Below are 41,779 nucleotides of genomic sequence, written 5' to 3'. Positions count from 1 at the left end.
TAAATCTGGTATCGTTCCCCTAGGCTTAGATGTGTATAGTTCATGGTTGCAATCTCACTTTGGTCGGTGGATAAAAACTTTGATGCTAGCGCATCTAGGTCTTTTTTTCACCTCACATTTGGTATTGCACTTCATTTGTTAATCTAAGTGGTTAAAAAAACAGGGAACTATAAAATATCGAAACTTACCCATTAGTAGCTATCGCCTACAACACAAAAATCCTAAAGCCATGACTTAGGATTTTTATGTTTGTTCAGACGTATCATTACTAATGCAAATGGTTAACTAGACAAAGGATTCTGCCAGTATGACGTCACCATCTTCGCGTGTAATCATAACTGTCGCTGAGCGCGGGGTACTACCGCCAGCCACTGCTCCCCATGTATTACCCGGATGCTGAATATTAATAAACAAGGTTTTAAAGTCTGGCGTCATCGTGATACCTGTGACTTCACAGCCCTCCGGACCGACAAAAAATCGTTTGATGTTATCATTGCTGGCAGGCATACCGACTCGGGTTTGTTGCCCTACTGACGTGGTTTGAATGGCGCCATCGCTTACATTACCCGGTAGCGCTGCCAGTAACATACAGCTGCTGGTATCGGTATAAGCGCCGTCGTCTGTTTGAATCCATAAAACGCCGCGTGGATCGAAGTATAAGCCATCGGGAGAAGAAAAATCATTACTGTCATTTAATTGCGATAAATTTTCTGCTACTAAATCATTCGGTGCAGCAAATAAATAAATGTCCCAGTCAAAACTGGTTGCCGCATGATCACCGCCCGCTTCTGCCCAGCGAATGATATGGCCGTTGTCATTGCCACGCGCTTTGCCGCCAGTATTATAGCTGCGCGGATTGGACGCCGACACTGGCTGATCATCTCGTACACCACGATATTTATTATTGGTCAAAGTCACATACACTTCACCCGTTATCGGGCTGACCGATACCCATTCTGGTCGATCCATTTTGGTTGCACCGACTGCATCTGCTGCCGCGCGAGCAAAGACCAATACCTCATCTTGTCCATGAAAAGGCAACTCGCTGTTCAAAGCATCCAGTCCATTTTGACCATGAATCAACGCTTTCCATTCACCGCGACCATTTTCATTAAAGATAGCAACATAGAGCATGCCCTCATTCAAATACTTGTCACCCGCTTTTAATCCACCACCGATATCAGCATTTGACCATGTGGCTTTAGAGACGAATTTATAAATATATTCACCGCGAGCATCATCGCCCATATAAAACACCACCGGTTTGCCTTGTTCAACGGGAGCATAAGCACAGTTTTCATGAGCAAAACGTCCCAGTGCCGTGCGCTTTTGGGGCATGGAGTTTTGATCAAAAGGATCAATTTCGGTGATATAACCAAAGGTATTAAAACCATTTCGATAATCGTCAGTAGCGCTAGCACTAGTAGCAGTCATATCCCAGCGTGAAAACTCGTCTACGATCTTGGCATCTTTGGCATCAGGGGTGTGCCAAAGATATTCAAAGCCAGAGAAATTTTCCGTTGCGCCATAGCGCTCGCGACCATAATTTTGTCCTGCGCTCAGCTGACTGGCATCTTGCCCACGGGCAAACACCCCTAAAAAATTCTCTTCGGTGGTCAGATAGGTGCCCCATGGCGATAAGCCTGCGCCGCAATTGTTATTGATACCGCGAGTTTGAAAGCCTGTTGGGTCAAACTTGGTCTTGACCAAATCAGAGCCCGCAACAGGACCTGCTAATTGCGTGGTTGTACTGCTGGTGATACGGCGATTGTATTTTGAATTGGAGACCATCTCGTAGCCCATGCCATCGGCGCGGCGTTTCATCTCGACCACCGCTACCCCATGACAATTGACCTCACGACGTACGTCGCTTGCAAGTCGACGATTTTGGAAGATTGGCGCAGCATTTTTATCTTGGATCACATGGTAACCAAATGGGCTCAGCTCGCTGCTATTGACGTATTCATGATTCATGACCAGTAGTCCATTCTCTGATGCTTTGGCATCATAGGCAGTGCCCTTTTTGCCAAAGAACCACATGCCATCATGGTTATCACCCATACGCCATTCGAATGATTCAGCTGACTGCTCGCGATTGTCTTTCCAATCATCAATGCCAGATATCAGCGGCGTGCCTAGAGGTAGTATCATCTCAGCCTTATAGCCTACCGCCACGCTCATGGTTTCGGCAGTCGAATGCGCCACTGCGGTAAACTTCAAAGTTTCGGGACGCTTGAGATCACCTTGTGCAGGGATAGCAGCATCATTGCCATTATTTTTGGTAGGAATACTATCGTCATCGTCGCTACAGCCAACTAAAGGTAGCGCTCCAAAAAACGCCGCCGCCGTCAATCCTGTGCCACCTTTTAGGATACTACGCCGATTTAAACGGCGACTAATAATGGTTTGAAAATCAATATTGTTGCTCGGATTAGAATCTTCAACGACTTCATGGGCAAGCGGTTGTTTGTTATTCAATAATGTCATTATCAGTCACCTTGCTGTTAGGCTTGATTGGCATGAGAGAGTGGATTGCAGTCTTGTAATTGCAATCACCAAAATACGAATTATGCCTAATTCTACTGAGTGTTTATGACAGTACGTTGAAAACCAAATGCCGATTTGATAGTTATTTAATGATAAGCTTAGGATAAATGACTATCACCACTGATAAACCAAAAAAATCCCAAGCGTTCACTTGGGATTTTTTGATAGCGTTAAGCATTAATGCCTTTACAGATTAATAGGTGACAGCTGCGATAAAAACTTATTTAACCTCTGTCTGCCACTGATGAGCGCCTAGTTTTAAAGTCAATACATCACCCGCATGTAAAGCGCCAACGCCGCTTGGCGTCCCGGTCATAATGACGTCGCCCGCTTGCAAACTAAAAGCGTGACTGATATTGACCAATAACTCATAAACGGGAAATAGCATCAAGGCACTATCGCCGTCTTGCTTAAGTTCGTTATTAATATTCAGCTGGTAATGGACGTTTTTGAAGTCACCAAAGGCATTTGCATCGAGCCAGTCAGCAAGCACACAAGCGCCATCAAAGCACTTAGCGCGCTCCCAAGGATGACCTTTTTCTTTCAGCTCAGTTTGTAGCTCACGCAAGGTCAAATCAAGCCCTAATGTCACGCCACCAATAGCTTGCTTCGCCTCTTCAAGCGTGGCTTTTGATAAGTCTGTTGCCAGCTGAATACAAAGCTCAGCTTCATAGTGGGTTTCGCCAAAGATGGCAGGGTTTGGGCGCTCAACGCACTGATGGAGAGATACCACCGAAGAGGCAGGCTTCATAAATAGCATCGGCGCGCTAGGCACTTCATTGCCCAACTCCTCTGCATGCGCCGCATAGTTGCGCCCGACGCAGACGATTTTACCGATAGAAGTACGCAGACGTTCGCTATTATCAATGCTGGTATCACTATTGGTATCAGTGGTGCCAGCAGTATCTTTCACATTACCAATAATAGCGTTGGCGATGGACATATGGGGCGATGAGCTCATACAGTTTCCTTACGGCATGTTTTTGACATTTATGACCACTATAGCTTTTTTATTTTGCTGTGCCTACTTTTAAGGAATGGTATTGGTAACCACGTCTGGCGGCACATAGCTGGCGTGACGATTCATACGTTTTTCAAACAATCTAAAGCTAAATAAAATCACCCACGACAGCAGCAGATAAACGACACCGGCCGCAAAGAACAATTCCATCAAGGTATAAGTGCGCGCACTAATCGTACGAGCAACGCCGGTAATATCCATCAAAGCAATGGTGGATGCCAGCGCACTTCCCTTTAGCATAAAGATAACTTCATTACTGTAAGCAGGAATCACAATGCCAAAAGCGCGCGGTAAGGTAATACGCGTCAGCTTCTGCCATTTTGACATGCCAATGGCATCGGCGGCTTCAAGCTCGCCCACAGGAATATTTTGGATTGCACCGCGAATAATCTCTGCCAAATAGGCGCTGGTATTAAGGGTAAAGGCGATGATGGCACACCAATAAGCTTGGCTAAGTACCGGCTCCCATAAGAACGAGTTACGTACCGCTTCGAACTGCCCAAGCCCGTAATAAATCAAAAATATTTGTACCAGTAGCGGCGTGCCACGGAAAAAGTAGATATATAAAAATGGTAAAACTTGCACCAGCCAATTTTTGGACAGGCGCAATAATGCCAAAATCAAACCAAAAAACAACCCAATAATACCCGAGAATACAACGAGCTGGACGGTCAATACCGCGCCACCCATTAAATCAGGGATATGGTCAAAAATGACCTGCCAATTCCAATCCATAGTATCTCTCCTCTACCCTATGGTCGATTGACTTTGAGTGGTTTGATGGTGGGTTTGACGGCTGAGCTTTTTAGCATAACGCGCCGCCGGATTGGCACGCCACTCAAGCCACATCATAAAACCGGTAATCAACATGGTCAGACCCAAATAAATAATCGCCGCTGCCATATAAAAGGTAAACGGCTGCTGTGTCGACTGCGCCGCGCGCGAGGACTGATACATGATATCTTTTAGACCGACGACTGACACCAAGGCGGTATCTTTGAGCAATACCAAAAACAAATTGCCGAGACCTGGCAGTGCAATCTGCCAGACTTGCGGCAAAGTGATACGATAAAAAGTCTGAAAAGGTCGCATGCCAATCGCTTGCGCCGCTTCTCTTTGCCCTACCGGAATCTCTTGAATGGACATACGAAAAATTTCGGTCGCGTAAGCACCAAAGGCAATCGATAACGCCATGACCCCGCCCCAAAACGCGCTAATCTCGATATAGTCGTTATAGCCGAACTTTTTGAGGATGCTCATGAGCAAGATTGAGCCGCCGTAATAAATAAACAGCACCAATAACAGCTCAGGGATGCCGCGCATCGTGGCAGTATAGACCGTCGCAAGCTTACGCAGCAGCCAGACATTGGACATCTTGGCGGTCGCGCCAAGCAAGCCTAACGCCATACCGATGACCAAACTGGTCAGCGCCAGCTTTATAGTGACGGTAGCGCCGCTTAGTAATAGCGCGCCAAATCCTTGTAAATCAAACACAATTATCCACTCAGTCTCTTTATATTAGCAAGTTGCAAAATATGAGTTAAAAGAATCAGCATCAATAGCTGAGCGCTGCGCATAGTCGTATGGCCAACCGCATAGATGGCGGTTTTTTGCGTCATAGAGTGACGTCAGATACATACGATTTTGGCGGCGGAAATTGACACAGTAGAAATGAGCGCTGATTTTATCATATTCGCTGCCAGCTATGTTAATACTCACGCATAAAAGCGCTGCCTAAATAGATACTTATCAGGATAAATAGCCTATAAATCAGTGATATCTGATAAAAGTTGACCCTTCATAATACATAAAATTGTGGTGATTCTTTGAGTAAGGAATCATGATAATCATTTTTAAACAAAATCGATAGAATAATAACCAGATGCGAGTAGGATAAATTTTTCTTGCTTGCTGTGCGCTTTGCACTCCAGAGGCTTCGAAAAATTTATCCTACTCGCCCTGTATTGGTTGTAAAGTAACCCTATTATTAAAGCAAAAAAGACATCACCCTGATGGTAATGTCTTTTTGCTTTTATGACTTCACGTTTACCGCTAAATAGGGAAAACCGTGATTAATATAATAATGATAATAAGCGCTTATTGCGCTGCATTTTCTACCGTTGGTTCGGTTGATACTGTCTCAGTGGTTGCCGCCTTTGCTGGTACGGCAAAATATTTTTGATTGATTTTATCGTACGTACCATTGGATTTTAGATTGGCCAAAGATTTATTGATTTTGGCTTGCAAAGCTTCGTCATTAGGACGTACGGCAATTGCAAAATTATCATTGATATCTATCTCATCGCCTTTGATTGCATAATTGCTGCCTGATGCTGAGCCAAGCCATTCAAGTGCGGGCAATTTGTCCGATATCATGGCATCAACGCGACCAGAACCCAAATCCAAAAAGGCATTACTCAAGGTATCATAAAGCTTCATATCAGCTTTTGGATAGGCATTTTCTAACCACTGCGAAGAGATGGTCGAGCGCTGGGCAGCAATAGAATGGGCATCGATATCGCTGCTATCGGCAGGATCAAAGTTGCTGTCTTTTTTGGCTAAAAACACCAAGGCATTGCTAAAATACGGGTCAGTAAAAGCCACTTGCTTTGCACGCTCTGGCGTGACCGACATCGCCGCGACGATGGCATCATATTTACCGGCTTTAAGTCCCGGAATAATACCGTCCCAATCTTGCGCTATGATTTCACAGGTCATCTGCAATTCGTCACAAATAGCATTGGCGATTTCAACATCGAAGCCGCCAAGCGTGCCATCGGCATTGGTGTAATTAAAAGGGGCATAAGCGCCTTCGGTGCCGATACGTAGTACATTATCATCGTCGCTCGCCGCGCCATTATTATCAGCCGCTTCTGACGTTTTAGTCGTATCCGAGCTTGCGCTTTCGTTAGTCTCATTTTGACCATTACTGCAACCCGCCAACGCCAATAATGCCGTTAGGGCTAGCATCGGCTTTGCCTTTAAGAAAGGCTTACTGGTGGATGAAGAAGTAGCAGACGTACTAAATATGCTGGCTGGGAGAAGATGGTTGCTCATAATCATCCTTGATGTTGTTACTTGTTTTTGTTTAAAATTATTACGGAACAAACTTTTATAAATGGCATAAAGCACGCTTTAATTAAAACGTGCTTTATTAAAATCAGCGCTTATCTAATAGATTATGAGAGACAACTCTATTAATTAGTCGCCGCTTCCGTTTGCTCTTCTTTAGCAATTACTGCATTGGCATCGACATTACCATCATCAACCACGACTACTTCTTTGACACCCTCAGTCGCTACTGCTTGTTGCGCCGCCGCCGTTGAGCTGGTGCCAAAATAGCTACCAGTGATTTGATCATAAGTACCGTTGTCTTTTAGTTCAGCCAGTGCTTTATTAAACTTGGCAACCAATGGATCGCCTTTACGGAAGGCAATACCCATCGCATCATCGCTGGTGCTGATTTCTTGACCTTTGACTTCGTAGTCTTTACCGGCTTCGGTTTTTAACCAGTCGATACCAGTGACTTTATCAGACATCATGGCGCGCACGCGACCTGAGGTTAGGTCTAGATAAGCGTTGTCTTGAGTGTCATAAAGCTTGATGTCAGAGTCGGCATGTTTTTCTTGTATATATTGTGACGCAACCGTCGAGCGCTGTGAGGCAACTGGCTGACCTTTTAGGCCATCGACGGTAATATCATCGCCTTTTTTACCAATGAGGATAATGCCAGTATGAAAGTACGGGTCGCTGAATTCTACGACTTCTTTACGCTCAGGGGTGATTGACATGCCAGCGATGGCCGCATCAAATTTCTGCGCATTTAGCCCTGGAATGAGGCCGTCCCAATCTTGCGAGATAACTTCACATTCAGCTTTCATTTGCGCACATAAGGCGTCTACCAGCTCAATCTCGTAGCCAATTAATTTGCCATCGGCGTCGGTATAGCTAAAAGGCTTATAGCTTGATTCTGTGGCGATTTTTATATGTAACGGTGCGTCGCTTGTAGCAGCGGCGTCCGTATTTTCTGTAGGCGTTGAGCTGTTGTTACAAGCAGCAAGCATCAGCATCGCTGCACTAAGGGGCGCAACCCATAGCGCTTTTTTGCTGATTGATGAGGTCATTGAAGTGATCATAGAGGTTATTCCTTAATATATTTACCAGCCGTTATTCATCCGCAATGGTTCAGACATTGATTAATCGGCGCTTATTGAAACCGTCTGTTGACTAATAGCTATCAGTTAAAGACTTCTCGCAAAGCGCATCAAGCAAATTACTGACCGAAGTTTTCTTGCTCAAGACGGGCAAGCTCACCGTTGCTACGGATTTCACTCAGCGCTTTATTAAAGTCGTCTTTGATTGAGTCATCTTTACGGACAGCAATGGCAATATTATCGTCGTTATCAATCTCATCACCCACGATACCAAAACCTTCTGGATTGTCCGCTAACCATGATTTGGCAGAGACTTTTTCAGCAAGTACCGCATCGCTACGACCAGATTTTAGGTCTAAGTAGGCATTGTCATAATTATCATAAAGCTTGACGGTGTTGCCGTCTTTACCTTCATAATTATCTTGTAAATACGCGCCAGGTGTCGTTGAACGCTGGCCACCAAGGGTTAGGTTTTTAATGGATTTGGGGTCAAAGCCACCTTTGGTATCGGTAAGCCAAACCATGGTATTGGCGAAATACGGCTCGCTAAAATCAACCTTTTCTTGACGCTCTTCAGTGATTGACATACCAGCGATGACGGCGTCGTATTTTTGCGCCAATAGACCTGGAATGATACCGTCCCAATCTTGAGCAACGATTTCACATTTGGCTTGCATTTGCGCACATAAGGCATTGGCGACGTCGATATCGAATCCTGCCAAGCTGCCATCGGCATTGGTATAGTTAAAGGGAGGGTATGCGCCCTCAGTGGCGATACGAATGGTCTTGCCCGCCGTTTCTGTAGCAGAGGCATCAGCGCTGCTATCAGTGGCGTCATTAGCAGACTGACTACAAGCGCCAAGCATAAGCGCGGCGGTGACGGTCATCGATGACCACAATAGGCGAGAATTCGACATCATACATTCCTTAAATTCTGATGAGGTTTTTGATATAGGGTTCTGATATTTTGTTCTCTGACGTCCCTGCCAGATAAGCAAGCCAATGAACATAAAGACATAGGCAGACGCCAGTTGCGACTGCCTATAAACCCTTTGATAATACCTGACTCAAATATCAAAAACAAACGTTTTGCATACCAACTGTGATTATTCGGTAATAAAAAGACTAAGAAAATTTAGGCCAAGAAAATTACTGAGGGCAACTTTTGTATCACAAGCGTTTTAGGTTTTTTGACATTCAACCAAACACCTGTAAAACATTCGCTTCTAGTTTTGACGATGCGATGCCATAAAGTCTTTAACGCGCTCAGATTCTGGATGGTCGAAAACTTGCTCAGGTGTACCAATCTCTTCGATGATACCTTGATGCAAGAACACCACTTTGCTTGATACCTCACGGGCAAAGCGCATCTCGTGGGTAACAATCAGCATCGTACGTCCTTCGGCGGCAAGCTCACGCATGACCGCGAGCACTTCATTGACCAGCTCAGGGTCAAGGGCCGAGGTTGGCTCATCGAACAATAACACCTGTGGCTGCATGGCAAGGGCACGTGCTATCGCTACCCGCTGACGTTGACCGCCCGATAAATTCGCCGGATAAGCGTCTTTTTTATCGAGCAGACCCACTTTATCGAGCAGTTTTTCTGCATCGCTAATCGCTTGGTTTTTTTTGATTTTTAAGACCTGCGTTGGTCCTTCGATGATATTTTGCAAAATGGTTTTGTGTGGCCACAAGTTAAAGTTTTGAAACACAAAGCCCACGCGCGCGCGTAAGCTCTCTAATTGCTTGATATCTGCCGCTTGTAATTCGCCTGATTTGGCAGGTTTTAGCATCAGCTCATCATTGCCGATGATGATACGCCCCTGATTGGGTTTTTCGAGCAAGTTAATACAGCGCAGCAAGGTTGACTTACCGGAGCCAGACGAGCCTAAAATAGAGATAACGTCGCCATCATAAGCAGTTAGAGACACCCCTTTTAGCACCGCCAACGAGCCGTAGCTTTTATGGACGTCTTGTAAATCTAAGGCGATAGGCCGAGTCGGATTCTTTGCAGTATCAAGCATGGTTTAGCAGACTTCCAATAAATATGAGTGAAAACATGAATAAAAAAATGCGCCATTGTCGCCTATAATGCGATAAAAAGGCAAACCCTGCCCCTTCAGTTAGTAAAGGTCATTAAAAATCATTAGAGTTTGACAGGATAATTCATTGCCGATAAAAAAATACTCAAAACGGCGCTCGGCTTAGATAATTCTAACTAAGTAGCGCGGTATTCTTTTTAAAAGGAATCAACGACAAAATAAGGCCCATAACGCATAGTCAGTTATGGGCCTTATTTTATCATCTTAACGCCGCTAGCGCTGTTTTATCTGCTAAATAGTCAGTCGACGCTTGCAAGCGGCATTTAACAAGCTTAACTAGTAAGTCGAAATGTGCTCTTCGCTTTCAGTACCATCCAGGACTTCTGCATCATCAGCTGTTGCTACCGCGACATCATCATTTTCGCTAACGGCCATACCATTATTAGCATCGGCACTTGCAACCGCGACATCATCCGTGCTGTTTGCCGTTGCCACGCCAGTAGCGTTATTTTCTACTGGCGTCTGCGCGTCCGCAGTTGGTTCAACATCCATTGGCGCTTCTTCTTTTTTGCCGCAGGCGCTGACGCTTAATGCTGCTGCTACCAAGCCTACTGTGAGCCAGTTTTTATAGGCTTTATTTTTAATAGCCATTTTTTTCTCCATAATGAGTCTTTAGTTTATTAATCTTTATAAAATTCATCTCTTTATAAAATTCATCACTTTATTGCATCAGCCAATTGCTATGTCTTTCATTGATAACGTATGAGATAGCGTGTGAATTGACCGTCTTAGCGCCCACTATACTCACGATTGACCACGACTACCTTAGCAGTTGCAGCGCAGTTCTGTTAAAAATACGTAACTGACAGCATACTTTTTTATCTCCCATTGCTTATAGACGCTATAAAAAGTTAAAACCTTAAAATACAATATAAGAAAACTCCGCAGTGCTTGCTAAACGGTCGTTGTTCACAAAATCGACTTTACTATCGTCCTCATCTCCTCTATGTTAAATAGCAGAGCGCCATTAGAGCGCTAAACGATATTTTTTTAGATTATTGATGATAAAAGGACGTTAATTTATGACGCAATCGAATACCACAGATGTAACTGCTTATATGCAGACGGTCGGCAAGCAAGCGCATGCGGCATCACGAGCGTTAGCTGCGGCTAATACTGGTGATAAGAATTCGGCGCTGATGTCAATCTATGATGCGTTAAAAAGCGCCAAAGCTGATATTTTAGCGGCCAATAAAATCGATATGGATAAGGGGCAAAAAAACGACTTGGACGCTGCCTTACTCGATCGTCTAGAGCTAAACGATGCACGCTTCGATGGTATGCTACAAGGTTTAAAAGACGTGGCGGCATTGCCTGACCCTATCGGTGAAGTGACCGACATGACTTATCGTCCATCAGGTATTCATTTAGGCAAAATGCGTGTGCCACTCGGGGTAGTCGGGATGATTTATGAGTCGCGTCCCAACGTTACCTTGGAAGCGGCTTCGCTGGCGCTAAAATCTGGTAACGCTATTATCTTGCGCGGTGGTTCTGAAGCCTTTGAGTCCAATCAAGCGATTGCCAAATGCATTTTACAGGGTTTAAAAAAGGTCGGTCTTTCTGAGCATAGCGCACAAGTGTTAGAAACCACTGACCGCGCTGCTGTTGGCGAGCTGATTACCATGACGGACTATGTCGATGTGATCGTACCACGCGGCGGTAAAGGTTTGATTGAACGTATCAGCCGCGATGCCCGCGTCCCTGTGATTAAGCATTTAGATGGTAATTGTCATACCTTTATCGATAGCGATGCCGATGCAGACACGGCGATTAAAGTCAGCGTCAATGCCAAAACTCACCGCTACGGTACTTGTAATACCATGGAGACGCTGTTGGTCGATAAAAATGTCGCCGATGAGTTATTGCCAAAGATTGCTGAAGCCATCGTAACAGCCGATGACGCCATGCAACTGCGCCTCGATGAGAAGTCACAGGCGATTTTAAATGACAATGTTACCCTGCAAGGTCATTTATCGGCAGCCACCAGCGAGGACTGGGACACCGAATATCTTGCGCCTATCTTGGCAGTCAAGGTGGTAACGGGTATCGATGAAGCGATTGAACATATCAACACTCACGGCAGCCACCATACCGACGTCATCATTACCGACAATTACACCAAGTCACAGCGCTTTATCCGCGAAGTCGATTCGGCAAGCGTGATGATTAACGCCTCGAGCCGTTTTGCCGATGGCTTTGAGTACGGACTTGGGGCGGAAATCGGTATCTCAACTGATAAAATCCATGCCCGTGGACCGGTTGGGCTTGAGGGTTTAACCTCGCAAAAATGGATTGTTTACGGTCACGGCGAAACACGCGCCTAGGGCATCATTGCTGCACTATAATTTATTGCCTAATTCGAGTATAATCTTAAATAACGTCAGCTTAATTGCTGGCGTTTTTTTATTATTGATAAATATGCTATATATGGCATATAAAAATTATTTTGCTGAATAAAAACCACGCTATAGGAAGCCGTGCCCATGCGAAGTGGCAAAGTTAAACACTGGAATGCTGACAAAGGCTATGGCTTTATTGATGTAGACAATCAAGATGAAGATGTCTTCTTTCATATCAGCAGCGTGCGCTTATCGCGGCCGATAAGCGAGGGTCAACGTGTCTATTTTAACAGTCAGCGTAATGATAAAAACCAATTACGCGCAACCGAAATCACCGCTAACGAATTAAGTATTTTAGAAACGGCAGACTCAAAAACACCGCTAGCAAATTCAACCAAACAACACGCAAAAAATACGCATACAAATAACGCTAGCTATCATCGAAAAAACCAGTCAAAACATAACCAAAGCAAGCCACATAAAAAAACTGGCTTATCTACTCTACTAAGTTTTATCGCCCTGTTTGCCGTGGCGGTCTACTTCTTTGGCGATTTGACGTCTAGTTTTTTTGCAGACAGCACGCCAGCAACGTCTATAACGCAGACAGCTCCTAAAACCTCTAGCCCTGATACAGCAGCCACAGCAGCTATCACGGGTGACGCGCAAATTGACCAAACACTGGCGCTGATTCAGCAAGGTGGCCCGTTTCCTTATCCGAATAAAGATGGCACCACCTTTTATAATCGCGAAGGCAAATTGCCTGCCCAGTCGCAAGGCTATTATCGCGAATATACCGTGCCGACGCCCGGCGTTTCGCATCGCGGCGCACGGCGTATTGTCACCGGCGGTCATCCGCCAACCGTCTATTATTTGACCGTCGACCATTATGATAGCTTCCGACAATTGCAGGTGAGATGATATGAGCCAAGCGATTTATTATATTAAAAAAAATGACGTTAACCAAAACGCCATTGCCCAAAAAAACGAAGCGCTTATTCATCGCATTCCTAAGCATGCGATTAACATTCCCATTGGCGATGTCTTGGATAAAGAAACACTACTAAATAGCTTAGCGAAAGTAGCCAATTTTCCCGACTATTTTGCCCATAATTGGGACAGCGCTTGGGACTGTTTAACCGATAGTGATATTACTCACCTCACACTTTACTTAAATGGGATAGAGAAAATTAACAGCGAGGACTTTAATGCCTTTAAGCGCCTGATCGAAGACGCTTATAAAGATTTTGGCAAACCGCAATTATGGATTATTGAGGCGTCAGATGATGCCTACGCATAGCAAAACGAGCAGAACCTAAATTCGAGATAAAGCCAGTTTTATCCCGAATTTAGGTGAATTCATATTTAGAGAAAGGATGAACTTATGGAAGTAACATTAAATGGATATTACACCCTGATTTTTGCCACATTGGTGCTGTTATTAGGGCGCTTTTTGGTGAAGAAAATTAAGTTTTTGGAAGACTTTAATATCCCAGAACCCGTGGCTGGTGGCTTGATTGCTGCTGTAATTGTTTATGCCCTTAATTTGATTTGGGGTTATAGCTTTAACTTTCACCAAGGCCTACAAACAGCAACCATGCTGATGTTCTTTGCCTCTATCGGACTTAGCGCCGACTTTGGACGGCTGAAAGCAGGTGGTACGCCTTTATTAATTTTCACTATCGTCGTCTCGGTCTTTATTATTTTACAAGACGTGGTTGGGGTGGCGATGGCCAGCGTATTGGGACTTGATCCGCTGCTCGGCTTGGTGACTGGCTCTATCGCTCTAACAGGCGGCCATGGTACCGCAGGCGCGTGGGGCGTTGTATTAGAAGAACAGTACAATGTGGTGGGTGCTACTACCCTTGGCATTGCCGTTGCTACCTATGGTTTGGTTGCAGGTGGTCTGGTTGGTGGTCCTGTTGCACGCCGATTGATCAATAAAATGGGACTAAAACCGACCCCTGTTAATCCCAATCAAAGCGACGTTGAAAAGCTTGCTGGCAAGCAATCGTTATATAGTACCAAACATAGCGAAGATGGCGATCATCGCCATGAAGAGATGTTTGAAAAACCTGATAATATCCGCCTAATTACCGCCTCTTCTACGATTGAGTCATTGGCTTTGTTTGCAGGGGCGTTGGCGTTTGCAGATATCATGACGCTGGTTGCAGCAGATACCGCGTTTGAGCTGCCTACCTTCGTTTGGGCATTAGCGGGCGGCGTTATCATTCGTAATGCCTTAACCATGGTGTTTAATTTTGATATGTTCGACCGTGCTATCGATGTGATTGGTAATGCGTCATTAAGTCTATTCTTAGCCATGGCGCTGCTATCGCTAAAACTATGGGAGTTGACAGATTTGGCAGGCCCTGTATTGATTATCTTAGTCGTGCAGACTTTAGTCATGATTGGTTATGCTTATTTTGTTACCTTTAGAATCATGGGTAAAGACTATGATGCCGCTGTTTTGGCAGCTGGACACTCAGGTTTTGGTATGGGCGCCACGCCGACGGCGATTGCCAATATGCAGGCAGTGACCGATCGCTACTTGCCATCACCGAAAGCGTTTTTGATTGTACCAATGGTTGGTGCCTTCTTTGTCGATATCGTTAACGCAACTATCTTGCAGATATTTACCAAGTTACCGTTTTAAGCTATTGATGCAATGTCGTTAGACTCAAACTAATAAAGCTGGGCTTCGTAATCGTAGTCCAGCTTTTTCATTAGCTTTTGTATAAAGGCTTAGTTAAACTCAACTCAATTATGACGTAATCTGCGAGAGTATCATGAGTAAAGGTAAGCTGATTAACTTAGCAAAGAAGGAAAGAACGATTAGATTAGAGACTTATTGGTTCAGAAAAATTTACTAAAAAATTTTAGGATAGTTATGGAACTTCAAGCGCCAACTTCAAACGTGAAAGACTTACATGAAATCTTGAAAGAAAGTGGACGTTATCTAGGCAACCTTATTGGAAAGGACTATCAAAAATTTGCTACTAAGTACAACTTCGCTTTGAAGGATTATCTGTACGCAAAATTGGTTAATCTTTCTAAGGTCAAGATGGCGTTCTTTTCATCCCAAGTTGTTGAGCTCGATGAGATTTATGTTGCACAAAATATCAGATGGAAGGACGAAATATTTACGCAAGAAGATTTTTTTGACGTGTTACTTAATTCAAAAAAAATGGTTGTAAGTGCGACAGCAGGTTCTGGTAAGTCTTGTTTTTTAAAGAGTATGTTTATTAACGTCATTAGAAATGAGCAAAAGCTACTTCCTTTATTTTTAGAATTAAGAAAAGTCAACGAAACTAGCAAAAGTATATTTGAGACGCTCAGAAGTGATATAGCCACCTATAACAAAAAATTTAACGAGGAAAACCTAGATTATTTATTGGATAGAGATGGCACTATAGTTTTCTTGGATGGTTTTGACGAGGTTAACTATGACTTGAAAGATGATTATTTAAAAGAAATCAATGCTTTAGCCGATAGACACCCTAACCTAATAATTCTTACTTCTTCACGTCCTGAGTATAACGGATTTACAGATTGGTCTCTATATAATGTCGCTTATATAGAGCCTTTAAACCTATCTCAAGCTACAGAAGTTATAAGAAATCTGAAATATGATGAAAGTATTAAAGAGAGATTTACACAAGCTCTCAACTCTGGCTTATTTATAAAGCATGAAGGATTTTCTAGTAATCCATTATTGCTAACTATTATGTTAGTTACCTATGAACAGTTCGGTGATATCCCTGATAAAGTACATATATTTTACGATTTAGCTTATCAAGCTCTATTTAATAAACATGATGTAACGAAGGAAAACTTTCACAGGAAAAGTTTAACCAATTTAGATATGTATGAGTTGAGAAATGTTTTTTCGCTATTTTGCCTTGCTACATATCATAAACAGAATTTTGAAATATCTGGAGAGGATTTAAATTCTCTATTAACTAAGAGTCTAAATTATTTTAGTCACGATGTTAAGTATGAAAATTTAAAGGCAGAGCTCCTTAATAATGTACCTCTATTGATGCGAGATGGTTTAGGCTACTGCTTCACCCATAGGTCTTTTCAAGAATATTTTACAGCGTATCATCTCACTAATAGAAATGTAAAAGAACAAGTTATGAATAAGGTAGGAGAGCGATATCGTTCTGACAACGTTATTAGTATGATGTTTAACATGAACAGAGAAGTACTAGAAAATATTTGGATATTACCAAGAATAAATAAAATTCTTGATGCAGTTCCTTCGAAATTTGAAACTGTTGATGAAAGAATCAGGTTACTTGCTGTGTTTTTTGAAAGCATACAAACTATTGATATGAATACGCTAGGTAGTAGTGAAGACAATAGTTTAAATCTTGGATATAATTTCACCCAAAACACTAGTTTTATATACTTCTTAGTAGAAAAATATGAGATTCAAGACTTCCACCAAGAATTAAACGACCAATATCATTCAAATGATTATAGCTATGAAGAAATTGATTTCTTTGAATTAGTGCTAACTAACAGAAGTGGTCATTACATAGATATAGATAATTTAAATACAACTGAAAAAGAATTAGTTTGTCGTATGAGCGGTGACCGATATGGAAAAATATGCTTTGAGTTAATTAATCACATTAAGGATTTAGTTTTAGCTAGAAGAAATACTTCCGAAAATACTATTGATTCTATGATCTTTGATTAGCTTTATAAAATTCTGTTAATGATGAAAGAAACTGGTCTAGCTATTTTTACGTTAAACACCTTTATCACTAAGTGTATACTCAACACGAACCACAAAAAAACCGCCTAGCAAAGCTAAGCGGTTTTTATACCTAACTGTTAAAGTTAAGCATTTAAAAACTACTGGTTCTTTTCGTAAACTGGTAGCTCTTTACAGATCGCTTCCACTTTGCCGCGTACTTCAGCAGCAACTTTTTCATCACCGCGGCTATCTAGCACGTCACAAATCCAACCAGCCAAGTCGCCAGCTTGTGCTTCGTTAAAGCCGCGCGTGGTAATCGCTGGCGTACCGATACGGATACCTGAAGTAACAAATGGCGATTTTGGATCGTTTGGTACGGCGTTTTTATTCACGGTAATGTGCGCATCACCAAGCCATTTATCGGCTTCTTTACCCGTCATTTCTTGCCTGACTAGGCTGATAAGCATCAAGTGATTTTCAGTACCGCCAGAGATGATTTCATAGCCGCGGTCTTGAATCACTTTTGCCATTGCTTTGGCGTTTTTGACCACTTGCTGCTGATAGGTTTTGAAATTATCTTCTAAGGCTTCTTTAAAGCAAACCGCTTTTGCCGCGATGACGTGCATGAGCGGGCCGCCTTGATTGCCTGGGAAGACAGCAGAATTTAGCTTTTTCGCCAATTCTTCATCACGTGCTAAAATCATACCTGAACGTGGGCCACGCAAGGTTTTGTGCGTGGTAGTCGTGACCACATCGGCAAATGGTACTGGGTTTGGATAAACACCACCTGCGACCAAACCAGCAACGTGTGCCATATCTACTAAAAGGTACGCGCCAACTTCATCAGCGATATCACGGAAACGCTGCCAATCGACCACTTGCGAATAGGCTGAGAAACCAGCAATAATCATCTTAGGCTTGTGCTCTTTTGCCAAACGCTCAACTTCGTCATAATCGATCAGACCAGTTTCTTCAACCAAACCATACTGTACGGCGTTGTAGTTTAGACCTGAGAAGTTGATATGCGCACCGTGCGTCAAGTGACCACCAGCGTCTAAGCTCATGCCAAGCACGGTGTCATTGGCGTCTAATAATGCTAAGAAAACAGCCGAGTTTGCTTGGCTACCAGAATGCGGCTGAACGTTGACGTATTCTGCGCCAAACAATTCTTTTGCACGATCAATGGCCAATTGCTCAACCACATCGACGTGCTCACAACCACCATAATAACGCTTACCAGGATAGCCTTCAGCGTATTTATTGGTCAGGTCAGTGCCTTGTGCTTCCATCACTGCTTGTGAGCAGTAGTTTTCTGAAGCGATAAGCTCGATGTGGTTTTCTTGACGAACGCTTTCAGCGGCCATGGCTTCAGCAAGTACTGGATCAAACTCTTTGATAGAAATATCTTTAAACATAGTGATGTCCTAGGTAGTGGCTATCGTTAATGGTGATGCTCATTGAAAAGAGGCGAGTAATAAAAGGAGATAAAATTGGCAAGCACAGGCAATTGGCCTGTTAAAAACTTGTCCAAATCAGCAATAAAATCGGTGCGCAGAAGGGCATCGACATCATCGCTATGGCTTAAGTGTAGCATGAAACTTTGTGCGATGAGCGCAAAAAAACCTCACGGAAAGCTGAGAGATTTAAATGGCGTTATTAGAGAAATAAATGCGCAATAAAATAAATGACTTACTGATTTTGTATATCAGTCTTTATTGTAATTATTTAATCACTCTTGGACAAAAACGCTGCTAAAAAAGTCTCACTAATCAGGATTTTACGTCCATACCAATCATATAGCGTCTGCCGTTGCCAGCCGTCTGCCGTCTTTTCGATAGAACGTTGATTGGGTAAAGTACGGCGGCGCTTAAACAACACATAGCCAATCGGCGTACTTTTTAGCTGCTGTAAACGGCGAGCGCGCCCCTTCAAACTTACTAGCGGGAAAACGCTTTGGGCTTGTACCCATGGCTGCTCATTATCGCCATATAGCTGCGACTCGCGTACCCACGCCAATAACGGACGGTTTAACGCCGCGCCTTGCAAACCCAATTGCTTTTTTTGTGCTAAGGATAATAACCGATAGCCTTCAAAACTGCGCTCGACGCGTAACGGCTGCCCTGCTTTTACTTCGAGCATGGCCGTCAGCGACCCTTCGGTATTGAGAAAATCTACTAGCTCAGTGGGAGCGGATGATGGAGCAGAATGAGAAAAATGAGGAGTCATAGTTTACAGCTGATAGAAAAGTATTAGGTAGGAAGTCATTGGGCAAAGATTAGCAAAAAAATGATCGAGGATTAATCAGTACTATCAAACGTCGGCATATTATCAATATTAAAAGGCAATGCTGCAAAGGCTTGCTTGCGATATTGCGCCATATGCATGCGGTCTTTTAGGCAAAAATTACTAATCGCTGGGACAAAACGCCCATCGTAAATACGGTGCAACGAGTGAGTTTTGGTCGGAACAAAACCTCGGACTAATTTGTGCTCACCTTGGGTGCCGGGATCAAAATACGTCAAACCTTGCTCAATCGCAAACTCGATACCTTGATAATAGCACAGCTCAAAGTGCAGGCTATCATACTCAGCAAGCGCGCCCCAATAACGACCATAAAGCGTGGCGTTTTGGCTATTGGGTTTATCATAAAAGAACAAACTGCTAGCGATAATTTCACCATTGGCATCAAGTGCTTGTGCCAGCATCAAATGCTCAGGCATGCTAGCAGCTAATTTCTTGAAAAAATCTAATGTTAAATAAGGCTCTTGCCCTCGTACCGCGTATGTCATCACATAACAATGATAAAACGTTTTCCAATCTTCTTCAGTGATAGCATCACCGCATTTGCGCTGGCATACAATACCTTGCTCGGTGACTTTACGCCGCTCAGCACGCACGGTTTTGCGTTTTTTGGCTCTAAAGGTTGCCAAAAATGCCTCGAAGTCGGCAAATTGTTTATTGTTTTGACTGACATTTTTATTTTGCCATAAAAACTGGCAGCCCTGCCGCTCAAGTATCGGTAGCTCAATCGGTTCTACTGTACCGCTATTTTTTTGATTATTAAGCGCCATTTCTATATCGGTATCAGTCGGCATTGACGCGTTAGCAATAGCTACCATCTCAGACGTCACAAACAAACCATGCCAGCTAGAGGCCTCTACTTGCTGCGCGATATCATCAACGCCTGCGATAGCTGTCTTTAAAATATCCGCATTTAGCGCCTCACCTTCTGCTAGCCACAGACGTTGGCCAGTCACGGGTGTATAAGGCGCGCTAGTCACCAAACGCGGATAATAATCAAGACCATACTGCGCATAAGCTTGTGCCCACGCATGGTCAAAAACGAACTCGCCTTGATGATGCCCTTTAATAAAAACAGGCATAACCGCAACAGGCGGCCCTATTGGTTCTGAGGTAAGCGCTGGCTGCGCAGCATTACTTTTATCATCATTCGCATTATTATCAATAACGCCATCTGTCTCATTTGGCCGATGGATTAAGACATAAATCGGCAACCAACCTGCTTGCTCACCAATTGCGCCTGTATCACTAAGTGCTTGCCAAAACTCAAATGTCATAAAAGGCGTATCTGGCGTTTGCCAACGCGCCATATCCTGCCAGCTATTATCACTGAGTAACGCATATTGTAAATTCATCATCACCACACTATTTTTAGAATTTTTTCTTAAGCTCATTGGTTTTATCGTTTAGCCTAGCAAATATCAGCGCGTTTGCTGTCACAATTTGCAAAAAACCAGAACTTATCTAGCGCTAAAATACTTTTATGAAGAAGGGTTATAAACAAAGGCGCATAAAAATGCCCTACGGACAGATTACTAAGTCTTTTATTGATGGAGCGCAGGATTGGGTTTTGCTAGCGTTAGTGTGTTAAAAACAGATAATTTGAAGTATGTAGACTATTTCAACGTCGATAAGCCGATCATTTCAAAAACAAGCTTACAAAAGTAAAAATGGCACTAAAAGCGCGCTAATTACACGCAAAAGATGATATTGAGGGCGAGGACTGGTAGAATAAGGCTATTATTAGCTTAATATAATTCAGATACATAGGGTATGAGCGAAAATAGTATACTTAGTTCAATATACAACATTGACATCATATCAGATTTATAGTGGATCAACTATAATATAGCGTCAGCCATTCGCGCTCAGATCATTGTAAATCCTGAGTATTGAGTCGCTGGTTTGCATAACTTTTTAACTACGGTCTTTTGAGTGTGACCTTTTATAATGTTTTATAATCACTCTTTAATAAAGCTAGTGCTTGATCGAGCGCCTGCTTTATAAAGACGAATAAACATAAATGGCTGGCGACGAAACTTTTCTCGCCGTCATACTCGCTCAAGAATGGCGATAAAAGACGACTGATGTATTTGAACCTCGAACCAACCCCGTAGACCATTATGGTATAAGGGCTGTATAAAGCTATTAAATGATACCGCAGCCTTATTAACCTCATTAATGACAACAAGGAATAATCTACTAACATGTCAAAAATTATTTATACAAAAACTGACGAAGCCCCAGCGCTTGCCACCTTATCATTTTTGCCGATTGTAAAAGCATTTGCCCAGACAGCAGGCGTCGATGTTGAAACCAGTGATATCTCGGTCGCGGCGCGTGTGTTGGCTGAATTTCCAGACTACTTAACCGAAGAGCAGCGCGTTCCAAATAACTTAGAAGCGCTTGGCAAATTGACTCAAGATCCAAACGCCAATATCATTAAACTACCAAATATCAGTGCTTCTGTACAGCAGCTAAAAGCGGCTATCAAAGAGCTACAAGCTAAAGGCTACGCGATTCCTGATTTTCCAGACGAGCCAAAAAACGCAGAGGAAGAAGAAATCCGTCGCCGTTATGGCAAAAGCTTAGGCAGCTCGGTCAACCCTGTATTACGTGAAGGTAACTCAGACCGCCGCGCGCCAAAAGCAGTCAAAAACTACGCGCGTAAACATCCGCACTCGATGGGCGAATGGAAACAGTGGTCACAGACACACGTTTCGCACATGCACAGCGGCGACTTTTATGACGGCGAGCAGTCGATGACCTTGGATAAAGCGCGTACCGTGCGTATGGAGCTGTTGCTCGAAGACGGTACGACCAAGGTATTAAAACCAAAGATTGCCTTACTTGATAAAGAAGTCATCGACTTGATGTTTATGAGCAAAAAAGCGCTGCTTGAGTTCTATGAGCGTGAAATGGAAGATTGCCGCGAAGCCGGTATTTTATTCTCATTACATGTAAAAGCCACGATGATGAAGGTATCACACCCTATCGTCTTCGGTCACGCGGTGCGTATTTATTATAAAGACGCTTTCCAAAAACATGGCGCGTTATTTGATGAGCTAGGTATCAACGTCAATAACGGTATGGCAAGCTTGTACGAAAAAATCACCGAATTGCCAGCCAGCTTACGTGAAGAGATTGAGCGCGATCTCCATGCCTGCCAAGTACATCGTCCGCGTCTAGCGATGGTTGATTCTTCAAAAGGCATTACCAACTTCCATTCTCCAAGTGACGTGATTGTTGATGCATCTATGCCGGCGATGATTCGTAACGGCGGTAAAATGTGGGGCGCTGATGGTAAATTATATGACTGTAAAGCGGTCATGCCTGAATCGACCTTTGCGCGTATTTACCAAGAAATGATTAATTTCTGTAAATGGCATGGTAACTTTGACCCAACCACCATGGGTACAGTACCAAACGTTGGTTTGATGGCGCAAAAAGCGGAAGAATACGGCTCGCACGACAAAACCTTTGAATCTAGCGATAACGGTATCGCACGTATTGTCGACATCGATTCAGGCGAAGTCTTACTTGAGCAACGTGTTGAAAAAGGCGACATCTGGCGCATGTGTCAGGTTAAAGATGAACCAATCCAAGATTGGGTTAAGCTTGCAGTACGCCGTGCGCGCGAATCAAATACGCCGGTTATTTTCTGGCTTGACCCTTACCGTCCGCATGAAAACGAGCTGATTAAAAAAGTACAAATGTACTTAAAAGATCATGACACCAACGGTCTGCATATCGAAATCATGTCACAAGTTCGCGCCATGCGTTACACCCTAGAGCGCGTTGCCCGTGGTTTAGATACGATTTCTGCCACTGGTAATATTTTGCGTGATTATCTGACTGACTTGTTCCCGATTTTAGAATTGGGCACCAGTGCGAAAATGCTGTCAGTTGTGCCACTAATGAAAGGCGGCGGTTTGTTCGAGACTGGCGCAGGCGGTTCAGCACCGAAGCACGTACAGCAGCTGATCGAAGAAAACCATCTACGTTGGGATTCTCTCGGTGAGTTCCTAGCCTTGACCGAATCTTTAGAGCATTTGGCGAAAAATGATGACAATGCCAAAGCGAAAGTATTGGCAGACGCCCTTGATAGAGCCACTGAAACACTACTGTTAAATGACAAATCGCCATCACGTAAAACTGGCGAGCTTGATAACCGTGGTAGTCATTTCTATCTGGCAAAATATTGGGCAGAAGAACTGGCTGCTCAAGATGAAAATAGCGAGCTAAAAGCACAGTTTGCGCCGCTGGCCCAAAAACTTGAAGAAAATGAAGCCGCTATCGTTGAGCAGCTGAATGAAGTTCAAGGCAAATCGATGGATCTAAAAGGCTACTACTTAGCTGATGAAGCATTGGCTGAAAAAGCCATGCGCCCAAGTCCGTTATTCAACGAAGCTATTGCTTCATTGTCATAAATACTTGGTTGTAAATAGAACCAAGCTGGCTGAACAAGTCTTATTAAAGTCAGTTTAAAACAAACGCCCCAATAGTCCTAGGCTATTGGGGCGTTTTTATAGGTTCTGTGCTGCTTAAAACGTTCAAAGCAAACACCTATACCAATGTTTTATATGAAGCGCCCTACTGCTATGGTTAGATGACGCTCAATGTTAAAATTATTTTTGAGCATTTACTGGGCCTAAGACTAAGCATAATACTGAGCGTATGGATGAAATCTTATGATACTAGAAAAAATAACAACCGCCAGAGGAACTCTTTTTATTTATATCCTCACTGGCAGTATATGGTATTTACTGACGCATTTTTTACCGGACAATAGGTGGCGCGATATATTTACTATCGGCCTTGCCTTCTTGTTTTGCGGGATTTTTATGTGGTCGCTTTTTAGCACCTTGCAGCGCATCTATGGCGATGATGGCAATTTATGGAAAGAGCTTGCGATGACAACGCTTAATGTCTTTTTATTTTTGCTTACCTTTTCGGCACTTTATTACGAAGTCGGCATCGTCGACACCACGCTCGATGGCAATCCCATTTCGCAAGATTTTTGGGCGTGCTGCTACTATGCTGTCGTCACTTTCACTTCAACAGGCTATGGTGATTTTCGGCCACAAGGCATGACTCGGGTTTTTGCAAGTTTACAGGCGTTGATTGGCTACTTAGTGCTCGGTTTAATGGCTTCAACCAGCTTATCGGTGGTCAAATGGACAGCGAATGGTAGCGGTAAAAGTCGTGGTAAAAATGACAGTTAAATTGAAATTCAATAATCAGTATAAAAACCCATAAGCACAAAAAAAACCATCTATAAAAATATAGATGGTTTATTGTTTACGCTATAAATTATAAAATCACATGCTATAAAGCCCTTACACATCCATATGCTTAATAATGGCTTTGCCAAACTCCGAGCTACTGAGCAAAATAGCATCTGGCATCAAACGCTCAAAGTCATAAGTGACGGTTTTATTTTTAATCGCGCCTTTGATACCTGCGATAACAAGGTCGGCTGCTTCTATCCAACCCATATCGCGCAACATCATCTCTGCCGATAGAATCAACGAACCTGGATTGACCTTATCTTGACCAGCATATTTAGGCGCTGTGCCGTGGGTAGCTTCATAAACAGCGATTGAGCCGCCTTTATTGGCACCCGGCGCGATACCGATACCGCCCACTTCAGCAGCAAGCGCATCAGAGATATAATCACCGTTTAAGTTCAAGGTTGCAACGACTGAGTACTCAGCAGGGCGCATCAGGATTTGCTGCAAAAAAGCATCAGCGATGACGTCTTTAATGATAATGTCATTACCGGTTTTTGGGTTTTTCATCGTCATCCAAGGCCCGCCATCGAGTAATTCAGCACCAAAACGTTCAGCGGCAAGCTCATAGCCCCATTCTTTAAACGCGCCTTCGGTAAACTTCATGATATTACCTTTGTGCACGAGAGTGACGCTCGGTAAGTCATTATCGATTGCATGCTGGATAGCTTTACGTACCAAACGCTGCGAGCCTTCTTTTGATACAGGCTTGATGCCGATACCGCAGTCATCTGAGAAACGGATTTTGGTCACGCCCATCTCTTCCTTTAGGAATTTAATAACTTTTTTGGCGTCATCACTGCCCGCTTTCCACTCGATACCGGCATAAATATCTTCTGAGTTTTCGCGGAAAATCACCATATCGGTCAGCTCTGGGCTATGCACAGGACTTGGCACACCCTCAAACCAGCGTACGGGACGCTGACAGACGTACAGGTCAAGCTCTTGCCGTAATGCAACGTTTAATGAGCGCATACCGCCGCCAACTGGCGTGGTGAGAGGCCCTTTAATACTTATGACATACTCGCGCAAAATCTCCAGCGTTTCGGTCGGCATGTATTCGCCGTCGTAAATCTTAGAAGCTTTTTCGCCGCAATAAACTTCCATCCAAACGATCGATTTTTTGCCTTTATAGGCTTTTGCTACGGCGGCATCGACGACCTTAATCATCACCGGCGTGATATCAACGCCGATGCCATCGCCTTCGATAAAGGGAATAATCGGATGATTAGGGACATTTAGGGACAAATCAGCGTTGACGGTTATTTTTGCGCCGTCTCTTGGGACGATAACTTTATCATAGGGCATGGGGTCAAACTCCTTTTATACTTATATATTGGTTGCGCCAGTTTCCTTGGCGTTCTGTTATGCTGGCTAAAATATTTTGGCTTTAAAATGGCATTATGCTAGCGAGTTACGTATTAATAATTTACGTAAAATGCCGATACGCCAATAGGTTTAAAAGTATGTTAGATAATCATTTTCATGATTTCTACCAGATGAATGATATAAAAATATCATCATTTACCTTCAATAGTGTACTAACATAAAAACATGACTGATAATTTTTCTTTTGCATACGTCAGTTTTGCCAATCAATATTATAAATACCACAACATGAGCAGGGTTATTTAATATCTCGTTTATTGTTATTGTTACGTTTGCTTATCTGAGTTATTTTTTAGCAACAGTCCGCTTTTTACTTTTGCGTAAAAACATTTTAGACTGCCGTGCACGCCATTTGTTAACCATGTTGTAGCAATCAATTTATTTTTGGGAAATGCCATTTTATGTCGACCTCTAGCCTAATTTTATTCAACAAACCTTACGGCGTCCAAAGTCAATTTCGTGATGACAGCAATAATGATCACACCACTCTATCGCAGTATTTTACTGACAAATCGCTGCGCGTTGCTGGTCGACTTGATGCCACCTCAGAAGGCTTATTGATTTTGACCAGTGACGGACGAGTAAATAAAGCCATTACCCAGCCGCCGTCAGCCAAGAACTTCGCTCAAAACAAGCAAAAACAAGGGAAGACTTATTTGGTACAAGTCGAAGGTTTGGTAAGCGCGGCTCAACTAGAGCAATTGGCGGCGGGAGTACATTTAAAAGATGGCAAAACCTTGCCAGCAGTTGCACGACTGGTTGAGGAAGGTGATTTGCCGATTGACTTATGGCAACGAAATCCGCCCATTCGCGAGCGTAAAAACGTGCCAACGTCATGGCTAATGCTAACTATTTATGAGGGCAAAAATCGCCAAGTAAGACGCATGACCGCCCATGTTGGACTGCCTTGCTTGCGTCTGATTCGTTGGTCGGTGGCAGGATTTGAGCTTGGTTCGCTTGGTGTTGGTGAGTTTGTGCGTATTTACCTAAATAGTGAGCGCTGTCGGCAGTTAGGAATTGTCGATTAGATTAGCGTGGCAAATTAAACCTTATCCGCTTATATGAGCCAATTTTGCTCTGATTTAAATATTACGACTTTTTAAACGGCGTGTCTCGAACGCGTAAGGTTTATTTGTTAAGATGCAAAACTGCGCTGACTTGCCAACCTTGCCGTATTTTCGCGTTTTATATCGGTTTAAATTTGGCCATTATTTATCTTGCTTTCTGTCTTATTCTTCGTTGAGCCTGTTTTCTGTTTTTTTGATAGTAAGGATATATCATGATTGCCTCTCGTCATTTTGCTTTGTTTGCTACCAGTGTGGCTACTACCCTGCTGCTAAGCGCTTGCCAGCCAGCAACTGAGGATAGCGAGGTGATGCCAATAGAAGAGGCCACTCAAGCCACTAATGAACCATCTGAAACAGCTCCCGAGGATGCTCACGCTGGGCACGACGTCGCTGCCAATGATGTTACAGTAAACGCTGAAAAAATGTCAGATATGCTGAAAGACTATACAAAGTCAATGATCAGTATGCATAATGAAATGATGGTTGGTATGGGTTATAACGATCCTGATACCGCCTTCGCCAAAGGCATGCTCGGCCATCATCGCGGTGCGGTAGATATGGCAAAAATCGAGCTAAAGTACGGCACTGATGAAACCATGCGTAAACTTGCACAAGACATCATCGACTCACAGCAGCTTGAGATTGATATTCTTAATAAATGGCTCGCAAGCCATCCTGATGCGCCCAAGCCAAAACCCAATACCGAAGCCATACAAGAAGCGTATGCAAAGGGAATGAATACCATGCATAGCGATATGATGCTCGGTATTGCTGAGCCTGTCGCTGATATGGCATTTGCGCGCGGTATGTTGCCACATCATCGCGGCGCGGTGGACATGGCAAAGGTACAGCTCCAATACGGTACCGATGAAGAAATGCGCAAATTGGCACAAGACATTATCGATGCTCAGCAGCCTGAGATTGAGCTGATGCAAAGCTGGATTGCGGCAAATAAAGCGCCTGACACAGCGATTACAGACTCCGATAAAGCTGTTATCAATGATGAAGCAAATAATAAAGAAGCGATCAAAGAAACCACTAAAGCGACAAGTTAAACAGCTATAAACTCTTAACTATTGCTTATAGCACTCCGAATATTAAAAATATAAACCCTTGCTAAGCTGCGTACTTAACAAGGGTTTTTAATGTCTTCACGCTTTATTATTTATCTATTCACTTTGATGGCGTGCTAGCGCATTTAGCCATGTATTTTCAGTATTGGCGTACACGACAGAGTCCCCATCGTCTTCACAATCTGTACTCGCCCTTGCTAACCGTAAGCTGACGCTATGCGGGAAAACTGTCTGATTAACGTCATGCTTAGCTTTATCGCTCAACTCTTTAGGCACAACCTCAACTACCATTAGCTCATCACGGCGAAATAAATGACATTGTACAGGGCAGGTAGCAATGCTAAGCGTTGCTAATTGCTTGGTGTCTGCTTTAATCCCATCGATAGCGACAATGACGTCATGCGCTGAAATACCCGCCTTAGCGGCAGCGCTGTCACGGTTGACGCGATTAACCTTAAGTCCAAGCGGCGTCTCACTGCAACGCATGCCCCACGGTATGTTTTTATCGGCAGTCTCTTTAGTGTTGGTATGAATCTTAATACCATTTTCCGCAAGCAGCGTCTCTAGTGGTAGCTCCTCAACGCCATTAACATAACGGCGCTCAAACTCTTCCCAATCTGCTAACGGCATAAACTGCCCGATAACTGCACCCATATCGGCACTACTGATGCCAATACGTTTATTATCCTTTTGCTTTGCTTGGCTATAAAATTCTTTAACCACATCAAACAAACGATAACGCCCAGCACTTTTTGTAAGCAGGGTTAAATCCAAGCATAACGCCACCAACGCGCCTTTGTTGTAATAACTGATACCTGCATTGCCGGTATTTTCATCGTTGCGATACAGCTTAATCCAAGCATCAAAGCTCGACTCGGCGACACTCTGATGCGTGCGCCCCGGTGTTTGATAGTAGCGAGTGATTTGCTCAGCCAGTAATTTAAGGTAACTTGCTTTATCAATGACACCTGACGCCTGCAACATAAAATCATCGATATAAGAGGTAAAACCTTCAAACACCCAAAGCAGCGGCGTAAAAGCTTCGCGGCGTAAATCCACCTCTAGCATCACATCTGGACGGACAGTTTTGACCCACCACGCATGAAAATACTCGTGACTGCATAAGCCCAAAAAGCGTTGATAGTCGCTACTTGGTACTTTTGGCTCATCAGCATTGGGCAAATCGCGGCGCGGGGTAATCAAACTTGTCGAGTTGATATGCTCAAGCCCGCCATAATCCTGCCCACTGGCAAAGGTCATAAAGGTGTAATCGTTAAAGGGCGCATCACCAAGCCAATCTAGATAAGTCTGACAGATTTGGGTGACGTCTTGCTGCAAGCGTCCCATGTTAGCGCTATGCTTACCTGAAAGATAAAAATGATGGCTAAGCGTCTGATGGCTATTATCTTGAATAATAAAATCAAAGCTATCTTGTTCGGCTATCTCAAACGGATGATCGATCAGCTCATGATAGCTGTCTGCTTGTAGAGTATATATTCGCAGCTTATCAATTTGCGACTGTACTGCCTCAAGTCCACACGCCAAGCGCACAAGACTAGCGTCTTTATCAGTTAAAAATGCAGCTGGCACGATTAAATCAACTTCTACCTCTTGTTGTTCTTGCCCACCAATCGCTAATGCAAGCGAGGTAAAATTGCCATACAAACGCTTCTGATCGACATACGCCGTACGCACCGATAAATCATAACAATACACTTCATAAAGGACGCATATGCGTTGCCCTGCCTGCGCCTCTGGCAACTGCCATGTATTTTTATCGGTTTTTTGCGCACGGTACGTGTTGATTTGTTTATCGTTAGAAACGACTTGTCTGTCTAAAATATCATAATGCACCGCAGTGATATTACGGGCAAATTCACGCATTAAATAGCTACCCGGAATCCATGCTGGCAGCCACAAACTTGGCGCGTCGGTATCAGCGGTAAAGGTCAGCGCGACATCGACCAAATGCTCTAAAAACCGGGCAAAGTCAAATTGATAAGAGATACCTGCACTCTGCTGATTCGAACTATTAATCGGTGAGGCTTGAGAAGATAAATTCATAATCGTTATTATCCTTATGTTTATGACTATGGTAGAAGCCATCATGCAAAAACGCAACTGCCAAACTTTAGCCTCTTATCCTTACCAACCACCAAAACTGAAAAATCATATTTATTTACATTAATTCGCCCAATAATTGCTATTTTTTCGGATTTTAACCTTGAAACCGCTGGCAAGCATCGCAATTAAAGATGCTAACTGCTAAAGTTACCCTAATAAACTGATGATAATTAACTAATGACGTGGCTATTTGGCTGGCTGATTGGCTTTTTTAGGTTTATTGCAACCGTATTTAAATTTCAATAACGACATATTTAGGATAATTTATGACTACTATCGCAAAAGACACTGCCGTCAAGTTTAACTACACGCTAAAAGACGACGAAGGCAATATCCTTGACCAGTCTCCAGAAGGTCAACCGCTTGCGTATTTACATGGCCATAGCAACATCATCCCAGGTCTTGAGCAACAACTAGAAGGCAAATCTGCTGGCGAAAGAGTCAATGCCGTTGTAGAGCCTGCTGATGGTTACGGTGAATACCAAGAACAAGCGGTACAACATGTACCACGCGAAAACTTCCAAGGCGTTGATGATATCCAGCCTGGTATGCAGTTTCAGTCAGAAGCTGGCGGTCAAGTGATGCTAGTAACTGTCACTGACGTCAACGATAAAGAAGTGACGGTTGATGCAAACCATCCGTTAGCTGGTAAGCGTTTGACCTTTGATGTAGAAATTCAAGAAGTACGCGCAGCCACTGAAGACGAGCTAAACCACGGCCATATCCATGGCGCTGGTGGCGTTGAGCACTAATTTCTTCTTGAGTTTGGCGTAAAATTTTCAGACGATAAGATGCTTAGACGAATAGTTAATTATTAATGAATAGTTATTGATAATAATAGCGTCGTCTAGCTATGAAGGTCAGTAGAGCAATCTACTGACCTTTTTTTTGAATAAATTTTAAAGATTACAGACGTAACAAAGCCGCATAACAACAAGTATTATGCGGCTTTTATCACCAACCATCCATGTTAATGTTATCAGATACTTAATCCCGGAGCATCTTATAACGTTCAGGCATCCAGCCTTATCTTCCCTAATCAGCAAACCACCTATCCCTGATGCGACCTTTGCGATACCAATCCCTAGTATCTATGAACCTTTTCGTTCAATCGTGCCGTACAGTTATAATCGCAGATTGGCATGAGGTTAGTAAGAGGTCTAAACGTCAATGCGTGTAAGCATATGCTTACACGCATTGACGTTGCCGATAATGACTGTTCAAGAGTTGCTTTTTTATAGCTTCTCTTCTGGGCTAGCCTGCATCTTTGGATCAGCGCTAAGCATGATATAAGCCGCTTCTTTAATGAACGCTTCATCCTCAGGTAGTTCAGGACGCTCACTTTCTTTCATCTGACTGCGCTCTTCAAACTTTGCGTCCATAGCGGCTTGGTAAGTATTCCAATTGGCATAAGGACGCTCGCCCGTTGCAATCAGACGTTTATTTTCCGCTTCCAATGAGCGTTTTTCTATCAGCTGCATTTTTGCACGGCGACTATTGATATCAAGAGGAATCGGTTTTTTCTCATCTTCCATATTACGAATATCATTCAGCGTTGACAGATACACAAAATGCGGGTTTTGCTGCTGACGGATCTTTGATTGCTGATTTAACGTTGCTAAAGTATTGGCAGAGAATTTACCTTCAGGCTTATAAGGGGCAGTTTTAATCGTATCCCATGGTAAGGCTTTTTTCTGCGCGCGCTCGCCAAAGGTCGCATCATCGTAGATATTGACCAATTCAATATCAGGGACCACGCCTTTATTTTGCGTACTACCGCCAGTGACGCGGTAGAACTTACGCTGCGTGAGCGTCGCTGTACCCAAAGCCAAGCTGTCTAGCTGGATTTGCGCCGAACCTTTACCAGTCGTAGTACTACCGACCACCAGCCCGCGACCGTAATCCTGAATCGCGGCAGCAAAGATTTCACTGGCAGAGGCAGAGGCCAAATTGGTCAGCACGACCACTTTGCCGTCATAAAGCTGCTCGCCGCCATCGTCATCGCGGTAGACTTGAATATTGCCGCGATTGTCGCGAATTTGCACCAATGGGCCGCTTTTAATAAAGAAGCCGAGCATTTTCGCAACTTCATCGAGCGAGCCGCCTGGGTTATTACGTAAATCAACCACTAGACCGTCGATATTTTCTTTATTCAGCGCTTTAAGGGCTTTTTCGGTATCGTCACTGACACTACGGTACTCTTCACCATTGCGGCGCGCGCGATAGTTGAGATAAAAACTTGGTATCTCAAGCACACCGATACGTTTTGGCGTTTTATCGATATTGGGACGCTGTACTTCAACGACGCGCTGTTTTACGCCCGACTCTTCTTGCTGAATAATATCGCGTACTACCGTCACATTACGGGCGCTGGTATCGGGCGTATTTGGTTGACGCAACTTAATGGTCACCGAGGTGCCACGTTTACCGCGAATCAGACCGACGATTTCACGTGTTGACCAGCCAACCACATCAACCATATTCTCGCCGTCTTTGGCAATACCAATAATCAAATCATTGGGCTTAATCTGCCCCGATTTGGCTGCTGGGCCCCCATCTACCAAAGTGACAATGCGAGTATAATCTGGGTTTTTACGGTCAGGACGGATAGAAACCCCGATGCCTTCTAATTGCAGACTCGATTGAATTTGTAGCTCATTGGCTTGGATTGGCGCATAATAATTACTGTGCGGGTCATAAGTGAGCATTGCCGTATTTAAGATGGTTTCCATGATTTCATCATCTTTTAGACGGGCAAGCTGCTCTTGCTGACGTGATAAACGATTGAGCAAAATCTCACTTGGCGTGCGCTCATCATTACGCAGCAAGTCTTGGCCGCGCGTGATGTCAGGATTGCTTAAAAAGACTTTCTCTTTCGCCTTTTCGTCTTCTTGACCTAGGGTAATGCTCATCAACTGAAACTTCAGCTGGCGTGTCCAATAGTCGCGCTGTTCTTTTTTGGTTTTAAAATGACTGAGCTTTTCGCGGTCAAGGACGATGCTATCTTCACTGGTCAAATCTATCTTTGTTTTCAGCAGTTGTTTTGATAGGGTAAAATATTCATTAGAGCGCTGACGGTAACGCTCAAAAATCGCCACTCCAGCCGATAGGTCGCCACGTTTTAGGCGCGCGGCAAATTCGTCGGCATATTTCTTCTTAAATTCATCGACATCAGATTGCAAAAACAAGGTATGGTTTGGATCGAGACTGTCAATATACATAGACAAAATCTCGCTACCCATGGCGCTATCGAGCGGCTGATTGAGATAATGGCTACGATCCAGCAAAGCGGCTACTTGGCGGGTGGTAACCTGTTGCTCAGGGGTGGCTTTAAAGCCTGCCGTATTGCTATCAGCCACTGCGGTGCTGTAGCTTTGAGTGAGGATAAGACCAGCGACGCCCACTGACGCTGCACTGAGTAACCACTGTGCTGGTTGTTTTTTCATCGTATATACCTAATTATTTTAAGTTAAAAGTATGCTGAGTTGTTATTACTAATAAAGGTTATTTAATAGACTATGAGCCAAAAAATGTCGTGATTTTTTACCCTATTATATTTACCATTAAACCATAGGTTACGCTAGCATTGAAAGCAGGCAAATATAGGATAGTTATCTTAGGGTAAGGCATTATTTTTATGGTTAAAAATCAATCAATACTAGCACAGCTATAAATACACCACTGTCTCAATCTGTATAAACAATCTTACACGCGGTCTGGCTATTTTTTAGCGCATCCATTGGTGCATTTGGTTATAAGCGTGAATCATCTTGTTTAACCTTATCATTTAAACCTAACTTATTTAAGCCAAGCAAACCGCTATTATACGTCCCTTGCAATCACTGGCTTAATATAAGGTAAAAGTGAGTAGCGACAAACCATCCGTAACAGAAAGATTATCCATAAGAAAAAACCCTCTCATCTCTAAGCTCTGTCTCGATTTGACTTATAATATAGTGCAAATGAGAAAACAACCTTCTAGCCTGATAAGGATTACGCAATGTACGGCGTTTTAATGATTGATATCGATAGTACCGCACTGACTGCTGAAGATGTCAGTTTAATCAAACAAGCACAAGTAGGCGGGGTGATATTATTTGCCCGCAATGTGGCAGATGCGGCGCAAGTGCGCGCTTTGTGTGACGATATCCGCCAACACAATGCCGATTTATTGATTGGCGTCGATCAAGAAGGCGGTCGCGTTGCCAGATTACGTCAGGGTTTTACGCCATTACCAGCGATGGGCAGGCTCGGCGAATTATTTGACCAAGACCCTAGTCGCGCCTTGAGCCTTGCTTACGATTGTGGTTATTTGATGGCAGCAGAAGTATTGGCGGTCGGCATTGATTTGAGCTTTGCGCCGGTGCTCGATAGAGGCGGTATCAGCCAAGTGATCGGCGATCGCAGTTTTCATCAAACACCGCAGGCCATCATCGCTTTAGCAGGCCAGTTTATGCGCGGTATGAAAGCGGCGGGTATGGCAACCACCGGTAAGCACTTTCCCGGTCATGGGGCGGTCGCGCCTGACTCGCATGTGGCAGAAGCAATCGATACACGTAGTTTAGATGAGATTATCAATAGCGACATGCAGCCGTTTGCACAGACGCTGCCTTGGCTTGATGCTTTAATGCCGGCGCATGTGATTTTCTCACAAGTCGATAATAAACCCGCTGGATTTTCAAAAATTTGGCTCAAAGACATCATTCGCAAACATCTGAATTTTGATGGGGTTTTATTTTCTGACGATTTATCAATGGCTGGTGCGCAAGCTGCCGGTGATGTCAGCGCCCGCGTCAAAGCAGCAATTGAAGCAGGCTGTGATATTGCTCTGGTTTGTAATGACCGCGTTGCTGCTCACGAAGCAGCCAAAGCTGCCCAAGAGCTGCCCTATCCTGACCAAAAACGTGTTAAAACTATGCGCGGACAAATCCCTGTTTGGCAGGGCGACCTTGAATCAACGTGCCAGCAGTTTGACTATTGGCACCAAGCAAAGGAAAATATCTTACAGACCTTTTTTGCCAGTCAAACGAAAGCACCTACTGAGTCAAAAGATCCAACTGCTTATAGATAATTCATTTAACCAAATTGTTTTTATTTCAGTTTTTTTGATGTAATAAAAAACCGCACCTTAAACATAAGATGCGGTCTTTTTAATATTAATACTAGCTATCGATAGACAACTATAAGTCAGTAGAACATTTATTAATTACTGGCTTTTGGGTCTAAGGCAGTACCACGACTGGCATCATCACCATCTGGTAAAACATCATCGTTATTGCGATCTAATGGATTTAAATCTGGGTCAATTGGTCTGCTATTCGATGTTGGTATCGAACTCTTCGGTGCCGGTAAATCGTTCCCTGTACGGTCATCGCTGTCAGGCATTAGATCATCATTATTACTGTCTAATGGATTTAAGTCTGGATCGAGCGCACCGTTACTAATCGCCACGCCATCATTGGCCATTGCCGTTTCATCATAGACGACGAACTCGATACGGCGGTTACGGAAACGACCTTGCTCTGTAGCGTTATCAGCGATTGGATCTGTCTCACCCATACCTTTGGTCATAAGCTTACTTGGATCCGCACCTTGCGCGACCAAATAATCTTTCATCGATTGCGCGCGCTCTTGTGACAACTGCATATTATAAGCAGCATCGGCGGTTTTATCGGTATGGCCGATAATCAGCAGCTTCATATCTGGCACTTGTTCCATAATCTGAACAGCATTGTCCAATAATGGCTTGTTAGCTTCTGGAATAACAGCTTTATCTACTTCAAAGTTCACGACTTGCAGGCTCAGCGCACGCGCCACATCACGAGGATCTGGGTCTTGACCAAGGTTCTGCATCGCCGCTTGTGACGCTGCTAAACTGCGATCAATCTCGCTTTGTTCATCGAGCGGACCTTCTGCTTGTACCGTCATAGCTGGCGCTGCGGCTTGTAAATCAGCAACCAATTTCTCTAATGCTGCTGCATCTGGCGCATTGACCGTAATGGTGTCGCCTTTGATCAGCATACTGGCATTGGGCACGTTTTTGACGATTGGCAAAATAGAAGAAAGCTGAGCAGCAGCTGGCATATCGATCGAGAAGTTATCGTCGACATCGGCGCGGCAGTTATTGGCTTCATCACCAAATGTCGCTGTCAACGCGTCCATCACGTTGCCTTGTAGCGTCTCGTTACCAACGTTCATACGGCAGGCATATAGCCCACTATTTTCACCAGTCGCAATACGCAGTGAAGCCGGCTCTATATCGGCTGCAACCACTGTTTGTCCGTCATTAGCCGCTTGCTGCTCAGTGTTAACTGGCGTACCGACTGGCTCAGGATTATCTTGACAACCTCTGAGTAGCGCCCACGCTAATGCGCCTAAGATAATCAGACCAATAATCGGTAGCAGCGCTTTCATAAAACTGCCTTTTTCTTCCTCTTCACGGCGAATAGGCGCAGTGCTGACCGTATCAGACACATGAGCACCAGCTGGTGCGGCAATCATACCTGCAGGCAGAACGGCGCTTGCCCATACTGGAATATGGTGCTGATAACTGGCAAGATTGTCATTTAAAAACTGGGGCACAGGCGTGGTTCCGGCCAAGCTTTTGATTTCGTGATACGCTAACGGTGCGGCCATCGCAATCAAACCACGGGCTGCAGTTGCATCAACGTTATGTTTACCCGCAAGCTCACGGGCAATTTGGTCGCGGTGGGCGCCATCGGTCCATACGCGGTCATAAAACCCTTGGTCATCACGGGCGATATTTTCATTAGCAAAACGTGTATAAGTCGTATTATCTGCTAGACGTGCGGCAAAAATAGCATAAAATTGTTCAAGTAAGTTTTGTTTAGCGGGATTGCGATCATCGCCTAATACTGCAGGGCTAACCGTCCGCGTTAAGTGACTGATAATATCCATAATGTCATTCCTCAATAAATTGTTATTTTGAATAATTCTTTTGTACCGAACTGCATTCTCAAAAAAATAAAAAGTTAATAGTACTGATATTTCTTAATAACGATATTTTTTAATATTAATATTTATATCAGCATTTAATAAACATTAGGTATTAAAAAGCGGCTTAGTAAATATCAGCACTATCTATATTCAACTTTTGTCATTATAAAAGTATTAAGGTTGTATTCACAATCGATGGGCTGTTGTGCAATTGCTACGTTAAGTAATGTTTCAGTTGTGACACGTAACTGCGAAGTCTTTACAGTACAAATTACTAACATATCCATTATATCTGGAAATGACTGTCTATCTTTTAGGCAAAAATAAAAAGGAGGATAGTCAATGATTGATCCTACCGTCCTTTAGCTCATTATTTGTTAGGCGTTTTAAACTATCAGCTTACTCGCGCAGGCTCCGCCACGATAACGCTATTGGCCATATCGTCTACTTCTGACTCTGAAAAAGGTCCCGGTGGTCGCGTTGATGCGGGACGGTCGTTGCTTCTAGGTTCATTGCTTCTAGGTTCATTGCTTCTAGGCTCGTTAGCTCTAGGCGGATTATTAAAATCATCATTGCGCACCGGTGCAGGAGTCACGCTATCACCGGTGACGTCATCAGAAGCTTGATAGTCGTTATTGTTATTTGCATTACTGTTATTCATATTATTAGTGCCAACGTACTGGTCATTTAGGCCGCTACCACCTTGAGCAAACTGATTGCTTGCACCGTTCATCGCCATATTATCGGCGCCTATGCCGCTTTCTGCATTATTAGGCAATGGTAGCGGCGCGGTACTATCTACCATTATTGCTGGTGCCAAAGTACGGATATCAGTGGTCAATCTTTGTAGCTGCATACCATCCGGCGCTTCTATTGTCATACGGTCGTTTTGCAACTGTAGACGGGCAAACGGCGTCGCTCTTAATAATGTCAGGATATTGGGTAGCGCTTCGATAGGCATATTGGCAATATTGTTAGCCACGCCTTCTTGTACCGTAAACTGACACATCCCTGCCTGCTCGCCAAAACTGCTATTGAGCGCTTGTTGCAGCGTGCTTTGTAGTGCAGCGTCACCGACAGAGGCGCTACACGTGTATAAATTACCGTTATTATCCACGCCAACGATAAGCGTAGCGGGCGTCAACACCTGCGCGGGCTGCTCAGCGACAGGCGCTACCACAGCGGGTGCAGTCGCCACTGGCTCTACAGGCGGGACTTCATTAGGCTTAATTAAAAATGCCCATACCAATCCAATCGCTGCGATGGCGGCCAATAATAAAAACACCCGTATTAATAAGTCATTACGCTGGTTGCGGGTTCGTACTTTTTCGCGCTTTAAACTGCTGTTTTCTGCTAAGTGATGCTCAGCAGGATTGGCATGAATAGCGCTCGCAGTTAGGCTGTTATCGAAGCTTTCACTAGCAAGTTCTGTTGCCATGTTTGGTTGTTTTATCAAGTTTTCAGAAGGGCTTACCACGCTTGCTTCAGTAGCATCTTTATTTAATAAAACAGTTTCTGTCGCCGCATTGACTATGGCGTTTTGATAATCAAACAATTCATCAGGGTTATCTTGTGCGACGGTAATGAGCGGTGCTGCCCATATTGGCAGGTAATGGCGCAGTGAAGGTTGCTCATTTTGTAAAAATGCTGGTAAAAACTGCCCGTTGGCCATGACTTTAAGCTCACGATAAGCCAGTGGCGCGGCATTCATAATGAGCTTTGTAGTAGTCAGCTCATCAATATGATGGGTCACTGCCAGCTCTTCGATAATGGTTTGGCGCGCGCTTGGAGCTTGCCATAGTTGTTCAAATAATGGCGTCTCTACTATATTTTCATTAGTAATCGGCTCATCATCACGCAATAACTGCGAGTAAATTTGCGGCAATGCCAAACGCGCCGCCAAAATGGCATAAAACTGCTCTAATAAGCTGACATAAGACACGCTGCCGTGATCAATACGATGACCATCAATAATATGTTTATTATTAATTTGGCTACCTAAGACGGCTGGGGTCACTATCTGCTCTAATTGGTCGATGATATTCATAAGTTCCAGCCTTTATCGGCGTTAATTTAAGATATGGGACAGCGATTCTTTTTTTGACTTCGGTTTTATACGCTGTAGACTGTAGCACGCCCATAAAAATGCGCGCTTAACAGGTCAACATTTAGTCAACACTTAGTTGATACTTAACAAGCTAATATTGGCATATAAATTGTCTATCATTTTTAATCTTTTTTTTAAAATTTCAACAAACGTAAAACTGGATAAATATCACCGATTAATGAGTTATTTTTAGTAAATATTTATTCTGTCGTTAAACGTTACGGTCAGTATACGAAGCATTACTTAGTTGCCTGTTACGCTGTTATATTATTCAATATAAACGATTATTAAAGCATAATTTTGTCGTCTATTGGTTTTTTGCCTTAGCATCAATGTTATTACTGTTGGTGTAAGCTTTAGCTATTTTCAGCATCCATATTTAGTTATTTTTTATCCAACTTATTTGGTATTTAAGCACTACGCTCTATAACACTGCCCCCTATCAGGCTCGGCCTAAGGACTCTCCTTTGTTCAACCACACGACGCTTATTATCATTATTACGGTTATTGTCAGTTTATTGGCGTGGCAAAATAAAACCCTATTTAATCGGCTGATTTTTTATCCGCCGGCGGTGAATAACGGTCAATGGGATCGCTTTGTGACCCACGGCTTTATTCATGCCGATGCGATGCACTTGCTGTTTAATATGTTCACCCTATACTTTTTTGGCCGGGCTATCGAAGGCTTATATCAGTCATTTTTATTCGGTTATGGTTTTGTGGTTTTTTATGTGTTGGCTATCGTGATTGCCATGGTGCCAAGCTATCTTAAAAATAAAAAAAGCGCCAGCTATCTAAGCCTTGGTGCTTCAGGTGGGGTTTCAGCGGTGCTATTTGCATTTATTTTGCTGGCTCCGTGGGAAAAAATTTATCTATTCGCCATTATTCCTATTCCAGCGATAGTTTTTGCTGTCGCTTACGTCGCTTATAGTATTTACGCCGATAAACGCGGTGGCTCCAATATCAATCACATGGCACATATGTGGGGCGGCGCGTTTGGGGTGATTGCGACCATTATTTTAGAACCTCGCGTCCTGCCGCACTTTTTAAATGCGCTATTGTCTCCTGGGCTGTAGAGCGGTTAGTTTTAGAATCTTTAGTTTTAAATTTGCTAATTGATAACGTTTGATGTTTTGCCCTAATTTGTATTTAACAACATGTTTAAGAATTTAATAAATAATTATGATTATAGATATTATTGGCGATATTCACGGTTATGCAGACAAATTGGTTGGGCTGCTAAAGCAGTTGGGCTACGTGCATAATGGCAGCCATTTTGTACCGCCATCGGGGCATCGGGCGCTCTTTATTGGTGATTTGATTGACCGTGGTTCGCAGCAGGTTGCTACCCTTGAAATTGTTTTTGCGATGCTAGATGCAGGTGTGGCCGATGCGGTGATGGGCAATCATGAATACAATGCTTTGGCTTTTGCGATGCTTGATCCAAAGCAGCCCGAGTACTATTTACGCTCGCATAGCGATGTACACGTACGCCAACATGAAGCGTTTTTAGCCGAAGTGCCCTTTGGCTCAGAAGCGCATCAATACTGGTTGCAGCGCTTTTATGAGATACCGCTTTGGCTTGAGACCGATTATGCCTGTTTTGTCCACGCTTGCTGGGATGTCGATAGCATGGCGGTATTAAAACCTTTGCTCACTGCTGATAACTGCTTGACCCCTGAAGCGGTCATTGCCAGCTCACATAAACATAGCCCTGCCTACGACGCGCTTGAGCGTGTGTTAAAAGGTGTGGAAACAGCGTTACCTAAGGGTTTGGTCATGGTCGATAAAGACGGTGCAGCGCGCTCACAAGTACGCGTGCGCTGGTGGCTTGATGAGCTAAATAAGCGGCCTATACATGAAATCGCCCGTGCGCCAAAATCGGGCTTGGCGCAGATTCCAAACGATGCGATGGCAGAGAACATTGAATTTGCCCTTAAAACACACAAACCCGTGTTTGTTGGGCATTATTGGCTTACTGGCAATCCTGAACCATTAAGCAATCAAGTGGTTTGCACCGATTATTCAGCAGCCATAGATAGCGGTTATATGACCTGTTATCAGCTTGATACTGAGCAGCCATTACCATTGAAAGCCAGTAACTTTGTGCAATATCGCCATGATGAAGGTCCATTATAAATCTATAAAACCGCGACATAAAAAACTGCTATTTGGTCAGCTTTGACATTAAACGGCAAACTTGGCTTTACGAAGGCAGCAAAACTTTTGTATGATGGTCTTTTTGAGGATATCAAAGCATGAGCACCACCTCCGCTACTGTGAACCCTACTACACAAAACGCTGCTATTGAGCAAAACGGTCCCATTACCTCCCCTGCTGGTCAACCAAAAGTTGGCATTATCATGGGCTCGCAGTCGGATTGGGCGACCATGAGTGCAGCGGCGCAGTTGCTTGCTGACTTTGATATTGCCTTTGAATGTGAAGTGGTGTCAGCCCATCGTACGCCAGATAGATTGTTTGATTATGCCAAAAGCGCGAAAAATAATGGCTTGCAGGTAATTATCGCTGGAGCGGGCGGCGCGGCGCATCTGCCCGGCATGTGTGCCAGTCAAACGCCGCTGCCTGTGTTTGGGGTGCCTGT

General features: G+C 43.7%; 31 protein-coding genes (1 of these 31 running past the window's edge). 14 read left to right on the top strand and 17 right to left on the bottom strand.

Annotated features, from left to right (window positions below):
* Nucleotides 1-285: 285 nt before the first annotated feature.
* The 9 genes from FOR85_RS07765 to FOR85_RS07725 all read right to left on the bottom strand — a co-directional run bounded on the left by FOR85_RS07765 (nucleotide 286) and on the right by FOR85_RS07725 (nucleotide 10,415).
* The gene (locus FOR85_RS07765; RefSeq protein WP_144297442.1) at nucleotides 286-2,487 is read right to left on the bottom strand and encodes a PhoX family phosphatase; all 2,202 of its coding nucleotides are present in this window, start codon (nucleotides 2,485-2,487) and stop codon (nucleotides 286-288) included.
* A gap of 280 nt (nucleotides 2,488-2,767) precedes the next feature.
* Nucleotides 2,768-3,397 (bottom strand): fumarylacetoacetate hydrolase family protein, encoded by a 630-nt coding sequence (locus FOR85_RS07760; protein ID WP_373681949.1) that lies wholly within the window; start codon nucleotides 3,395-3,397, stop codon nucleotides 2,768-2,770.
* A 180-nt stretch (nucleotides 3,398-3,577) separates the two neighbouring features.
* Nucleotides 3,578-4,303: an ABC transporter permease gene (locus tag FOR85_RS07755; RefSeq protein WP_144297440.1), complete on the bottom strand. Its 726-nt coding sequence runs from the start codon at nucleotides 4,301-4,303 to the stop codon at nucleotides 3,578-3,580.
* 12 nt (nucleotides 4,304-4,315) lie between these two features.
* Entirely contained in the window at nucleotides 4,316-5,062 is a 747-nt protein-coding gene (locus FOR85_RS07750) for an ABC transporter permease (RefSeq protein WP_068405995.1), read from the bottom strand.
* Between the two features lie 603 nt (nucleotides 5,063-5,665).
* Nucleotides 5,666-6,625 (bottom strand): ABC transporter substrate-binding protein, encoded by a 960-nt coding sequence (locus FOR85_RS07745; RefSeq protein ID WP_144297439.1) that lies wholly within the window; start codon nucleotides 6,623-6,625, stop codon nucleotides 5,666-5,668.
* 140 nt (nucleotides 6,626-6,765) lie between these two features.
* Entirely contained in the window at nucleotides 6,766-7,704 is a 939-nt protein-coding gene (locus FOR85_RS07740; RefSeq protein ID WP_144297438.1) for a transporter substrate-binding domain-containing protein, read from the bottom strand.
* 137 nt (nucleotides 7,705-7,841) lie between these two features.
* Nucleotides 7,842-8,642: a transporter substrate-binding domain-containing protein gene (locus tag FOR85_RS07735; RefSeq protein ID WP_190295524.1), complete on the bottom strand. Its 801-nt coding sequence runs from the start codon at nucleotides 8,640-8,642 to the stop codon at nucleotides 7,842-7,844.
* 306 nt (nucleotides 8,643-8,948) lie between these two features.
* The gene (locus FOR85_RS07730) at nucleotides 8,949-9,746 is read right to left on the bottom strand and encodes an ABC transporter ATP-binding protein (RefSeq protein WP_144297437.1); all 798 of its coding nucleotides are present in this window, start codon (nucleotides 9,744-9,746) and stop codon (nucleotides 8,949-8,951) included.
* A 354-nt stretch (nucleotides 9,747-10,100) separates the two neighbouring features.
* Nucleotides 10,101-10,415, bottom strand: a complete 315-nt coding sequence (locus FOR85_RS07725) for a hypothetical protein (RefSeq protein ID WP_144297436.1) — start codon at nucleotides 10,413-10,415, stop codon at nucleotides 10,101-10,103.
* 431 nt (nucleotides 10,416-10,846) lie between these two features.
* Here FOR85_RS07725 and FOR85_RS07720 point away from each other — a divergent pair, with 431 nt between their 5' ends.
* The 5 genes from FOR85_RS07720 (at nucleotide 10,847) to FOR85_RS07700 (ending at nucleotide 16,868) form a co-directional block, all read left to right on the top strand.
* Nucleotides 10,847-12,148, top strand: coding sequence for a glutamate-5-semialdehyde dehydrogenase (locus FOR85_RS07720; protein ID WP_144297435.1), 1,302 nt, complete (start codon nucleotides 10,847-10,849; stop codon nucleotides 12,146-12,148).
* Nucleotides 12,149-12,307: 159 nt separating this feature from the next.
* Nucleotides 12,308-13,081 (top strand): ribonuclease domain-containing protein, encoded by a 774-nt coding sequence (locus FOR85_RS07715; protein ID WP_144297434.1) that lies wholly within the window; start codon nucleotides 12,308-12,310, stop codon nucleotides 13,079-13,081.
* 1 nt (nucleotide 13,082) lies between these two features.
* Complete coding sequence (locus FOR85_RS07710; protein WP_144297433.1) at nucleotides 13,083-13,460, top strand: barstar family protein; 378 nt, start codon at nucleotides 13,083-13,085, stop codon at nucleotides 13,458-13,460.
* Between the two features lie 84 nt (nucleotides 13,461-13,544).
* The gene (gltS, locus tag FOR85_RS07705; protein ID WP_068406019.1) at nucleotides 13,545-14,816 is read left to right on the top strand and encodes a sodium/glutamate symporter; all 1,272 of its coding nucleotides are present in this window, start codon (nucleotides 13,545-13,547) and stop codon (nucleotides 14,814-14,816) included.
* 234 nt (nucleotides 14,817-15,050) lie between these two features.
* On the top strand, nucleotides 15,051-16,868 hold the full coding sequence (locus FOR85_RS07700; protein WP_144297432.1) for an NACHT domain-containing NTPase: 1,818 nt from the start codon (nucleotides 15,051-15,053) through the stop codon (nucleotides 16,866-16,868).
* A gap of 158 nt (nucleotides 16,869-17,026) precedes the next feature.
* Here the strand turns inward: FOR85_RS07700 and glyA are convergent, their stop codons facing one another.
* The 3 genes from glyA to FOR85_RS07685 form a co-directional block, all read right to left on the bottom strand.
* A complete protein-coding gene (glyA, locus tag FOR85_RS07695; RefSeq protein WP_144297431.1) occupies nucleotides 17,027-18,283 on the bottom strand; it encodes a serine hydroxymethyltransferase in 1,257 nt (418 codons plus the stop codon).
* 310 nt (nucleotides 18,284-18,593) lie between these two features.
* A complete protein-coding gene (locus tag FOR85_RS07690) occupies nucleotides 18,594-19,094 on the bottom strand; it encodes a chorismate lyase (protein WP_144297430.1) in 501 nt (166 codons plus the stop codon).
* Between the two features lie 71 nt (nucleotides 19,095-19,165).
* Entirely contained in the window at nucleotides 19,166-20,524 is a 1,359-nt protein-coding gene (locus FOR85_RS07685) for a GNAT family N-acetyltransferase (protein ID WP_144297449.1), read from the bottom strand.
* 852 nt (nucleotides 20,525-21,376) lie between these two features.
* On the opposite strand from FOR85_RS07685, the gene FOR85_RS07680 reads away from it, so the two are divergent.
* Nucleotides 21,377-23,599, top strand: a complete 2,223-nt coding sequence (locus FOR85_RS07680; protein WP_144297429.1) for an NADP-dependent isocitrate dehydrogenase — start codon at nucleotides 21,377-21,379, stop codon at nucleotides 23,597-23,599.
* Nucleotides 23,600-24,013: 414 nt separating this feature from the next.
* A complete protein-coding gene (locus FOR85_RS07675) occupies nucleotides 24,014-24,394 on the top strand; it encodes a potassium channel family protein (protein WP_219621713.1) in 381 nt (126 codons plus the stop codon).
* A gap of 114 nt (nucleotides 24,395-24,508) precedes the next feature.
* Here the strand turns inward: FOR85_RS07675 and icd are convergent, their stop codons facing one another.
* Complete coding sequence (gene icd, locus FOR85_RS07670) at nucleotides 24,509-25,768, bottom strand: NADP-dependent isocitrate dehydrogenase (RefSeq protein ID WP_144297428.1); 1,260 nt, start codon at nucleotides 25,766-25,768, stop codon at nucleotides 24,509-24,511.
* Nucleotides 25,769-26,250: 482 nt separating this feature from the next.
* Here icd and FOR85_RS07665 point away from each other — a divergent pair, with 482 nt between their 5' ends.
* Both FOR85_RS07665 and FOR85_RS07660 read left to right on the top strand, forming a co-directional pair.
* Nucleotides 26,251-26,877 (top strand): pseudouridine synthase, encoded by a 627-nt coding sequence (locus tag FOR85_RS07665; protein WP_144297427.1) that lies wholly within the window; start codon nucleotides 26,251-26,253, stop codon nucleotides 26,875-26,877.
* A gap of 251 nt (nucleotides 26,878-27,128) precedes the next feature.
* Nucleotides 27,129-27,971, top strand: a complete 843-nt coding sequence (locus FOR85_RS07660; RefSeq protein ID WP_144297426.1) for a DUF305 domain-containing protein — start codon at nucleotides 27,129-27,131, stop codon at nucleotides 27,969-27,971.
* A gap of 114 nt (nucleotides 27,972-28,085) precedes the next feature.
* On the opposite strand, the gene FOR85_RS07655 is transcribed toward FOR85_RS07660, so the two are convergent.
* Nucleotides 28,086-30,053, bottom strand: a complete 1,968-nt coding sequence (locus FOR85_RS07655) for a M61 family metallopeptidase (RefSeq protein WP_144297425.1) — start codon at nucleotides 30,051-30,053, stop codon at nucleotides 28,086-28,088.
* A 326-nt stretch (nucleotides 30,054-30,379) separates the two neighbouring features.
* Here FOR85_RS07655 and FOR85_RS07650 point away from each other — a divergent pair, with 326 nt between their 5' ends.
* Nucleotides 30,380-30,865, top strand: a complete 486-nt coding sequence (locus FOR85_RS07650; protein ID WP_068407618.1) for a peptidylprolyl isomerase — start codon at nucleotides 30,380-30,382, stop codon at nucleotides 30,863-30,865.
* 483 nt (nucleotides 30,866-31,348) lie between these two features.
* Here FOR85_RS07650 and FOR85_RS07645 read toward each other — a convergent pair whose 3' ends face one another.
* A complete protein-coding gene (locus FOR85_RS07645) occupies nucleotides 31,349-33,559 on the bottom strand; it encodes a carboxy terminal-processing peptidase (RefSeq protein ID WP_144297424.1) in 2,211 nt (736 codons plus the stop codon).
* A 554-nt stretch (nucleotides 33,560-34,113) separates the two neighbouring features.
* On the opposite strand from FOR85_RS07645, the gene nagZ reads away from it, so the two are divergent.
* On the top strand, nucleotides 34,114-35,184 hold the full coding sequence (gene nagZ, locus FOR85_RS07640; protein WP_144297423.1) for a beta-N-acetylhexosaminidase: 1,071 nt from the start codon (nucleotides 34,114-34,116) through the stop codon (nucleotides 35,182-35,184).
* A gap of 131 nt (nucleotides 35,185-35,315) precedes the next feature.
* Here nagZ and FOR85_RS07635 read toward each other — a convergent pair whose 3' ends face one another.
* Nucleotides 35,316-37,031, bottom strand: a complete 1,716-nt coding sequence (locus FOR85_RS07635) for an OmpA family protein (protein WP_144297422.1) — start codon at nucleotides 37,029-37,031, stop codon at nucleotides 35,316-35,318.
* A gap of 433 nt (nucleotides 37,032-37,464) precedes the next feature.
* Nucleotides 37,465-39,117, bottom strand: a complete 1,653-nt coding sequence (locus FOR85_RS07630) for a hypothetical protein (RefSeq protein ID WP_144297421.1) — start codon at nucleotides 39,115-39,117, stop codon at nucleotides 37,465-37,467.
* Between the two features lie 527 nt (nucleotides 39,118-39,644).
* On the opposite strand from FOR85_RS07630, the gene FOR85_RS07625 reads away from it, so the two are divergent.
* The 3 genes from FOR85_RS07625 to purE form a co-directional block, all read left to right on the top strand.
* Complete coding sequence (locus FOR85_RS07625; RefSeq protein WP_144297420.1) at nucleotides 39,645-40,253, top strand: rhomboid family intramembrane serine protease; 609 nt, start codon at nucleotides 39,645-39,647, stop codon at nucleotides 40,251-40,253.
* 106 nt (nucleotides 40,254-40,359) lie between these two features.
* The gene (locus FOR85_RS07620) at nucleotides 40,360-41,316 is read left to right on the top strand and encodes a metallophosphoesterase (RefSeq protein ID WP_144297419.1); all 957 of its coding nucleotides are present in this window, start codon (nucleotides 40,360-40,362) and stop codon (nucleotides 41,314-41,316) included.
* Nucleotides 41,317-41,435: 119 nt separating this feature from the next.
* Nucleotides 41,436-41,779, top strand: the 5' portion of a protein-coding gene (gene purE / locus FOR85_RS07615) for a 5-(carboxyamino)imidazole ribonucleotide mutase (RefSeq protein WP_144297418.1). The gene runs 235 nt beyond the window's last position; the window shows 344 of its 579 coding nt (coding positions 1-344); its start codon is at nucleotides 41,436-41,438; its stop codon lies off the right edge, out of view.

Origin of the sequence: Psychrobacter sp. YGAH215 (genome assembly GCF_007280595.1) — a bacterium.
GTDB classification, from domain to species: domain Bacteria; phylum Pseudomonadota; class Gammaproteobacteria; order Pseudomonadales; family Moraxellaceae; genus Psychrobacter; species Psychrobacter faecalis.
This window is presented reverse-complemented; position numbering and strand designations above follow the sequence as displayed.

Bases quoted from the DNA above. Each gene is read 5' to 3' on its own strand.
- FOR85_RS07765 (WP_144297442.1), bottom strand. From the start codon at position 2,487: ATGACATTATTGAATAACAAACAACCGCTTGCCCATGAAGTCGTTGAA.
- FOR85_RS07755 (WP_144297440.1), bottom strand. From the start codon at position 4,303: ATGGATTGGAATTGGCAGGTCATTTTTGACCATATCCCTGATTTAATG.
- FOR85_RS07745 (WP_144297439.1), bottom strand. From the start codon at position 6,625: ATGAGCAACCATCTTCTCCCAGCCAGCATATTTAGTACGTCTGCTACT.
- FOR85_RS07740 (WP_144297438.1), bottom strand. From the start codon at position 7,704: ATGATCACTTCAATGACCTCATCAATCAGCAAAAAAGCGCTATGGGTT.
- FOR85_RS07735 (WP_190295524.1), bottom strand. From the start codon at position 8,642: ATGATGTCGAATTCTCGCCTATTGTGGTCATCGATGACCGTCACCGCC.
- FOR85_RS07730 (WP_144297437.1), bottom strand. From the start codon at position 9,746: ATGCTTGATACTGCAAAGAATCCGACTCGGCCTATCGCCTTAGATTTA.
- FOR85_RS07725 (WP_144297436.1), bottom strand. From the start codon at position 10,415: ATGGCTATTAAAAATAAAGCCTATAAAAACTGGCTCACAGTAGGCTTG.
- FOR85_RS07720 (WP_144297435.1), top strand. From the start codon at position 10,847: ATGACGCAATCGAATACCACAGATGTAACTGCTTATATGCAGACGGTC.
- FOR85_RS07715 (WP_144297434.1), top strand. From the start codon at position 12,308: ATGCGAAGTGGCAAAGTTAAACACTGGAATGCTGACAAAGGCTATGGC.
- FOR85_RS07710 (WP_144297433.1), top strand. From the start codon at position 13,083: ATGAGCCAAGCGATTTATTATATTAAAAAAAATGACGTTAACCAAAAC.
- gltS (WP_068406019.1), top strand. From the start codon at position 13,545: ATGGAAGTAACATTAAATGGATATTACACCCTGATTTTTGCCACATTG.
- FOR85_RS07700 (WP_144297432.1), top strand. From the start codon at position 15,051: ATGGAACTTCAAGCGCCAACTTCAAACGTGAAAGACTTACATGAAATC.
- glyA (WP_144297431.1), bottom strand. From the start codon at position 18,283: ATGTTTAAAGATATTTCTATCAAAGAGTTTGATCCAGTACTTGCTGAA.
- FOR85_RS07690 (WP_144297430.1), bottom strand. From the start codon at position 19,094: ATGACTCCTCATTTTTCTCATTCTGCTCCATCATCCGCTCCCACTGAG.
- FOR85_RS07685 (WP_144297449.1), bottom strand. From the start codon at position 20,524: ATGAATTTACAATATGCGTTACTCAGTGATAATAGCTGGCAGGATATG.
- FOR85_RS07680 (WP_144297429.1), top strand. From the start codon at position 21,377: ATGTCAAAAATTATTTATACAAAAACTGACGAAGCCCCAGCGCTTGCC.
- FOR85_RS07675 (WP_219621713.1), top strand. From the start codon at position 24,014: ATGTGGTCGCTTTTTAGCACCTTGCAGCGCATCTATGGCGATGATGGC.
- icd (WP_144297428.1), bottom strand. From the start codon at position 25,768: ATGCCCTATGATAAAGTTATCGTCCCAAGAGACGGCGCAAAAATAACC.
- FOR85_RS07665 (WP_144297427.1), top strand. From the start codon at position 26,251: ATGTCGACCTCTAGCCTAATTTTATTCAACAAACCTTACGGCGTCCAA.
- FOR85_RS07660 (WP_144297426.1), top strand. From the start codon at position 27,129: ATGATTGCCTCTCGTCATTTTGCTTTGTTTGCTACCAGTGTGGCTACT.
- FOR85_RS07655 (WP_144297425.1), bottom strand. From the start codon at position 30,053: ATGAATTTATCTTCTCAAGCCTCACCGATTAATAGTTCGAATCAGCAG.
- FOR85_RS07650 (WP_068407618.1), top strand. From the start codon at position 30,380: ATGACTACTATCGCAAAAGACACTGCCGTCAAGTTTAACTACACGCTA.
- FOR85_RS07645 (WP_144297424.1), bottom strand. From the start codon at position 33,559: ATGAAAAAACAACCAGCACAGTGGTTACTCAGTGCAGCGTCAGTGGGC.
- nagZ (WP_144297423.1), top strand. From the start codon at position 34,114: ATGTACGGCGTTTTAATGATTGATATCGATAGTACCGCACTGACTGCT.
- FOR85_RS07635 (WP_144297422.1), bottom strand. From the start codon at position 37,031: ATGGATATTATCAGTCACTTAACGCGGACGGTTAGCCCTGCAGTATTA.
- FOR85_RS07630 (WP_144297421.1), bottom strand. From the start codon at position 39,117: ATGAATATCATCGACCAATTAGAGCAGATAGTGACCCCAGCCGTCTTA.
- FOR85_RS07620 (WP_144297419.1), top strand. From the start codon at position 40,360: ATGATTATAGATATTATTGGCGATATTCACGGTTATGCAGACAAATTG.